This is a genomic window from Musicola keenii (assembly GCF_014855505.1).
Taxonomy (GTDB): domain Bacteria; phylum Pseudomonadota; class Gammaproteobacteria; order Enterobacterales; family Enterobacteriaceae; genus Musicola; species Musicola paradisiaca.
Window position 1 is genome coordinate 1 of the sequence record NZ_JAAWVW010000024.1, and the last position, 43,871, is coordinate 43,871.

Annotated in this window: 37 protein-coding genes, 2 tRNA genes and 1 pseudogene; 31 read left to right on the plus strand and 9 right to left on the minus strand. The window is 55.8% G+C overall.

Annotated elements, in window-relative coordinates; all coding sequences use genetic code 11:
- Window positions 1–45: 45 nt before the first annotated feature.
- Window positions 46–122: transfer RNA gene (locus tag HEP82_RS17825), tRNA-Asp, on the plus strand.
- Window positions 123–131: 9 nt separating this feature from the next.
- Window positions 132–207, plus strand: a tRNA-Trp gene (locus tag HEP82_RS17830).
- 765 nt (window positions 208–972) lie between these two features.
- On the opposite strand, the gene hdfR is transcribed toward HEP82_RS17830, so the two are convergent.
- Window positions 973–1,800, minus strand: a complete 828-nt coding sequence (gene hdfR, locus HEP82_RS17835) for an HTH-type transcriptional regulator HdfR (RefSeq protein ID WP_192459299.1) — start codon at window positions 1,798–1,800, stop codon at window positions 973–975.
- 119 nt (window positions 1,801–1,919) lie between these two features.
- Between hdfR and HEP82_RS17840 the strand changes: the two genes are divergently transcribed.
- Window positions 1,920–2,258 (plus strand): DUF413 domain-containing protein, encoded by a 339-nt coding sequence (locus HEP82_RS17840; RefSeq protein WP_192459300.1) that lies wholly within the window; start codon window positions 1,920–1,922, stop codon window positions 2,256–2,258.
- Between the two features lie 62 nt (window positions 2,259–2,320).
- Here HEP82_RS17840 and HEP82_RS17845 read toward each other — a convergent pair whose 3' ends face one another.
- Entirely contained in the window at window positions 2,321–3,847 is a 1,527-nt protein-coding gene (locus tag HEP82_RS17845) for a YifB family Mg chelatase-like AAA ATPase (protein WP_192459301.1), read from the minus strand.
- Window positions 3,848–4,214: 367 nt separating this feature from the next.
- Between HEP82_RS17845 and ilvL the strand changes: the two genes are divergently transcribed.
- The 7 genes and pseudogenes from ilvL to HEP82_RS17880 all read left to right on the plus strand — a co-directional run bounded on the left by ilvL (window position 4,215) and on the right by HEP82_RS17880 (window position 11,766).
- Window positions 4,215–4,313, plus strand: coding sequence for an ilv operon leader peptide (ilvL, locus tag HEP82_RS17850; RefSeq protein ID WP_192459302.1), 99 nt, complete (start codon window positions 4,215–4,217; stop codon window positions 4,311–4,313).
- Window positions 4,314–4,451: 138 nt separating this feature from the next.
- Complete coding sequence (ilvG, locus tag HEP82_RS17855; RefSeq protein WP_192459303.1) at window positions 4,452–6,098, plus strand: acetolactate synthase 2 catalytic subunit; 1,647 nt, start codon at window positions 4,452–4,454, stop codon at window positions 6,096–6,098.
- A gap of 17 nt (window positions 6,099–6,115) precedes the next feature.
- The gene (gene ilvM, locus HEP82_RS17860) at window positions 6,116–6,373 is read left to right on the plus strand and encodes an acetolactate synthase 2 small subunit (RefSeq protein ID WP_192459304.1); all 258 of its coding nucleotides are present in this window, start codon (window positions 6,116–6,118) and stop codon (window positions 6,371–6,373) included.
- A gap of 24 nt (window positions 6,374–6,397) precedes the next feature.
- Entirely contained in the window at window positions 6,398–7,324 is a 927-nt protein-coding gene (gene ilvE / locus HEP82_RS17865; RefSeq protein ID WP_192459305.1) for a branched-chain-amino-acid transaminase, read from the plus strand.
- A 79-nt stretch (window positions 7,325–7,403) separates the two neighbouring features.
- Entirely contained in the window at window positions 7,404–9,254 is a 1,851-nt protein-coding gene (gene ilvD / locus HEP82_RS17870; RefSeq protein ID WP_192459306.1) for a dihydroxy-acid dehydratase, read from the plus strand.
- Between the two features lie 5 nt (window positions 9,255–9,259).
- A complete protein-coding gene (ilvA, locus tag HEP82_RS17875) occupies window positions 9,260–10,804 on the plus strand; it encodes a threonine ammonia-lyase, biosynthetic (protein WP_192459307.1) in 1,545 nt (514 codons plus the stop codon).
- A 195-nt stretch (window positions 10,805–10,999) separates the two neighbouring features.
- Window positions 11,000–11,766, plus strand: a pseudogene (locus HEP82_RS17880) (DUF2461 domain-containing protein).
- 2 nt (window positions 11,767–11,768) lie between these two features.
- Here HEP82_RS17880 and HEP82_RS17885 read toward each other — a convergent pair.
- Together HEP82_RS17885 and ilvY are read right to left on the minus strand one after the other, a co-directional pair.
- The gene (locus tag HEP82_RS17885) at window positions 11,769–12,533 is read right to left on the minus strand and encodes a lysozyme inhibitor LprI family protein (RefSeq protein ID WP_192459308.1); all 765 of its coding nucleotides are present in this window, start codon (window positions 12,531–12,533) and stop codon (window positions 11,769–11,771) included.
- Window positions 12,533–13,420, minus strand: coding sequence for an HTH-type transcriptional activator IlvY (ilvY, locus tag HEP82_RS17890; RefSeq protein WP_192459309.1), 888 nt, complete (start codon window positions 13,418–13,420; stop codon window positions 12,533–12,535). The genes HEP82_RS17885 and ilvY overlap by 1 nt, the downstream gene beginning before the upstream one ends.
- 168 nt (window positions 13,421–13,588) lie before the next feature.
- Here ilvY and ilvC point away from each other — a divergent pair, with 168 nt between their 5' ends.
- Together ilvC and HEP82_RS17900 are read left to right on the plus strand one after the other, a co-directional pair.
- Window positions 13,589–15,067, plus strand: coding sequence for a ketol-acid reductoisomerase (ilvC, locus tag HEP82_RS17895; RefSeq protein ID WP_192459310.1), 1,479 nt, complete (start codon window positions 13,589–13,591; stop codon window positions 15,065–15,067).
- Between the two features lie 78 nt (window positions 15,068–15,145).
- Window positions 15,146–15,529 carry a hypothetical protein gene (locus tag HEP82_RS17900; protein WP_225622550.1) on the plus strand — a complete coding sequence of 128 codons (384 nt, stop codon included), beginning with the start codon at window positions 15,146–15,148 and terminating at the stop codon, window positions 15,527–15,529.
- Between the two features lie 38 nt (window positions 15,530–15,567).
- Here HEP82_RS17900 and putP read toward each other — a convergent pair whose 3' ends face one another.
- Window positions 15,568–17,067 (minus strand): sodium/proline symporter PutP, encoded by a 1,500-nt coding sequence (putP, locus tag HEP82_RS17905; protein WP_192459311.1) that lies wholly within the window; start codon window positions 17,065–17,067, stop codon window positions 15,568–15,570.
- Between the two features lie 257 nt (window positions 17,068–17,324).
- Between putP and putA the strand changes: the two genes are divergently transcribed.
- The 10 genes from putA to hemB all read left to right on the plus strand — a co-directional run bounded on the left by putA (window position 17,325) and on the right by hemB (window position 29,730).
- Complete coding sequence (gene putA / locus HEP82_RS17910) at window positions 17,325–21,281, plus strand: trifunctional transcriptional regulator/proline dehydrogenase/L-glutamate gamma-semialdehyde dehydrogenase (protein WP_192459312.1); 3,957 nt, start codon at window positions 17,325–17,327, stop codon at window positions 21,279–21,281.
- A gap of 145 nt (window positions 21,282–21,426) precedes the next feature.
- The gene (gene rmuC, locus HEP82_RS17915) at window positions 21,427–22,932 is read left to right on the plus strand and encodes a DNA recombination protein RmuC (RefSeq protein WP_192459313.1); all 1,506 of its coding nucleotides are present in this window, start codon (window positions 21,427–21,429) and stop codon (window positions 22,930–22,932) included.
- 163 nt (window positions 22,933–23,095) lie between these two features.
- A complete protein-coding gene (gene ubiE / locus HEP82_RS17920) occupies window positions 23,096–23,851 on the plus strand; it encodes a bifunctional demethylmenaquinone methyltransferase/2-methoxy-6-polyprenyl-1,4-benzoquinol methylase UbiE (RefSeq protein ID WP_192459314.1) in 756 nt (251 codons plus the stop codon).
- A gap of 25 nt (window positions 23,852–23,876) precedes the next feature.
- Window positions 23,877–24,485, plus strand: a complete 609-nt coding sequence (gene ubiJ, locus HEP82_RS17925; protein ID WP_192459315.1) for a ubiquinone biosynthesis protein UbiJ — start codon at window positions 23,877–23,879, stop codon at window positions 24,483–24,485.
- Window positions 24,482–26,119, plus strand: a complete 1,638-nt coding sequence (gene ubiB, locus HEP82_RS17930) for a ubiquinone biosynthesis regulatory protein kinase UbiB (protein WP_192459316.1) — start codon at window positions 24,482–24,484, stop codon at window positions 26,117–26,119. The genes ubiJ and ubiB overlap by 4 nt, the downstream gene beginning before the upstream one ends.
- Before the next feature lie 77 nt (window positions 26,120–26,196).
- The gene (gene tatA / locus HEP82_RS17935) at window positions 26,197–26,454 is read left to right on the plus strand and encodes a Sec-independent protein translocase subunit TatA (protein ID WP_192459317.1); all 258 of its coding nucleotides are present in this window, start codon (window positions 26,197–26,199) and stop codon (window positions 26,452–26,454) included.
- A gap of 3 nt (window positions 26,455–26,457) precedes the next feature.
- Entirely contained in the window at window positions 26,458–27,021 is a 564-nt protein-coding gene (gene tatB / locus HEP82_RS17940; protein ID WP_192459318.1) for a Sec-independent protein translocase protein TatB, read from the plus strand.
- A 3-nt stretch (window positions 27,022–27,024) separates the two neighbouring features.
- Entirely contained in the window at window positions 27,025–27,789 is a 765-nt protein-coding gene (tatC, locus tag HEP82_RS17945; RefSeq protein ID WP_192459319.1) for a Sec-independent protein translocase subunit TatC, read from the plus strand.
- A 119-nt stretch (window positions 27,790–27,908) separates the two neighbouring features.
- Window positions 27,909–28,703 carry a 3'-5' ssDNA/RNA exonuclease TatD gene (tatD, locus tag HEP82_RS17950; RefSeq protein ID WP_192459320.1) on the plus strand — a complete coding sequence of 265 codons (795 nt, stop codon included), beginning with the start codon at window positions 27,909–27,911 and terminating at the stop codon, window positions 28,701–28,703.
- A gap of 4 nt (window positions 28,704–28,707) precedes the next feature.
- Window positions 28,708–29,730 (plus strand): porphobilinogen synthase, encoded by a 1,023-nt coding sequence (gene hemB / locus HEP82_RS17955; protein ID WP_192459321.1) that lies wholly within the window; start codon window positions 28,708–28,710, stop codon window positions 29,728–29,730.
- Window positions 29,731–29,765: 35 nt separating this feature from the next.
- On the opposite strand, the gene rfaH is transcribed toward hemB, so the two are convergent.
- Window positions 29,766–30,254 carry a transcription/translation regulatory transformer protein RfaH gene (rfaH, locus tag HEP82_RS17960; RefSeq protein WP_192459334.1) on the minus strand — a complete coding sequence of 163 codons (489 nt, stop codon included), beginning with the start codon at window positions 30,252–30,254 and terminating at the stop codon, window positions 29,766–29,768.
- Between the two features lie 183 nt (window positions 30,255–30,437).
- On the opposite strand from rfaH, the gene ubiD reads away from it, so the two are divergent.
- Both ubiD and fre read left to right on the plus strand, forming a co-directional pair.
- Entirely contained in the window at window positions 30,438–31,934 is a 1,497-nt protein-coding gene (ubiD, locus tag HEP82_RS17965) for a 4-hydroxy-3-polyprenylbenzoate decarboxylase (protein WP_192459322.1), read from the plus strand.
- A 50-nt stretch (window positions 31,935–31,984) separates the two neighbouring features.
- Window positions 31,985–32,686 (plus strand): NAD(P)H-flavin reductase, encoded by a 702-nt coding sequence (gene fre / locus HEP82_RS17970; RefSeq protein ID WP_192459323.1) that lies wholly within the window; start codon window positions 31,985–31,987, stop codon window positions 32,684–32,686.
- Window positions 32,687–32,953: 267 nt separating this feature from the next.
- Here the strand turns inward: fre and HEP82_RS17975 are convergent, their stop codons facing one another.
- The gene (locus HEP82_RS17975; protein WP_192459324.1) at window positions 32,954–34,609 is read right to left on the minus strand and encodes an FAD-dependent oxidoreductase; all 1,656 of its coding nucleotides are present in this window, start codon (window positions 34,607–34,609) and stop codon (window positions 32,954–32,956) included.
- 115 nt (window positions 34,610–34,724) lie between these two features.
- Here HEP82_RS17975 and HEP82_RS17980 point away from each other — a divergent pair, with 115 nt between their 5' ends.
- From HEP82_RS17980 to HEP82_RS17990, 3 genes are read left to right on the plus strand one after another with little or no spacing between them, the layout of a single operon-like run.
- Window positions 34,725–35,057, plus strand: a complete 333-nt coding sequence (locus HEP82_RS17980; RefSeq protein WP_192459325.1) for an ArsR/SmtB family transcription factor — start codon at window positions 34,725–34,727, stop codon at window positions 35,055–35,057.
- Window positions 35,058–35,060: 3 nt separating this feature from the next.
- Window positions 35,061–35,498: a YeeE/YedE family protein gene (locus HEP82_RS17985; RefSeq protein ID WP_192459326.1), complete on the plus strand. Its 438-nt coding sequence runs from the start codon at window positions 35,061–35,063 to the stop codon at window positions 35,496–35,498.
- A 15-nt stretch (window positions 35,499–35,513) separates the two neighbouring features.
- Complete coding sequence (locus tag HEP82_RS17990; RefSeq protein WP_015855396.1) at window positions 35,514–35,924, plus strand: DUF6691 family protein; 411 nt, start codon at window positions 35,514–35,516, stop codon at window positions 35,922–35,924.
- A 153-nt stretch (window positions 35,925–36,077) separates the two neighbouring features.
- Here the strand turns inward: HEP82_RS17990 and fadA are convergent, their stop codons facing one another.
- Window positions 36,078–37,241 carry an acetyl-CoA C-acyltransferase FadA gene (gene fadA, locus HEP82_RS17995; protein ID WP_192459327.1) on the minus strand — a complete coding sequence of 388 codons (1,164 nt, stop codon included), beginning with the start codon at window positions 37,239–37,241 and terminating at the stop codon, window positions 36,078–36,080.
- A gap of 14 nt (window positions 37,242–37,255) precedes the next feature.
- Window positions 37,256–39,448: a fatty acid oxidation complex subunit alpha FadB gene (fadB, locus tag HEP82_RS18000; RefSeq protein ID WP_192459328.1), complete on the minus strand. Its 2,193-nt coding sequence runs from the start codon at window positions 39,446–39,448 to the stop codon at window positions 37,256–37,258.
- A 183-nt stretch (window positions 39,449–39,631) separates the two neighbouring features.
- Here fadB and pepQ point away from each other — a divergent pair, with 183 nt between their 5' ends.
- From pepQ to hemG, 4 genes are read left to right on the plus strand one after another with little or no spacing between them, the layout of a single operon-like run.
- A complete protein-coding gene (pepQ, locus tag HEP82_RS18005; protein WP_192459329.1) occupies window positions 39,632–40,963 on the plus strand; it encodes a Xaa-Pro dipeptidase in 1,332 nt (443 codons plus the stop codon).
- A complete protein-coding gene (locus HEP82_RS18010) occupies window positions 40,963–41,577 on the plus strand; it encodes an IMPACT family protein (RefSeq protein WP_192459330.1) in 615 nt (204 codons plus the stop codon). Before pepQ ends, HEP82_RS18010 begins: the two co-directional genes overlap by 1 nt.
- A 41-nt stretch (window positions 41,578–41,618) precedes the next feature.
- Window positions 41,619–43,070, plus strand: coding sequence for a Trk system potassium transporter TrkH (gene trkH / locus HEP82_RS18015; protein ID WP_192459331.1), 1,452 nt, complete (start codon window positions 41,619–41,621; stop codon window positions 43,068–43,070).
- Between the two features lie 19 nt (window positions 43,071–43,089).
- Window positions 43,090–43,629: a menaquinone-dependent protoporphyrinogen IX dehydrogenase gene (hemG, locus tag HEP82_RS18020; protein WP_192459332.1), complete on the plus strand. Its 540-nt coding sequence runs from the start codon at window positions 43,090–43,092 to the stop codon at window positions 43,627–43,629.
- The last annotated feature ends 242 nt before the right edge of the window (window positions 43,630–43,871 follow it).

The following is a 43,871-nucleotide window of genomic DNA, read 5'->3' on the forward strand; positions in this document are numbered from 1 at the left end:
CACCGGGTTATCAGATTGACTCCTCTGATAACAGACAGAATCGGTGGTGCGGTAGTTCAGTCGGTTAGAATACCGGCCTGTCACGCCGGGGGTCGCGGGTTCGAGTCCCGTCCGCACCGCCACCCTATTTTAGGGGCGTAGTTCAATTGGTAGAGCACCGGTCTCCAAAACCGGGTGTTGGGAGTTCGAGCCTCTCCGCCCCTGCCAAATTTAAACCCTTCACAATAGTGAAGGGTTTTTTTTGTCTGAAATATCATCTGGATATTATTCCCAAAAACTAACCTCTCATTTTCATAAATTATTATATCTGCTATTAAAAAATAATAGTGTGATATTAATCCTTTAGATATTATTAATTTATTGGGAATATAAACATTATTCTTAATAAAATAGAGAAAATGCTTACCTAATCTATATTCATAACCTTGTGTCATTTCTCATAAACTGAATTACTGCTGGTCGATGGATTCTATGAGTCATGCTTTGATGGACGAATAGCGACTCATGTTATTTAACATGGTCGATGATTTTAATCGGGAAGCACTGGCATTTGAGGTTGAACTGAATATTCCTATTTATTGTGTTGTTTTTATTAAGTGCCAAAAGAAGTTATTCAGCTGTTATACGAAGTGATAATAGGTACGGAACGTACTGCCGCAGTATTAGCTGAATGAACAGAACTTCACGGTATGATACTTGGTTTGATTCAGCCAGTAATCCGATGTAGAACGGGTTTATTGAGTGATTTAAAAATACTGTGAGCAGAAATACGTGATATATATCTGTTCAAAATACTGTCAGCAGTCCGTGCGATAACCAGAGAACTAGCGTGCGTTATATCACGAAGAACGCCCGCATAGCTCACTTGGCGATGTGCCGCTAGTTATCTAGGTGAAGTAAAAACTGGCTAGAGACTGTTGCATAGCGGTCGTACTGAAAACCGGTGGGACTACGCTGGTAATTATTAGTGCCTTAATCCGTTACGTGTATTGGTGTTTTTAATAGCTGGCAAATGAGTTCTTGCTGATCTCCATTTTCAAGCCACACGGCATAAAATGGCCTTTCCAGTAATTCAAAATCCTCTAATGGCTTGAGATCAGAATATTTTTGCTCCCAATGGCTGGGCAAAAATGCACATCCTCCTATTGTGGCTAATAATTGTCGGGCTAATTGTGCCGATGTTGTGGTCAGAATTGATGTTTGTCCGCCGGATAGCCACCGGCTTTCTTGTTGATGGAAATCCGCACCCCATTCGAGTTTTATGTAAGGTGCATTTTCTATTTTCTCATTATGTCTGGTAGTAAATAATGATAATGCAAAAGACCCCAATAGCTGGCTGCCTAATTCATCCATTTTGGGTGGTTCTGTCGTGATCAGAAGGTCGAGCTGTCTCTCGTGTAACTGTTTTACGAGAGTCTGCCGTAATGCGATTCTGGCCTCCAATTGGAGGAGTGGACGCTGCTGATAGAGAGCGTTCAGCCAGCTGGTAAGAAATGCTTCCCATAATGATGCAGTAGCACCGATTGAAAGCTGACTATGCTGTTGAGAACGACCAACTTCCCTCTTGGCTATTTGCCAGGTATCAATGAGGCTCTCAGCGTAAGGTAACAGGCGCTCTCCTGCTGGCGTCAATTGAATATTATTACGGTGCCGTGTAAACAGATTAGCCCCTAATTGATTCTCCAGTTGCCGGATACGGAAACTGACAGCCGACTGTGTCAGATAGAGTGATTCAGCCGCTCGCCCGAAGTGCCGGGTCTTGCTGACTTCCAGAAAGGTTTTCAGTAAGTCGGTATCCATATTCTCCTCCAAAAAAATTTGTCGTCATGATTTAAATGTTTTGTTTTACAGAAAGTCAAGCCTATCTAATACTCCGCGCCATAAACGGCACGACCATATGAGAATTAGGAGCGTGTAAGATGGCGGAAAGCTTCTCTACAACCAGTCGTTTTTTTGATAACAAGTTCTATCCACGAGGATTTTCCCGACACGGTGATTTTACGATTAAGGAAGCTCAATTGCTGGAACGCCATGGTCATGCGTTTAACGAACTCGATTCGGGCAAACGTCAGCCAGTGACAGCAGAAGAGCTTCAGTTTGTGGCCGTGTGCCGTGGTGAGCGTAAGGCGGAGACGGAGCTGGAAAGGATCTGGACGAAGTATGTCGAACGTATTCGTCGTCCTAAGCGTTTCCATACGTTGTCTGGCGGTAAACCGCAAATGGATACAGTTGAAGAGTTCACTGAAAGTGACGATTAACAAAAATGGGGCAATAGCCCCATTTTTGTTTTCGGCCCATAATAATTGATGTGGGTAAGTCATCATGCCAGATTCTTATGTAGCCGTATCAGTAAGCGATCCATACAGCGATAACTCAGTGCCTCGGCCAGATGTTGGCGATTGATGGTGTCTTCGTCAGCCAAATCTGCAATGGTGCGCGATACCTTCAATATTCGATGCCAGGCTCTCACTGATAATCCGAGTTTGGTCATTGCTTCTTCCAGATAGACAGCGTCGGCACTCTCCAGCCGACAGTGGTGTTCAATATCGTCTGGTTTCATCAACGCATTAATTTTCCCGCACCGCACTACTTGCCGCTGGCGAGCAGCCAGTACTCTCTGCCTTATTGTTGCACTGCTTTCCCCTTTGTTGGATTGCTGACGTAGCAGACCCGGTGGTAACAAAGGCACTTCGATTGAGATATCGAATCGATCCAGAAATGGGCCGGATAACCGGTTGAGATAACGAAGAACCTGCTGAGCAGGAACTCGGTTGTGTAGCCCCTGATAGTGTCCTGAAGGGCTTGGATTCATTGCAGCGACCAGTTGAAAACGTGCTGGATAGCAAATTTTTGCCCGAGCTCGTGAAATGATGATTTCACCTGATTCCAGTGGTTCTCTTAATGAATCCAGTACCCGCCGTTCAAACTCCGGAAGCTCATCCAAAAACAGCACTCCGTTATGCGCCAGAGAGATTTCCCCCGGTTTGGGAATTGTGCCGCCTCCAACCAGCGCAGTCATGGAAGCGGTGTGGTGAGGCGAGCGGAAAGGCCGGCAGCGCCATTTTAATAGGGATGTGTTGATATTAAGCAGACTATTGATTGCTGCGCTTTCCAGGGCTTCATCATCATCGAGCTGCGGCATCAATCCCGGCAATCGGCTGGCAAGCATGGTTTTTCCGGTACCTGGTGGGCCGAGCAGCAAAAGATTGTGGCTGCCGGCAGCTGCGATCTCCAGTGCTCGTTTCGCTTGCTCCTGGCCGATGATGTCTTTCAAATCGGGGACAGCTTCGCTGTCAGGTGTCATCGGCGTGATATCGGCGCTACTGAATAAAGCTGCTTTTCCCTGCAAAAAAGCGCAAACCTGCAGCAAGTGATTAGCCATCTGGGTCTCACCGTATGGCACCAGAGCCATTTCCAGTGTGTTATCGTCAGGAAGAATCAGCCTGCGGCCGGCCTTATGGGCTTCCAGTGCGGCAGGAATTGCGCCGTTGACGCCCCGTAGGCTGCCGGAGAGCCCCAATTCGCCAAGAAATTCGAATTGATTGAGCTTTTCCCCCGGGATCTGCTCGGATGCTGCCAGAATGGCGATGGCGATGGGCAGATCGTAACGTCCGCCCTCCTTGGGCAAATCTGCTGGCGCGAGATTCACGGTGATGCGCTTGGCGGGAAAAGTAAAACCACAATTGATTAACGCGCTGCGTACCCGGTCGCGAGCTTCCTTGACGGTTGTTTCAGGTAATCCGACCAGCGTTAATGCGGGCAACCCGTTGCTGATATGCACTTCGATAGAAACCTCGGGAGCCTGCATCCCCAAGGTGGCCCGGGTATAAGTCACCGCCAATGTCATAATTCGCTCCTTTGATTTACCTCGGCATCATGCCCAAAGGTTTTTCTGTCGGCATTGAGGTATGCGAGAAAGTGCGAGGCGATATGGAGGAATGGTTTCGTGTTTATGCAATAGGGAAAATAACTGTGTTGCTGCTTCCAGACACAGGCGTGATGGATGTCTGACACAATAGACGGCGAGAATTCGGTCTTACCGGTGACATTGATGCATCATCACCTGATGAGCCTTATTGTATGAATAATAAGTCGTTTATGATGAGTCATCGCCCGAATACGCGAATATTGAGAGAAAAAAAAGTTGTTTTTTTCGGCGTGACTGTGGTACCTCTGTAAGCATTCGTTCAGCAAGCAAACAACACACAACTTAAATGAAAGCCTTCAACCTAGTGATTAGCCTAATTGTGATTAGCGTGGTGGTGATTATTATCCCACCGTGCGGGGCTGCACTTGGACGACGAATGGCTTAGAAATCAAGGCCGAATTCAAGAAAACCCCCGCACCGCAAGGTCGGGGGTTTTTTTATGGGCCATGAATCCAACAAGGGAGCAGAGAATGTCCGGCAGTAGAAAATTCTGTTTTTCCCGACAGACGTCGGAGAAATAACAATGAATGGTGCTCAATGGGTAGTTCAGGCGCTGCGGGCGCAGGGAGTGGATACCGTTTTCGGCTATCCTGGCGGCGCGATTATGCCGGTCTATGATGCGTTGTATGACGGCGGTGTCGAGCACTTGTTGTGCCGCCATGAACAGGGCGCGGCGATGGCGGCCATTGGTTATGCGCGCGCGACGGACAAAGTCGGCGTATGCATCGCCACCTCCGGCCCGGGGGCAACCAACCTGATCACCGGTTTGGCGGACGCGCTGTTGGATTCTGTGCCGATTGTCGCTATTACCGGGCAGGTTGGATCTGCACTGATCGGTACCGATGCATTTCAGGAAATCGACGTGCTTGGGCTTTCTCTGGCCTGCACCAAACACAGCTTTCTGGTGGAATCCGTTGATGAGTTGCCGGAAATCATGGCGGAAGCCTTTGCCGTCGCACGTAGTGGTCGCCCAGGGCCGGTGTTGATTGATATTCCTAAAGATATCCAACTGACGGAAAGCGATTTTACCCCCTGCTTTATGTCGGTGGATGATACGACGGCCTTTCCTGCGGAGCAGGTTGCGGAAGCGCGGGCCATGCTGGCACAGGCAAAGAAGCCAGTGCTGTATGTTGGTGGCGGTGTCGGTATGGCGCAGGCGGTGCCCGCATTGCGTTCTTTCATTGAGATCACCGGCATTCCCGCTGTTTCGACGCTGAAGGGGCTCGGGGCGGTTGAAAGCGCGTATCCCTACAATCTGGGCATGATCGGTATGCATGGCACGCGGGCGGCCAACCTGATGGTGCAGGAGTGCGACCTGCTCCTCGCCGTGGGAGCGCGTTTCGACGATCGGGTAACGGGTAAACTCAGCGCCTTTGCCCCTCATGCCAGAGTCATCCATATGGATATCGACCCGGCCGAGCTGAATAAACTGCGGCAGGCGCACATTGCTCTGCGTGGCGATCTCAATCAGTTATTGCCCGCGCTGGCGCAGTCATTATCGATTGCCGACTGGCGTCAGCAGGCGGCGATGATGAAAGCGGAATATGTCTGGCGTTACGATCACCCAGGCGAGGCTATCTACGCGCCGGCGCTGCTGAAAACGCTGGCGGAAAAAATGCCGGCGGAAACGGTCATCACGACCGATGTCGGCCAGCATCAGATGTGGGCGGCCCAACATATGCAATTCACCCGGCCGGAAAATTTCATTACATCCAGCGGTCTCGGAACGATGGGGTTCGGGGTACCGGCCGCAGTGGGGGCGCAGGTGGCCCGCCCGGATGATATGGTGATCTGCATCTCCGGCGATGGCTCTTTCATGATGAATGTGCAGGAGCTCGGCACCATCAAGCGAAAACGTCTGCCGCTCAAAATCGTTCTGTTGGACAACCAGCGTCTGGGCATGGTTCGACAATGGCAGCAGTTATTTTTCGATGAGCGCTATAGTGAAACCAACCTTTCCGATAACCCTGATTTTCTGACTCTGGCCAGCGCCTTCGGTATCCCCGGCCAGAACATCACCCGCAAAGACCAGATTGATTCCGCCCTGGATACGTTGCTTCGCAGCGAAGGGCCATACCTGCTGCATGTTTCCATCGATGAGTATGAGAATGTCTGGCCGCTGGTGCCGCCCGGCGCCGGTAATGAAACCATGTTGGATAAAACAGAATAATGGCTGGAGAACACATCATGACCCATCATCAATTATCGATTCAGGCGCGTTTCCGCCCGGAAGTGCTGGAGCGCGTGCTGCGTATTACACGTCATCGTGGGTTTCAGATTTGCGCGATGAACATGACGCAGGAAACCAGCAGTGACCAGATTCAGATTGAAATGACCGTTGCCAGCCACAGACCGGTGGATTTATTGTCAACGCAATTAAACAAATTACTGGATATCGCCTGTGTCGAGATCCAACCGCTTACATCACAACAGATACGTGCCTGAAGGCATCGGTAAGGAAAATAAGAAATGACGAAGAAAGCTGACTATATCTGGTTCAATGGTGAAATGGTTCCCTGGGCTGAGGCCAAGGTTCATGTGATGTCCCACGCGCTACATTACGGGACTTCCGTGTTCGAGGGGGTTCGTTGTTACAGTTCCCACCGCGGGCCGGTGGTATTCCGTCACCGCGAGCACATGCAGCGTCTGCATGATTCGGCCAAGATTTATCGCATGCCGATTTCCTACAGCGTTGATGAACTGATGGAAGCCTGTCGCGAAACGCTGCGCAAAAATAATCTGTCCAGTGCCTATATCCGTCCGTTGGTCTTTGTCGGCGATGTGGGTATGGGCGTGAATCCGCCGGCTGGCTACAAGACCGACGTCATCATCGCGGCGTTTCCGTGGGGCGCATATCTGGGAGAAGAAGCGCTGGATCAGGGGATCGATGCGATGGTGTCATCCTGGAATCGTGCCGCGGCCAATACCATTCCTACGGCAGCTAAAGCAGGCGGTAATTACCTGTCCTCCCTGCTGGTCGGCAGTGAAGCGCGTCGTCATGGTTATCAGGAAGGTATCGCGCTGGATGTGAACGGTTATGTTTCCGAAGGCGCGGGCGAAAACCTGTTTGAGGTAAAAGACGGTATCCTCTTCACGCCGCCGTTCACGTCCTCCGCCCTGCCGGGGATCACCCGCGACGCCATTATCAAGCTGGCGAAGGACAAAGGCTTCGAAATCCGTGAACAGGTGTTGTCGCGCGAATCGCTCTATCTAGCGGACGAAGTGTTTATGTCCGGCACGGCGGCGGAGATCACGCCGGTGCGAAGTGTGGACGGTATTCAAGTCGGTATCGGCAGATGCGGCCCGGTCACTAAACAATTGCAGCAGGCGTTCTTCGGCCTGTTCAACGGCGAGACCGAAGACAAATGGGGTTGGCTGGATCCGGTAAACCCGTAATCACTGTTATACGTTGACACTTTTTTGCCGGTGGCCCGTTCCGTCACCGGTTATCTGTTCAAACTGGAGTAATCAGAGTATGCCTAAGTACCGTTCAGCCACCACCACGCATGGTCGTAATATGGCTGGAGCGCGAGCCCTGTGGCGCGCCACAGGGATGACCGACGCCGATTTTGGCAAGCCCATCATCGCTGTTGTAAATTCGTTCACTCAATTCGTACCCGGACACGTTCATTTGCGCGATCTGGGTAAACTGGTCGCCGAGCAGATTGAAGCTGCCGGCGGTGTTGCCAAAGAGTTCAATACCATCGCGGTGGATGACGGTATCGCCATGGGCCACGGCGGCATGCTCTATTCTTTGCCTTCCCGCGAACTGATTGCCGATTCCGTCGAATACATGGTCAATGCCCACTGTGCCGACGCCATGGTGTGTATCTCCAACTGCGACAAGATCACGCCGGGGATGCTGATGGCGGCGCTGCGTCTGAATATCCCTGCCATCTTCGTTTCCGGCGGGCCGATGGAAGCGGGAAAAACCAAACTCTCCGATAAGATCATCAAGCTGGATCTGATCGACGCCATGATTCAGGGCGCCAACCCGAAAGTGAGTGATGACGACAGCGCGCAGATTGAACGCTCCGCCTGCCCGACTTGCGGCTCCTGCTCCGGGATGTTTACCGCCAACTCCATGAACTGCCTGACGGAAGCGCTGGGTCTGTCTCAGCCGGGCAACGGCTCGCTGCTGGCGACCCATGCTGACCGTAAACAGCTGTTCCTTAATGCGGGCGAACGTATCGTGGGCCTGGCCAAACGTTACTACGAACAGGATGACGCTGGTGTACTGCCGCGCAACATCGCCTGCAAGGCTGCGTTTGAAAACGCCATGACGCTGGATATTGCTATGGGCGGCTCCACCAATACCGTACTGCATCTGCTGGCGGCGGCGCAGGAAGGCGAGGTGGATTTCAGCATGTCCGATATCGACCGTCTGTCGCGCAAGGTGCCGCATCTGTGCAAGGTGGCGCCCAGCACCCAGAAATACCACATGGAAGACGTACACCGCGCCGGCGGCGTGGTCGGGATTCTGGGCGAACTGGATCGCGCCGGGTTGCTCAACCGGGAGGTGAAGAACGTACTGGGGCTGACGCTGCCGGAAACCCTTTCGGCCTACGACATCATGCAGACGCAAGATGAGGCGGTGAAGAACATGTACGCCGCCGGCCCTGCCGGTATCCGTACCACGCAGGCGTTCTCGCAGGATTGCCGCTGGGATTCGCTGGATACCGATCGTCAGGAAGGCTGTATCCGCTCTCGCGAACACGCCTACAGCCAGGACGGCGGTCTGGCGGTGCTGTACGGCAATCTGGCAGAAGACGGCTGTATTGTGAAAACCGCAGGCGTCGACGAAGGCAGCCTGGTATTTCGCGGCCCGGCGAAAGTGTATGAGTCGCAGGATGACGCGGTAGAAGCGATCCTAGGCGGTAAAGTGGTGGCGGGCGATGTGGTGGTGATTCGCTACGAAGGCCCGAAAGGCGGCCCCGGTATGCAGGAAATGCTCTATCCCACCAGTTTCCTCAAGTCCATGGGCTTGGGCAAAGCCTGTGCGTTGATCACCGACGGTCGTTTCTCTGGCGGCACGTCCGGCTTGTCCATCGGTCACGCATCACCGGAAGCAGCCAATGGCGGCACCATCGGTCTGGTGCAGGACGGTGACATGATTGCTATCGACATTCCCAAACGCGGCATTGCGTTGGAAGTGAGTGACGACGAATTGGCCCAACGCCGCGAGCAAGAACTGGCGCGCGGTGATGCCGCCTGGACGCCGAAAAACCGTAACCGTCAGGTTTCTTTTGCGCTGCGCGCTTACGCCAGCCTGGCTACCAGCGCCGACAAGGGCGCGGTACGCGATAAAAGCAAGCTGGGAGGCTAATCGCTATGGCCGTTTCACAACCGTTGCCCGCCGAACCCGGCGGCGCGGAATATCTGCGAGCGGTGCTCCGCTCGCCGGTATATGAGGTCGCTCAGGTGACGCCGCTGGAAAAGATGGACAAGCTGTCTTCCCGGCTGGGCAACGTTATTCTGGTCAAACGTGAGGATCGTCAGGCAGTGCACAGCTTCAAGCTGCGTGGTGCATACGCCATGATGGCGGGTCTGAGCGACGAACAGAAATTGCATGGCGTAGTGACGGCATCGGCCGGCAACCACGCTCAGGGCGTGGCGCTTTCCGCCAGTCGTCTGGGGATCAGGGCGCTGATCGTGATGCCGGTTGCGACGGCGGATATCAAGGTCGACGCAGTACGCGACTTTGGCGGCGAGGTGCTATTGCATGGCAACAATTTCGATGAGGCGAAAGCCAAGGCGATTGAGTTATCGCAACAGCAACACATGACCTTCGTGCCGCCGTTCGACCACCCGGCGGTGATTGCCGGCCAGGGGACGCTGGCGATGGAGCTGCTGCAGCAGGACGCCCATCTGGATCGCGTATTCGTGCCGGTAGGCGGCGGCGGTCTGGCGGCGGGCGTGGCGGTGCTGATCAAGCAGTTGATGCCGCAGATCCAGGTGATCGGCGTCGAAGCGGAGGATTCCGCCTGCCTGCGGGCGGCGCTGGATGCCGGCCAGCCGGTGGATTTACCGCGCGTGGGGCTGTTTGCCGAAGGCGTGGCGGTCAAGCGTATCGGCAACGAAACCTTCCGTCTGTGTCGCGAGTATCTGGACGATGTGATCACGGTGGACAGCGACGCCATCTGCGCGGCGGTGAAGGATCTGTTCGAGGATGTCCGTGCGATCGCCGAGCCGTCCGGTGCGCTGGCGCTGGCGGGTATGAAGAAGTATATCCAGCAGCACGGCATTCAGGGCGAACGGTTGGCGCATATTCTGTCCGGCGCCAACGTGAACTTCCATGGTTTGCGCTATGTGTCCGAACGGTGCGAATTGGGCGAGCAGCGTGAAGCGCTGATGGCGGTGACGATCCCTGAGCAGAAAGGCAGTTTCCTGAATTTTTGTCAGCTGCTGGGCGGCCGTTCGGTGACGGAATTCAATTACCGTTACGCCGATGCCGACAATGCCTGCATTTTTGTCGGCGTGAGGCTGACGCGCGGCAATAGCGAGCGTCAGGAGATTCTCACGGAGTTGCAGCGTGACGGCTATCAGGTAGTCGATCTGTCCGACGACGAAATGGCCAAGCTGCATGTGCGCTACATGGTGGGAGGGCGTCCCTCAAAGCCGTTGCGCGAGCGACTCTACAGCTTTGAATTTCCGGAATCGCCGGGTGCGTTGCTCAAGTTTCTCAATACATTAGGCACGCGCTGGAACATTACCCTGTTCCACTACCGCAGCCACGGTACCGACTTTGGCCGCGTGCTGGCCGCCTTCGAGCTGGCGGAGCGCGAACCGGAGTTTGAGCAGCATTTGCAGGCGTTGGGTTACGAGTGTCACGATGAAACCCAGAACCCGGCGTTCCGTTTTTTTCTGAAAGGATAAACGGCTGCTGAGGCGCTCATGTCGGGGGCGCCTCACGCCTGCGATTGTCCCGCTTGCGGCGGTTTAATCGGCAGAGATGGGTCGACGAAAACATAACGCGCCAGATGGTGATATGCCGTCTGGCGCGTTATTGTTTATCAACGACATGGTTTATCAATGAGATCGAACGGAACGATTTTTGATGGGAGAGGTGTCATGGCTGATGTGTTTCACGGTTTCTCGCCGCAGGCGCTGACGTTTTTGCAACAGGTGCGTCAGCAGGACAACAAAGCATGGTTCGAAGAGCACCGTTCAAAGCATGGTTCGAAGAGCACCGTTCGGAGTATGACTCGGTATTGTTGTCGCCGTTTCGCGGGCTGGTGGCGGCGCTGGGTGTCACCATGCTGCAAATTGACGATCATTTTGAAACCCGCCCGGCGGTAGGGAAAACCCTATCTCGCATTCATCGCGACACCCGCTTTTCCCACGATAAGTCCCGCTATCGCGACAAAATGTGGTTTACCTTCAAGCGTACTCACAAAGACTGGACGGATGCGCCGGTCTACTTTTTCGAGCTGACGCCGACTGAGTGGAGTTATGGCCTCGGTTATTACAGCGCTAGCCGCACCACGATGGAGCTGTTCCGGCAGACGCTGCGGGATAACCCGCAGGGTTTTCTCGACATGGCGGGTTGTCTGGGGCGGGAGTTTGCGTTGGTCGGGGAAAGCTACAAGCGTCCGCTGGTCAAAGAGCAGGATCCGGCGCTGGCGACCTGGTACAACCGTAAGACGTTCGCGGCGATGACGACCCGTCATGATATGGATGCGTTATTCAGCGACGCACTGATTTCGACGCTGGGACGCGGTTTCACCCAGCTGGAGCCGCTCTATCACTATTTGATGAAGATTGAAACGCTGAAGAGGACGGCAGAATCGGAAAATATCGGTCCTGCCTTTTGGGATGAAAAGTGGTTCAGCCGCTGAGATTACTTGGTCGGTGCCATCAGATAATCAAACAGGTAACTTTCACCGGCGGCGTCGAAAACCGTGATTTGCAGCTGCCGGTTATCAATGCAGGTCAGCAACACTTTTTTCTGCCCGCCGAAACTGCCCTCTGTCTGGCCGATCGCCTGCGTGTCGCTCATTTGGCGTGCGGTTAACGTAAAGTCATCCAGCTTGTCGGCATAACGAAAGGCAATAGAGCCATTGCCGTCGATGTCGCCGTCGTCGTTCTTGAGTGTCAGGTTGGCCAAATGATAAGGCGCTTTCTGGTCGTACATTTCCTTGAAGTAGTCGCTCAGTTCCGCGTATTCCTGATCAGAAAGTTGTAGATAGTATTCATAGCTGTAGTCGCCGTCGAAACAAGCGCTACGGCGCGGCCTGACGATGGGGGCCGGTAGCGTATGCTGGGTGATGTCGTTCAGGTAACGCAGACGAGCGATTTGCTGTTGGTAGCTCTGATGCAAGCACTCCTCGTTACGACAAGCGCTGCGGCTGGTGAGCCAACCGCGCTGAAATAGCGTCAGGTTTTTGTCTTGCGCAGCGCGTTGGGGGTTATCCGTCAGGAACGCGCGTGATTTCTGCCACTCTTTCGCCAGTTCATCGTCCATCTGGCTAAGCGTCGGGTTCTGACAGATCAATTTTTCCTGCGTTGATGCGGCCTGCTGGCAGGGAAAGCTGGCCGCCAATGCTGAAAATGTGCTGCAACTCAAAGCCAGAGGCAGAAGGATTACGGCAAGCAATAGTTTCATTATTGTTCCTGTAAGGTTTCCCAGAATGCGGCAATCAAAGGTTCGCCAAGGCGCTTCTTTTGTACGCAGACGCCTAATTCCAAGGGTTCCATGACTTGTTCTTCCATTACCGAGACACGATTACGCACGGGTTCCGGACTGTTTTCAAGCACTACGTCAGGGATGAGTGCGATGCCGCATCCCAGCGCCACCATCGACACCATGGCTTCGTGGCCGGAAACAGTGGCGTAAATGGGCGGGTTGGTGATGTGTTGACGGCGGAACCACACATCGACCCGTTTCCGCACCGGGCCGTGCTCCGGCAAGATGAACGGGATCTGCGACCAATCAGGATTGGCGTGCAGCGCCTGGGTCTGCACCGGGCAGCGCAGCGCGGGAATGATCAGCGCCAGCGGGATCTCGCCGATCGGCATGAAGTCGACGCTGCCGGGCAAGATCTCTGGATGACCGGCGATGCCGAGATCCGCGTCGTTGGACTGAACTTTATCCACCGCATCGGCGGCGTCGCCGGTGGTGAGCTTGATTTCCACCAATGGGTGCTGTGCCCGGAACCTGTCCAGTATGGGCGGCAGGTGGCTATAGGCGGCGGTGACGGAGCAGAACAGACGCAGTTCGCCGCTGAGCGACGCCCCCTGTTGCTGAAGCTGTAAGCGCAATTGCTGGTAGTGCAGCAGCGTCTGCTGGGCGAAAAGTTTAACCTGCTCGCCGGCGTCGGTCAGGCTGACGGTACGGTTATCCCGCCGGAACAGCGTTTGTCCGAGATCCTCCTCCAGCCGCTGGATCTGGCGTGAAAGAGTGGATGGGCTGATGTGCATCGCCTTGGCGGTACGACCGAAGTGGCAGCTTTCCGCCAGATGCAGGAAAAGTTTCAGGTCCCGTAAGTCCATGCTTGGTCGATCTCGTTTTCATGTTGCAGTTCTTGCAATATTGCGTTGTTAATATATCAATTTAAGCAATGCATTTCCTGTCATATGATGACGACATTCTGATGGGGCAACGGCCGCCGTCTATACCGAACGTGATAAACCACGACACAACATTATGGAGCACGCCACATGGCTAATTATTTCAATACTCTGAACCTGCGTCAGCAGCTGGCGCAACTGGGCAAATGCCGCTTTATGGGCCGTGATGAGTTCGCTGACGAAGCCAACTATCTGAAAGGCAAAAAAGTGGTCATCGTAGGATGCGGCGCCCAGGGGTTGAACCAGGGGTTGAACATGCGTGATTCCGGCCTGGATATCGCTTATGCCCTGCGTGCTGAAGCCATTGCCGAAAAACGCGCTTCCTGGCGCAAAGCGACCGAGAACGGTTTTAAAGTCGGCACTTACGAAGAACTGATCCCGCAGGCTGATTTAGTCGTCAACCTGACGCCGGACAAACAGCACTCCGCCGTGGTTCAGGCGGTTCAGCCGCTGATGAAACAGGGTGCCGCGCTGGGTTATTCCCATGGTTTCAACATCGTTGAAGTCGGCGAGCAGATCCGTAAAGACATCACCGTCGTCATGGTGGCGCCGAAATGCCCGGGCACTGAAGTACGTGAAGAATACAAGCGTGGTTTCGGCGTACCGACCCTGATCGCCGTCCACCCGGAAAACGATCCGAAAGGCGAAGGCATGGCCATCGCCAAAGCTTGGGCGGCCGCTACCGGTGGTCATCGTGCCGGCGTGCTGGAATCTTCCTTCGTGGCCGAAGTGAAATCCGACCTGATGGGCGAACAGACCATTCTGTGCGGTATGTTGCAGGCCGGTTCTCTGCTGAGCTTTGACAAGCTGGTGGCTGACGGCGTGGATCCGGCTTATGCGGAAAAACTGATTCAGTTCGGCTGGGAAACCATCACCGAGGCGCTGAAACAAGGCGGCATCACGCTGATGATGGATCGTCTGTCCAACTCGGCCAAACTGCGTGCGTTTGCACTGTCTGAACAGCTGAAAGGCATCATGGCGCCGCTGTTCCAGAAGCACATGGACGACATTATCTCCGGCGCGTTCTCCGGCGGCATGATGGCTGACTGGGCCAATGACGATGTGAAACTGTTGACCTGGCGTGAAGAAACCGGCAAGACGGCGTTTGAAAATGCCCCGCAGTTCGAAGGCAAAATTTCTGAACAGGAATACTTCGACCACGGCGTTCTGATGATCGCCATGGTGAAAGCTGGCGTGGAACTGGCGTTTGAAACCATGGTGAGCTCCGGCATCATCGAAGAATCCGCTTACTACGAATCGCTGCACGAACTGCCGCTGATTGCGAACACCATTGCCCGTAAACGTCTGTACGAAATGAACGTGGTTATTTCCGACACCGCTGAATACGGTAACTACCTGTTCGCCAACGCCGCCGTACCGTTGCTGAAAGAGACATTCATGGGCAGCCTGCAGGCGGGCGATTTGGGCAAGCCGGTAGCGGCTGCCGGCATCGACAACGCGCAGCTGCGCGATGTGAATGAAGCCATTCGCAACCATCCGATCGAAGTGGTCGGTAAGAAACTGCGCGGCTACATGACCGACATGAAACGTATCGCGGTCGCAGGCTAATACTGTCGTTCGACGATCATTGAACGGGGCGCATATGCGCCCCGTTTTGTTATGGAGCATTAAGGGAATGGGCGCTACATGATGAAAATGCCCCGCCTATTGTTGCCATTATTGATGGCCATGATTTTTTGTCTGGGCCTGATGTTTGTGTACGCAATCTATTGGGGCGATGACGATTACAATCTGGTGCGGCAATACCAGCTTGAAGATAACGTGACGGTGAATTTGCTTCAGTTGGATAGCGGCGCGTCGGCGGGGTCTGTCTATCGGTATACGGTGAGTGTGAACGGCGGCGAAACGGTCGATGTGCTCAAAACCAATAGCCGTGACGTGGATATTCATATGCAGGATGGCGTGCTGGTGATTAACGTCACCGGTGATGTCTATCGGCTGAACAATCGCATTCGCCTTGGCGACGGCGACGAAACGTTAAAAACCCGTATCACCGTGACGCACCAGTGATACGGCCCGAGGCGTCGGGCCGTCTGTTTGTCAGGGGATCAGGCATCCGCCGGGGTGGATTTAAACTCTCGCTCTGCCTGATGGAAGCGCTCGGTCACAGCCGCAGACGGCGCGCGTCCCAGCAGGCTGACCAGCACAATCGTGACCGCGCCGAACAGGAAACCGGGGATGATTTCATACAGGTTCAGCCAACCGTACTGTTTCCAGATGATGACGGTCGCTGCGCCGACCAGCATACCGAACAGCGCGCCATTGCGTGTCATGCGTGGCCACAACAGCGAAATCAGAATCACCGGCCCGAATGCGGCGCCAAAGCCGGCCCAGGCATAGCTAACCAGCCCGAGTACGCGATTTGCCGGATTGGCGGCGAGCGCAATAGCCACTACCGATACCAGCAGCACCATCCCGCGCCCTACCCACACCAACTCTTTCTGGCTGGCGTTTTTACGCAAAAACGGTTTGTACAGATCTTCCGTGATGGCGCTGGAGCAGACCAGCAACTGGCAGCTTAGGGTGCTCATCACCGCCGCTAAAATAGCGGACAGCAGTATGCCGGCGACCCACGGGTTGAACAGCAGCCGAGCCAGTTCTATAAAGACACGCTCGCCGTTTTGCGACACATTGCCGGCCTGTTCTGGGTTTTGGGTGAAGTAGGCGATGCCGAAAAAGCCGACGGTCACGGCGCCCGCCAGACAGAGCACCATCCAGATCATGCTGATGCGGCGGGCGTTATGGATAGTGTGATGCGAATCGGCAGCCATAAAACGCGCCAGAATGTGCGGTTGCCCGAAATAACCCAGACCCCAGCCCATCAGGGAAAGGATGGCCACCAGATCCAGCCCGCGGAACATATCCAGATTGGACAGGTTTTTAGCCTCAATCACACTCAGCGACGGCGCAATGCCGCCGACGGAGAGGATGACGATAACCGGCGTCAGAATCAGTGCGAAGATCATCAGGCTGGCCTGAACGGTATCGGTCCAGCTGACGGCCAAATAACCGCCGATAAAAGTGTAAGCGATGGTCGCGAGGGCGCCGGCCCACAATGCGGTGTTGTAGCTGAGGCCGAATGTACTTTCAAACAACCGGGCGCCTGCTACGATGCCGGATGCGCAATAAATGGTGAAGAACACCAGGATCACCAGTGCGGAAATCACACGCAGCAGTTTGCTTTGATCATCAAAGCGATGGCTGAAATAGTCCGGTAATGTTAGCGCGTTATGGTTGACTTCTGTGTGCACGCGCAGGCGTCCTGCTACCCATTTCCAATTCAGATAGGCGCCCAGCGTCAGGCCGATGGCAATCCAACTTTCAGAAATCCCCGACAGAAACACAGCGCCCGGCAGGCCCATCAACAGCCAGCCGCTCATGTCGGAAGCGCCGGCGGACAGGGCGGTGACAATACTGCCCATGCGACGGCCGCCCAGGATATAGTCGCCGAAATTGTTAGTGGCGCGGTAGGCAAACAGGCCGATCAGGACCATCCCGAAGATGTACACCAGAAAGGTCACTAGCATCGGTGTGCTCATCATCGTCATTCATTTCTCCAGTTATGATTGTTATCCGCATGACCATTGTGGTGATGCGGCACCTGTTTCTGACCGGAACACCGCGCAGAAAAAGGCCCAGTTGGTGGCTACAAGTTATACTTCCTGAAAGAAAACAGCACGGTATGCCTGCCGGATAGCAACCAAAAACACGCGAATACGCACTGCGTCACCAGGTTGCGCGAAGAGGCGACAATAACGACAAAACCGTCTCCCCCGATACTGCTTTCTTTATTACAGGAGTGGATATGGGCACCATCACTATGGGCGTGACGCTGGATGAAGCGACACGAGACCGTCTGCACGCTGCGGCGATACGGCTAGAATGCACGCCGAACTATCTGATTAATCAGGCAATTTTTAGCTATCTTGCGCATCTGGAAAGTGGGGCCGACACACCTGAAATATCATCACTGGCTCAGGGCCAGCTTGAGGCGGAGGAGATTATGCCCCAATCCTGGGAAGAAAAAACCTATCAACCGTTTCTGGGCTTCGCGCAAAACGTGCTGCCGCAGTCGGCGGTCCGCGCTGCCATCACTACTGCCAGTCGTCGACCGGAAACCGAAGTGGTACCGATATTGCTCGATCAGGCGCGCATATCGGCCGAACTGAGCCATCGTATCGCCGTGCTGGCGGGCCGGTTGGTCGAGGGATTGCGTAATGTGCGCCGTCATGGTCATGGCAGCGTGGTGCAGAACCTGTTGCAGGCGTTCTCATTGTCTTCGCAGGAAGGCGTGGCCTTGATGTGTCTGGCTGAATCGCTGCTGCGCGTTCCGGACAACGCCACCCGCGATGCACTGATTCGCGACAAGATCGTCAAAGGCGACTGGCGGACGCGAATCGGGCCTGATAAATCCTTGTTTATCAACGCTACCGCCTGGGGGCTGCTGATTTCCGGCAACGTGCTGGCTTATCAGGATGTCGCCGGTTTGCCCGGTACGCTCCGCCGTTTGATTGCCTGGGGAGGGGAGCCATTGATTCGGGGCAGCGTCGATCTGGCGATGCGCCTGATGGGCGAACAGTTCGTGACCGGTGAAACCATCAGTGATGCGTTAGCCAATGCCCGTCGGCGCGAGGAAATGGGGTTTCGTTACTCCTATGACATGCTTGGCGAAGCCGCCCTGACCGCCACGGATGCACAGGCTTATCTGCACTCCTACCAGCAGGCGATTCGTGCCATCGGCAACGCATCCGCCGGGCGGGGGATCTATGAAGGGCCGGGCATTTCCATCAAGTTGTCGGCGCTGCATCCCCGCTATTGCCGGGCGCAGTATGAACGGGTCATGACGGAGCTGTATCCCCGATTGTTGTCGCTGGTGTTGTTAGCGCGTCAGTATGACATTGGCATTAATATCGACGCGGAAGAGGCGGATCGCCTGGAGATCTCGCTCGATCTGCTAGAGAAATTGTGCGCTGAACCTCAACTGGCGGGGTGGAACGGCATCGGTTTTGTGGTGCAGGCCTATCAAAAACGTTGCCCGCTGGTGCTCGATGCGTTGATCGATCTGGCTCGGCGCAGCCAACGGCGGCTGATGGTACGGCTGGTCAAAGGCGCTTACTGGGACAGCGAAATCAAACGGGCGCAGGTCGAAGGGCTGGAAGGGTATCCGGTCTATACCCGCAAGGTGTACACCGATGTGGCTTACCTGGCCTGCGCCCGTCGGTTATTAGCGGAACCGGCGCTGATCTATCCGCAATTCGCCACCCACAACGCACATACCTTGAGCGCCATCTACCATCTGGCGGGGAGCAACTACGCACCGGGTCAGTATGAATTCCAATGTCTGCATGGCATGGGGGAGTCGCTGTACGAGCAGGTGGTGGGGAAAACGTCCGACGGTAAACTCGGGCGCCCCTGTCGTGTGTATGCACCGGTCGGCACGCATGAAACGCTGCTAGCTTATCTGGTTCGGCGTCTGCTGGAAAACGGTGCCAATACGTCGTTCGTCAATCGTATCGCCGACCTGTCGATTCCCGTGGATGTGCTGACGGCCGACCCGGTGAGCGAAGTGGATGCGATGGCGGCACGGGAAGGACTGGCTGGCCTGCCGCATCCGCATATTCCCTTGCCGCGTCATCTATACGGCAGCCAGCGGCGTAATGCGTTCGGTGTAGATTTGGCGTGCGAGCATGTGCTGGCTTCGCTGTCCAGCGCCTTGCTGATCAGCGCAGCCAGTACATGGCAGGTGGCGCCGGTATTGGCGGCGGGGTCGATGGCGATAACGGAAGCGCAGCCGGTATGTAATCCGGCGGATCGGCGCGATATCGTCGGCTATGTACGGGAAACGAGCCCTGCGGAGATTGAACAGGCACTCAATGATGCGACGGAGCGGTTCGCCGTCTGGCGTTCGACGCCTGCGACGGAACGGGCGGTGGTGTTGAGTCGGGCGGCGGATATCATGGAAAGCCAGCGGGCGGCGCTGATGGCGCTGCTGGTGCGGGAAGCGGGAAAAACGCTGCCGAATGCGCTGGCGGAAGTGCGGGAAGCAGTTGATTTTCTGCGTTATTACGCGGAGCAGATGGCCTTGCTCGATGATCAGACCTGCTATCCGCTCGGGCCGGTGGTTTGCATCAGTCCATGGAATTTTCCGTTGGCAATCTTTACCGGACAGGTCGCCGCCGCGCTGGCGGCGGGCAACAGTGTGTTGGCCAAGCCGGCGGAACAAACGCCGTTAACGGCGGCGCAGGTGGTGGACATTCTGCTGGCGGCGGGTATTCCTCCTGGGGTACTGCAACTGTTGCCGGGGCCGGGGGAATCGGTGGGGGCTGCGTTGGTTAGGGATCCGCGGGTGTGCGGCGTGCTGTTTACCGGCTCGACGGCCGTGGCCGCGCAACTGCGTCAATCGGTGGCCGAACGTCTTGGCCCGCAAGGCCGACCGATACCGCTGATTGCCGAAACCGGCGGCATCAATGCCATGATTGTCGATTCGTCCGCCCTGACGCAGCAGGTGGTAGCGGATGTTATCGCATCGGCGTTCGATAGCGCGGGGCAACGTTGTTCCGCGTTGCGGTTGCTGTGTGTACAGGACGATGTGGCGGATGCCACCCTGAACATGTTGTTGGGCGCGATGGCGGAATGCCGGATCGGCAATCCGGATCGCCTGACGACGGATATCGGCCCGCTGATTGATGCGGATGCCAGACACCGGGTCGAACGGCATATCCAGGCCATGCGGGCGAAAGGCCGCAAGATTTATCAGGTATCGCGACCAACGGCGCCGGAAGAACTGGCCGTCGGCCATTTTTTGGCGCCTACACTGATCGAACTGACTGGCGTGGATGACCTGCAGCAGGAAGTTTTCGGCCCGGTGCTGCATGTGGTGCGTTATCCGCGGGAACGGCTTGGCGAGGTGCTGGCGCAAATTAATGCGTTGGGGTATGGCCTGACGATGGGGCTGCATACCCGTATTGACGACACGATCACCCAGGTGATGGAGACGGCGAATGTCGGCAATCTTTACATCAATCGCAATCTGGTCGGCGCGGTGGTTGGTGTGCAGCCTTTCGGCGGCGAAGGGTTGTCGGGTACCGGGCCGAAAGCAGGGGGGCCGCTTTATCTCTGGCGGCTGTTGTCGCAGTATCCGCCGGAAATCGCCGCCGGTTCGTTGTTACGGCAAGGCGCGAAGGACGATGCTGACCTGCTGCTGCGTGAGGCGTTATCCGGGCTGGACGCCTGGGCGCAGGCGAACCGGCGCGAGGCGTTGCTCGACTGTTGTCGGCGTTACGACCAATTGACGCCGGTGGGCATCGCTCAGACACTGCCCGGCCCGACGGGGGAGCGCAATACCTATAGGCTGTTGCCGCGTGGGCGAGTGTTGTGTTTGTCGGAGAACGACGATGATGCGCTGATCCAGCTGGCGGCGGTGCTGGCAGTCGGCTGTCAGGCATTGTGGCCGCAGTCGGCCGAATTACAGGCGCTTTACCTGAAATTGCCGGAAAGCGTGCAGTCGGCCATTCATTTTTGCCGGGACTGGCGGATGGAGGCGGTCTGTTTCGACGCGGCGCTGTGCCATGGTGATGCGGAGGCGTTGCAGGCGTATGGTCGGGCGCTGGCGCAACGCGGCGGCGCGATTATCGGCATGCAGGGGCTGCCGAGCGGTGATACGAACATCGTATTGGAATGGCTGCTGAAAGAGCGGGTGGTCAGCATCAATACTACCGCGGCTGGAGGCAACGCCAGCCTGATGACGATGGGGCAGCTATGACGGCGTTGTCTTCGGCCCATTTTCTGGAAACGGCTCGCATTTACAGCAACAAATGGCGTGTTTGCACGGATTTCCGTGGCTGACTCTGGACATCCATACAGTGTGAATTTACTGTGGCGTCAGCACTCAATAACCGGGAGGCAGTGTGGATATCGCCTTATTTTATGGTCTGGGCGGCGGCACCGTTGGTTTGCTGGTGGGATGGCTGATAACCAGCCTACGCGGGCAACAGCAACGGGCGCAGCATGATGTCGAACATCGATTGCAGGAACAGGCGCAGGAGCAACTGCGGCGGAGCCTTGACGATAGTCAGCAGGCGAGACAACAAGATCAGCGGCGTCTGGAACAACAAGAGCAGGAATTGCGTCTTCTCTACAGTCAGCAGGCGGCCAGTGAGGAAAAATTACGACAACTGACTGAATTACGTGAGGAGTGTGTTCAGCTCAATCAAGAACTGCGGGCGTTGCGCGAGGTGAACGGCGCGCAGGAAGCAGAACTGCGAGAAGTCACCATTCGACTGGAAGAGACGCGCTTGGCGGCAGAAGAGAAACAGCGCCTGCTGATTAACAGCGAGCAACGGCTGTCGACTCAGTTCGAAAATCTGGCAAACCGTATTTTCGAGCAGAGCGGACAAAAGGTGGATCAGCAAAACCGGCAGAGTCTGGATCGCCTGTTGACCCCGTTGCGGGAACAGCTCGACGGTTTTCGGCGCCAGGTACAGGATAGCTTCGGCGCCGAGTCGAAGGAACGGCATACGCTGGCCCATGAAATCCGCAATCTGCAACAGCTCAACGCACGTATGGCGCAGGAGGCCGTCAATCTTACCAACGCGCTGAAAGGCGACAATAAAATGCAGGGCAACTGGGGCGAAGTGGTGCTCAGCAGGGTGCTGGAAAGCTCCGGGCTGCGGGAAGGATATGAGTATGAGACGCAGGTCAGCATCCAGAACGGCACCGCTCGTCTGCAACCGGACGTGATTGTCCGTTTGCCGCACGGCAAGGATGTGGTGATCGACGCCAAAATGTCGTTGCTGGCCTACGAACGCTATTTCAACGGCGTCGGCGATATTGAGCGCGCTGCGGCGCTGAATGAACATATCGCGTCTATTCGCGGCCACATTCGACTGTTGAGCGGTAAGGATTATCAACAACTGCCCGGTTTGCGCTCGCTGGATTACGTGCTGATGTTCATTCCGGTGGAACCTGCATTTCTGGTCGCTATTGATCGTCAACCTGAGCTGATCACGGAAGCATTGAAACACAATATTATGCTGGTCAGCCCCACAACCTTGCTGGTAGCGTTACGAACCATCAATAATCTGTGGCGTTATGAACAGCAGAGCCGCAATGCCCAATTGATTGCTGAACGCGCTTCCCGGTTGTACGACAAGCTAAGGCTGTTTGTGGACGATATGAATATGCTCGGGCAGAGTCTGGAAAAAGCCCAGAGCAGTTATCGTCAGGCGATGAAAAAGATGGTGTCGGGCCGGGGTAATCTGATCAGCCAGGCGGAAGGCTTCCGCACGCTAGGGGTGGAAATTAAACGCCCGGTCAATGCGGCGCAGTGGGAGGACGATATGTTGCCGCTGGAGGATGAAACCGTTCCGGATGCCCTGTCGCAGACGGACATTGTGCAAGAACGGGGCGCATAGTGGGCGACATGGTGAAGGGGGTATTGATGATCCAGGCCTCAGTATCGGTACTTCCCGCGTTTTTAAGCTAAAGAAGGACGGTCGATTTGGGCCTGGGTTTGTTACACTCTTACCCACTAATAGGTAATCTCCTCCCGACGTTGATAGAAAACAGGCAAAGAACATGGCAGATGATTCGGACAAAACGACACATTTCGGCTTTCGCACGGTAGCCAGGGACGAAAAGGAAGGCATGGTGGCGGATGTCTTCCACTCGGTAGCGGCGAAGTATGACCTGATGAACGATCTGATGTCGTTTGGCATTCACCGTATCTGGAAACGATTCACTATCGAATGCAGCGGCATACGCCGTGGGCAGCGGGTGCTAGATCTGGCCGGCGGTACCGGCGACCTGACTGCGAAATTTTCGCGACTGGTGGGCGAAGAAGGCGAAGTGGTGCTGGCGGATATCAACGATTCCATGCTGAAAGTGGGGCGCGAGAAACTGCGCAACAAAGGTGTGGTCGGTAACGTTAGCTATGTGCAGGCCAATGCCGAAGCGTTACCGTTTCCGGATAATTTTTTCGACTGCATTACCATCGCATTCGGGTTGCGTAACGTCACGGATAAAGACAAGGCGCTGCGTTCCATGTTCCGGGTGCTGAAGCCGGGCGGTCGTTTGTTGGTGTTGGAATTTTCCAAACCTACCACCAAGTTGTTCAGCAAAATCTATGACGCTTATTCTTTCCACGTGTTGCCCCGTATTGGCGAAATGGTTGCCAGCGATGCCGGCAGTTACCGCTATCTGGCCGAGTCCATCCGCATGCACCCGGATCAGGAAACCCTGAAAGGCATGATGGCGGACGCGGGTTTTGAAAATGTCGAATACTTCAACCTGACTAACGGGATAGTGGCGTTGCATCGCGGGTTTAAGTTCTGAGTTGGACATCTAAGTTGGAAATACCATGCCGATACTGCCTGTGTTGACTGCGGCGCTGGAGACAGCGCTAAACCAACTGTTGTTTCGTGATCGGAGTATGAGGATCGCCCGTCAGCGTCTGAGTGGAAAAACGTTGCGTATTGAAGTGGCCGAGCTGGATACGCCGTTGGTGCTGATTTTCTCCGAACATCATCTTGATGTGATGACCCAGTGGTCGTCAGCGACGGATTGCCTGTTGCAAACACGGCTGTCCGCCCTGATGCGGTTACGGGATCGTCAGCAGTTGTCCGCGCTGATGCGTAGTGGCGATCTGGTGCTTGAGGGCGACATTCAGGTCGCCCAGCAGCTGATCACATTGTTGGATCTGGCAGAGTTCGACCCGGCGGAATGGCTGGCTCCCTATCTGGGGGATATTGCCGCCGAGGGGATGAGCCAATTGGCACAGCGATGGGCGGGCGGGTTAGTGAATAACCTGTGTCGGCAGCGAGCGGCTTTATCGGAAAATGTGACCGAAGAGTGGCGGCTGGCGCCGGGAAAGCTGGAACATGTCTGGTTCGGTGATGAAGTGGTCGCATTGTCGGCCGCGACCGATGCACTGGCGGAGCGTCTGAATCGGTTGGAGGGAGCGCAATGACACCGGGAGAATTGCTGCGGCTGTACCGTATTCTCAGCGTGCTGCTGAATTATGGTCTGGATGAACTGGTTCCCCGAATCCCTCTTACCTGGCCATTACGCCTGTGGCGGCGCTTGTTGTTCTGGCTTCCCAATCGTCACAAAGACAAACCGCTGGGTGAGCGGCTGCGTTTGGCGCTTCAGGAATTGGGACCGGTGTGGATCAAGTTCGGGCAGATGATGTCCACCCGCCGGGATCTATTTTCGCCGGCGATCGCCGATCAATTGGCGCTGTTGCAGGATCAGGTACAGCCTTTCGACGGCAAGTTGGCGCGCCAGCAGATCGAGTCGGCCATGGGTGACAGGCTGGAAAACTGGTTTGACGATTTCGAGATCATACCGCTGGCATCTGCCTCTATTGCCCAGGTTCATACCGCCCGGCTGAAATCTACTGGGAAAGACATCGTCATCAAGGTGATTCGTCCGGATATCCTGCCGGTCATCAAGGCGGATATGCGCCTGATGAACCGCATTGCCGGCTGGTTGCCCATTCTCTTGCCCGATGGTCGTCGGTTGCGTCCCCGTGAAGTGGTGCGCGAGTACGAAAAAACCCTACTGGATGAGCTGAATCTAATGCGGGAAGCCGCCAATGCCATTCAGCTGCGGCGCAATTTCGAAAACAGCCCGATGCTGTATATTCCCGAGGTCTATCCCGATTATTGCAGCGAACGGGTGCTGGTGATGGAGCGTATTTATGGCATACCGGTATCGGATGTCGACGCACTCAAACGCCATGGCATCAATATGCCGTTGCTGGCGGAGCGGGGGGTTCAGGTGTTTTTCACCCAAGTGTTCCGCGACAGCTTTTTCCACGCCGATATGCACCCCGGCAACATCTTTATCAGCTACGAACATCCGGAAGATCCGCAGTACATCGGTATCGACTGTGGGATTGTCGGCTCCCTAAACAAGGACGATAAACGCTATCTGGCGGAAAATTTTATCGCGTTCTTCAATCGTGATTACCGGCGGGTGGCCGAGCTACATGTGGACTCCGGTTGGGTACCGGCGGATACCAATGTGGAAGAGTTCGAGTTTGCTATCCGGACGGTCTGCGAGCCCATATTTGAAAAGCCGTTAGCAGAAATTTCTTTCGGTCATGTATTATTGAACCTCTTTAATACGGCGCGCCGTTTCAATATGGAAGTGCAGCCGCAGTTAGTGTTGCTTCAGAAAACGTTGCTGTACATAGAAGGGTTGGGACGCCAGCTTTATCCGCAACTGGATCTGTGGAAAACCGCTAAACCTTTTCTCGAAACCTGGCTGAAAGACCAAGTGGGATTCCCGGCGATGTGGCGCGCTTTCAGGGAGAAAGCCCCGTTCTGGGTCGAGAAAATGCCGGAACTTCCGGAACTGTTCTATGATGGCCTGCGCCAGCACAAACTGCTGCGGCAGAGTGTAGAGCAGATGACCGGGGAGTTGCGGGCGCAGCGGGTTCGCCACGGTCAGTCTCGCTATTTGCTTGGCGTGGGCGCGACGTTGCTGTTGAGCGGTACCATCCTGCTGGTCAGTCAGGTTGAGGCGGATATTGTACCCGCTGGTTTGATCGCGGCAGGCATTGTCGCTTGGGTTATCGGGTGGCGCTGTGCGCGTTGAATATCTCGCATGATGACCGTCAGGGATGTGAGGTTGTTCTGTAGGTTCTTTTTTGAATTGAAGAGGCAAAGAAGAGTATGGGCGGAATTAGTATCTGGAATCTGTTAGTCATCGCGGTCATCGTGGTGCTGTTGTTTGGTACCAACAAATTGCGAACCATCGGTTCCGATCTCGGAGCGTCGATCAAGGGGTTCAAGAAAGCGATGAGCGATGAACCTCAACCGCCTGCGGCTGAAGACCGTCAGCAGGATGCCGATTTCTCCCCTAAATCTCTTTCGGACCAGAAGTCCCCGGCCGACAAAGAAGAGAAGAACCAGCATAAAGAACAGGTGTAAGTAGTGTTTGATATCGGATTTGGTGAGCTGCTGCTGGTAATGGTGCTCGGTCTGGTGGTTTTGGGGCCGGAGCGTCTGCCTGTCGCGGTGAAAACGGTGGCTGGCTGGATTCGCACGCTACGTTCGTTGGCGTCGACGGTGCAGAATGAGCTGGCGCAGGAAATGAAGCTGCAGGAATTGCAGGACAGCCTGAAAAAGGTGGAAAAAGCCAGCCAGTTGCAGGCGTTATCGCCGGAGCTGCAAGCGTCGATGGATGAACTGAAGGAAGCGGCCAGCGCCATGAAGCGTAGCTATACGATTGAGCCGGATGCCGGTGTGTCGGCGACGCCGGTGTTATCGCCGGGCGATCCTGAGGCGGTACATGACGGCGTGAGTAGCGTGGAGTCTGCGGTGATGCAAACAATCGCGCCGCCTCCGCCATCGGCTGGCACTCAGTTAGCCGCCGCTACCGCCGTGAAACCGGCGTTGACGGCGTTGCCCAATCTCTTGGGACTCGAGCCCAGGCAAACAGTGAAAACCGGCAGTGATGCCGGTGTTTCCCCTTCCCACTCTTCCGGTGATCGTTAGTGTATGGCCGTAGATGAAACCCAACCGTTAATCAGTCACTTGATTGAACTTCGCAAACGTCTGCTGAACAGCATCATCAGTGTTCTGGTGGTTTTTCTGGCGCTGGTTTATTTCGCCAATGATATTTATCAGTTTGTCTCTGCGCCATTGCTCAAACAGATGCCTGCCGGCACCAGTATGATCGCAACCGATGTCGCATCGCCGTTTTTCACCCCGATCAAGCTGACCCTGATTGTTTCCGTATTTGTTTCTGCGCCGTTGGTGCTGTATCAGGTATGGGCGTTTGTCGCACCGGCGCTGTATAAACACGAGCGTCGTCTGATGATGCCGTTGTTGGTATCCAGCAGTCTGCTGTTTTATCTGGGGATAGCGTTCGCGTATTTCCTGGTGTTCCCGTTGGCGTTCGGTTTCTTTGCTCAAACTGCGCCGAAAGGGGTGACAATCGCCACTGATATCAAAAATTATCTCGATTTCGTCATGGCGATATTCATGGCATTCGGCGTGGCGTTCGAAGTGCCGGTCGCGATTATTTTGTTGTGCTGGAGCGGTGTGACGACGCCAGCGGCGCTGCGGCAAAAACGCCCGTATGTGCTGGTCGGCGCATTTGTGGTGGGGATGTTTCTGACGCCGCCGGACGTCTTTTCCCAGACGCTGTTGGCTATTCCCATGTATCTGCTGTTTGAAATCGGCGTGTTTTTTGCGCGTTTCTATGTCGGCAAGCGCCGTCGCGGCGAAGAAGATACGGAAGAAACGACCGAATCTCAGTGATACCGGGACGCTCACCGTTCCGGTTCCTCAGTTAAACCGACACCTCTCATCGAGAGGTGTTGTTTTTTGTTACGTCTGACGGCACGTCGACCCTCAGCAGGGAGTGCAGTGGAGGCCTTATGTTTGATATCGGTGTCAATTTGACCAGCTCGCAATTTGAGAGTGACCGCGATGCGGTGATGTCTCGCGCCCGTCGTGAAGGCGTTACGGGCATGTTGCTGACTGGCACTGGTATTGAAGAGAGTCGGCATGCGCTGAGGCTGGCAGAAGGCGAACCGGGATATTGTTGGTCTACTGCGGGTCTCCACCCGCACGAGGCCAGTAGCTGGACGGACGCTGCGGCGCAGTCTATCCGACAGTTGGCCGCTTACCCGCAGGTTGTAGCGATCGGCGAATGCGGGCTTGATTTCAACCGCAATTTTTCTACGCCGCCGGAGCAAGAGCGGGCATTCAACGCTCAATTGGAGATAGCCGCCGATCTTGGCATGCCGGTCTTTATGCATTGCCGGGAAGCGCATTCGCGTTTCATGACGTTGCTGCGTCCCTGGTTGGGAAAACTACCCGCTGCGGTGTTGCACTGCTTTACCGGCACCCGGGACGAACTGGATGAGTGTCTTCAGGCGGGGCTGTCTATCGGCATTACCGGCTGGGTTTGCGACGAACGGCGTGGCCTGGCGCTACGCGCATTGTTGGAATACATTCCGGATGATCGTCTGTTGCTGGAAACCGACGCCCCTTACTTACTGCCCCGCGATTTACACCCGAAACCGACATCCCGCCGCAATGAGCCATGCTTCTTGCCGCATATCGTTCGTCAGGTAGCCGTCTGGCGGAAACAGGATGCCGTCGCGTTGGGCCGCGTTGTGGATGATAACGCCCGCCGGATTTTCCGGCTGGGCCAGAAAGGAGAATAAGACTATGAGCAATGCTTTTCCCGGTACATTTCCCGGTAGACGCATGCGTCGCTTGCGTCGTCATGATTTCAGCCGTCGCCTGGTCGCGGAACATCAGGTAACGGTTAACGATCTGATCTATCCCGTGTTTGTCATGGAAGGAACCGGAACTCGGCAGGAAGTTCCCTCTATGCCGGGCGTGTATCGCCTGACCATCGACGAATTGCTCAGCGAGGCGGAAGCGGTGGCGAAGCTGGGGATTCCGGTGCTTTCGCTGTTCCCGGTTATTGAGGCGGATAAAAAATCGCTGCATGCGGAAGAGTCATATAACCCAGATGGGTTGGTGCAACGCGCTGTGCGGGCATTGAAAGATGCGGTGCCGGAGCTGGGCCTGTTGACCGACGTAGCGTTGGATCCTTACACCACGCATGGTCAGGATGGCGTGATTGATGACGAAGGCTATGTCATCAACGACATTACTAGAGAAATTCTGGTGCGTCAGGCGCTGTCCCATGCCCAGGCCGGTGCCGAGATTGTAGCACCCAGCGATATGATGGACGGGCGTATTGGCGCCATTCGCGATCAACTGGAAAATCAGGGACTGGTTAATACGCAGATCATGGCCTATTCCGCTAAGTATGCCTCCTGTTATTACGGCCCATTCCGTGACGCGCTAGGTTCTGCGGGCAATTTGAAAGGCGGCAACAAGAAAACCTATCAGATGGATCCAGCCAATGGCGATGAAGCGCTGCAAGAGATTGCGCAGGATCTGCAGGAGGGGGCGGACATGGTGATGGTGAAGCCCGGCATGCCATACCTGGATGTGGTGCGCCGCGTGAAGGATACCTTCGGCGTGCCGACCTTTGCCTACCAGGTGTCCGGCGAGTACGCGATGCAGATGGCGGCCATTCAGAATGGCTGGCTGCAGGAGCAGCCGCTGGTGATGGAGTCGTTGCTGTGCTTTAAACGCGCCGGCGCCGACGGCGTGCTGACCTACTTTGCCAAACGTGTAGCGCAGTGGCTGCATGAAGAAGCCCTGCGGCGCTGAGAGCAAAAGCCGCCGGAGCGCCCGGCTCTGGCGGTTTACACTTTCCGGAACTGGCGATTATCGAGGCACTGCTGAACTTGTTTGTTCAACAAATTGAGCAGCAGCATGGAGCGGGCCTCGCCGTTAGGCTCGGCATAGATAGCCTGTAAGCCACTGAAGACACCTTCAGTGATCACCACGCGATCGCCCGGCTGCGGGGTCTCGGGGTCGATAATCTTTTCCGTCTGATGTGACTGGAGATCCTCTATCACCTGTGACGGAACGATGGCCGGCATGGCGCCAAAGCGAACGAAGTGGCTGACGCCGCGAGTGGAGTTGACCGTGGTGGTGTGTATGCGCTCTGGATCGAATTCCACAAAGAGATAATTGGGAAACAGCGGCTCGCTGACTTCCGTTCGTTTGCCGCGAACGACTTTTTCCAGCGTGATCATCGGGCTCAGGCACGTAACGAACTGACGTTCCAGATGTTCTTTGGCTCGCAGTAACTGGCCGCGCTTGCAGTACAGGAGATACCAGGATTGCATAATTTCACTTTTCTGTGGTTTCAGCCTGAGAGGATAACAAAAGCGCTGCGGGATAAAACGTTTCTGGTAGAGAATTTTAACGGGGCGTGCGGTGAGCGGAGTCTGCCATTGCAAATAGCCATGGCGGAGAAGCGACAGCATGGGGAAGAGTCTCTATAATAACCGCCACCACTGACTTTCCTGATGATCAGCATGAAATACCGAGATTTACGTGAGTTCCTCGCGCAGCTTGAAGCCAGAGGCGAATTGAAACGTATTCGCCAGCCGATCGATCCCTATCTGGAAATGACCGAAATCGCCGATCGCACGCTGCGAGCTGAAGGGCCGGCGCTTTTGTTTGAAAACCCGAAAGGGTATGACATCCCGGTGCTGTGCAACCTGTTTGGTACGCCGAAGCGTGTTGCACTGGGGATGGGGCAGGAGGAAGTGAGTGCGTTGCGGGATGTCGGTCGCCTACTGGCCTTTCTCAAGGAGCCCGAACCGCCGCGCGGATTTCGTGATCTGGTTGATAAGTTGCCGCAGTTTCGGCAGGTATTGAATATGCCGACTAAGCGATTATCGTCGGCGCCCTGTCAGGAACTGGTCTTACAGGGTGATGAGGTTGATCTGGGGAAGATCCCGGTGATGCATTGTTGGCCGCAAGATGTCGCGCCGCTGGTGACATGGGGGCTGACGGTTACACGCGGTCCGTTCAAAGAGCGCCAGAATCTGGGGATTTACCGCCAACAGGTGATTGGCCGTAATAAGCTCATCATGCGCTGGCTGTCCCATCGTGGCGGCGCGTTGGATTTTCAGGAGTGGTGTCAGCAACACCCCGGAGAGCGTTTCCCGGTGGCGGTGGCGCTGGGTGCTGATCCGGCGACTATCCTCGGCGCCGTTACGCCGGTGCCGGATACATTGTCCGAATATGCGTTTGCCGGGTTGCTGCGTGGTCATAAAACCGAAGTGGTTAAATGCCTGACCAGCGATCTGGACGTACCCGCCAGCGCAGAAATCGTACTGGAAGGGTATATCGAACCCGGTGAAACGGCGCCCGAAGGGCCGTATGGCGATCATACCGGTTATTACAACGAAGTGGATGATTTCCCAGTCTTTACCGTTACCCACATTACCCGGCGTCGGGACGCTATCTATCATTCCACCTACACCGGCCGCCCACCTGATGAGCCGGCGGTGTTGGGGGTGGCGTTGAATGAAGTGTTTGTTCCGCTGCTGCAAAAACAGTTCCCTGAGATCGTCGATTTCTACCTGCCGCCGGAGGGCTGTTCCTACCGGCTGGCAGTGGTGACGATGAAGAAACAGTATGCAGGGCACGCCAAACGAGTCATGATGGGCGTCTGGTCTTTCCTGCGCCAGTTCATGTATACCAAGTTTGTCATTGTTTGTGACGATGACATTAACGCCCGGGACTGGAAGGATGTTATCTGGGCGATGACGACTCGTATGGATCCCGCCCGCGATACAGTATTGATGGAAAATACGCCGATTGATTATCTGGATTTTGCGTCTCCGGTTTCCGGGCTGGGCTCCAAAATGGGGCTGGATGCGACCAATAAATGGCCAGGCGAAACGCAGCGCGAATGGGGGCGTCCCATTACCAGGGACCCATCGGTCTGCGCCCGTGTTGATGCTATCTGGGATGAGTTAGCCATTTTCAGTGACAGCGGCAAGCGGCGTTAGCCTGTTACTCTGTCCCCCGTTTTGTATTAATCACCCTACAGAGGGAATTCATGACGACTTTGAGCTGTACCGTGATCTCAGTAGACGCGATAACCGATACGGTTTATCGGGTGCGTTTGTTGCCGTCGGCCCCGTTCACTTTTCAGGCCGGTCAGTATCTGATGGTGGTAATGGATGAGCGGGATAAGCGGCCGTTCTCCATCGCATCGACGCCCATGGAGCAGAATTTTATTGAACTGCATATCGGCGCATCGGAAATGAACCTTTATGCGATGGCGGTGATGGATCGGATCCTTAAGGAACAATCGTTGATTGTGGATCTGCCGCACGGAGAAGCCTGGCTGCGGGAAGATAGTGATCGGCCGTTGATTTTGATCGCTGGCGGCACGGGGTTTTCCTATGTGCGTTCGATTTTGCTAACGGCACTGGCGCATCAACCCCATCGTCAGATTTCCATTTACTGGGGCGGGCGAGAAACGCGCCATCTGTATGATTTATCAGAATTGGAAGCGCTGGACGAGCAGTTTGCTAACCTGAAGGTGATCCCGGTGGTCGAACAGCCGGAAGGCGAATGGCGGGGACGTACCGGGACGGTGCTGAGTGCGGTGCTGCAGGACTTCGGTTCGCTGACTGAATACGACATCTATATTGCCGGGCGTTTCGAAATGGCGAAAATCGCACGCGAGCGGTTTTGCAATGAACGTGGCGCTCAGGCGGCCCATTTATACAGCGACGCTTTTTCGTTTATCTAGTTCACTCTTCGCAACGACATGTGACCGCTGCCAGCGGTCATTTTGTTGTGAGCCGATTCCGGCAGAGCCGTCTGTGTATGACGTTCGTAGTGCGAAACGCTATGCGATAGCCCCTGCATCCCCGCCGTTTTATTGATGTTGTCGAGCCTGCCCAGAAACCTGATTTTCCCCTGCGTGGTGATAGCGGCCTGGGAAGCGCCTGCGATGTACATCGCGATGAGACTCCCCACGCCGTCTGATGACGTACTGTCTCCGGCAGATAAGCGATTATGCCGGTGACGCCGCCTGCCAGGTTTTGAATCCGCCTGCCAGGTTTTTCGCCCGGAAACCGAGCTGGCTTAGCATTCTATACGCCACATGTCCGCGTAGGCCGGACTGACAACCGATGATGATCTCTTTATCTCTGGGCAGTTCCGCCAGACGCTGGCGCAATTCATCCAGCGGGATATGCAGTGCGTGTGGATATTCGCCGAATTTCCCGAGTTCACCCGTCGTGCGGATATCCAGCAGGCACTGGGTTGCCGGATCAAGGGCATCAACCCTGTCCGCATGGCAGATGGCGGTATCGCCGTTCAGTACGTTCGTTGCCAGCATGCCGGCCTGATTGACGACATCGCGTGCGCTGTTGAATGGCGGCGCGTAAGCGAGTTCCAGATTTTCCAGATCCCGTACATGCAGCCCGGCCCGCTGGGCGACGGCGATAACATCAATGCGTTTGTCTACGCCGGCTTTACCTGTCGCCTGCGCGCCGAGGATTGCGCCATCGTCCGGCGAGAATAGCAGTTTCAGCGAGATCATCTCTGCCCCGGGGTAGTAACCCGCGTGATCGGCGGCATGGACATAGACTTTCTGGTAAGCGCGGTTCAGACGTTGCAGCGATTTTTCGTTCATGCCGACGCAACCGGCGCTGTGATCGAATACCTTGCAGATAGCCGTGCCCTGTGTGCGTAAGTAGTGGTGCTGGCGGCCAAGCATGTTGTCCGCTGCCAGCCGTCCTTGCCGGTTAGCTGGGCCTGCCAGCGGAAACAGCGCCGGTATACCGCTCACCCACTCTTCGGTTTCGACCGCATCCCCAACCGCATAGATGTGCGCATCTGATGTTTGCATCAACGAGTTGACGGCGATACCGCCTCGGGCACCGAGAGCCAACCCGGCTGTTTGCGCCAGATGGGTATCCGGTTTAACGCCAATTGACAGCAGTACCATACCTGTCACCTGTTCGGCGCCGTCGCTCAGGGATAACCGGAGTTGGTTGTCGTTTTCCTGATGAATCGCCGTCAGCCCAGTATTGAGGCGTAAATCGACGCCATGTTGACGGATGACCTGATGCAGCGGCGCAGCCATTTCAGGATCGAGCGGCGGCATCACCTGCGACCCCAGTTCAAGCACGGTGACACGTAGACCCAACTGCACCAGCGCTTCCGTGACTTCCAGCCCGATAAATCCACCACCGACCACGGTAACGTGCTGAGGTGTGTGGCGCTGAATGTGATCCAGAACTCTGTCCATGTCGGTGATGTTGCGCAGTGTGAAGATACCGGGCAAATCGATGCCAGGCAGGGGCGGGACGACCGGGTTGGCACCGGGGCTAAGCAGCAACCGGTCGTAACTTTCGGTATAGATGTTACCGTCCCGCAGGTTATGGATGCTCAGTGTTTGCGCCGCGGCGTCGATCGCCGTGACTTCCTGTTCTATTCGAACCTCTACGTTAAAACGTGCGGCGAAGTCTTCCGGCGTTTTGAGCAACAGGGACTGGCGGTTTGGGATATCACCACCGATGTGGTAAGGCAAGCCACAGTTGGCAAAGGAGACGTAAGGCCCCCGTTCCAGCAGGATGATCTCTGCTGATTCCGATAGCCGGCGTGCGCGTACCGCAGCGGATGCTCCACCGGCAACGCCGCCGATGATGATGATTTTCTGCATGGCGTTTCTCCTGTTTGTGTGTCCTTGTTCCTGATGAGCAAGGCTTGATGATAATCTACAATAGTATATTATATATTTTTATAAAATATGTTTTTATAAACAGGAAGGAGGCTTTATGCCGGAATTGAATGCACCGGTCAGTGAACAAACGATGCGGGAGGCGGCGCACGGTGCGGCAGATGTATTGCGGGCGCTGGCAAACGACGATCGTCTGATGCTGATGTGCTTCCTGAGTCAGGGTGAGGCGTCCGTCGGGCAGATGGAGCAAGCTCTGGGCATTCATCAACCGACCTTGTCCCAGCAACTGGGCGTGATGCGGCGTCTGAACCTGGTGACGACCCGTCGAGAAGGAAAACAAATTTTCTATTGCATTGAAGACCCGCGCATTCTGACGTTGCTGAATACGCTTTACGCGCTGTATTGTCCCGGCGCATCGGATAAGGAGTAACAGATGACGATCAATACCGATGTATTTACCCCCGTTGCTAGCCTGACCGGCGGGGTCATGATTGGCCTGGCAGCGATGGTGCTGATTTTGTGTTGCGGCCGGATTGCCGGCATTAGCGGCATCATCGGGGGATTGCTTAGCCGCGCGACGCAGGACAAAGGATGGCGGCTGGCGTTTGTTATCGGCATGCTCGCCGCGCCCTGGCTGTATCGGCTGGTGGGCACGTTACCAGATAGCGAAATCACTGCGCCGCTGCCGCTGCTGGTGATTGCCGGCTTGCTGGTGGGGGTGGGTACACGCTATGGCTCCGGTTGTACCAGTGGCCACGGAGTATGTGGGTTGTCGCGTTGTTCCCTGCGTTCATTGGTGGCGACGCTGATTTTTATGCTGACGGCGTTTGCGACGGTCTGGATTGTCGGCGCGTTACCGCCATTGGCTTAAGCGGAGGAGCGAGTCATGAATAGTGTTTTTTCGTTGTTGGCTGGGCTGATTTTTGGCCTGGGGCTGATCGTCAGCGGTATGGCCAATCCTGGAAAAGTGTTGGGTTTTCTGGATATTACCCGCCAATGGGATCCCTCGCTGGCATTGGTGATGGTGGGGGCGATAGCGGTGGGTTTGGTGGCATTTCGGTTGGTGAAGCGTTTGCCGAAGCCGCTGGCTGCCAGCACATTTTTCCTGCCGGTAAAAACCCATCTGGACAAACCGTTAGTGTTGGGTAGCCTGCTGTTCGGCGTCGGTTGGGGGTTGTCCGGTATTTGTCCGGGGCCGGCGCTGGTGTTGTTTTCGTTAGGTAGCGTGAAAGGCATCGTATTTTTCGCCTCCATGCTGGCAGGAATGCTGCTTTACGAAAAACGAACCGGGCGGTGAGCCCTCTTGTCCATTTGCCGACGGCGCCGGCAACGCGGAAGCGTCCCTTTGGGAGCCTCTTTTGCGTTTCTCCGCTTGAATCGAACTTGATGGAACGGTATCAGGCGACGGCCCAAGGTTTCTGGGAGCGAGGCGGCCTGTCGGCCGCGCTCGTTACACCCGTTCCAGCACGGTAGCGATGCCTTGTCCCAGACCGATACACATGGTGGCCACGCCGAATTCCACATCGCGTCGCGCCATCAGATGCAACAGTGTGGTGGTGATGCGTGCGCCGGAACACCCCAATGGATGGCCTAGCGCAATGGCGCCGCCGTTGAGATTCACCTTCTCGTCCATGCTTTCCAGCAGCCCCAAATCCTTGATGCAGGGCAACGCCTGCGCGGCAAAGGCTTCATTCAGTTCGAACAGCCCGATATCCGACAAGCTGAGGCCGGCGCGTTGCAGCGCTTTCTGTGTCGCGGGCACCGGGCCATACCCCATGAGGGAGGGATCGCACCCCACCACCGCCATGCCGATCACCCGCGCCAGAGGCTTTAGGCCCAGCGATGCTGCGCGGGATTCGCTCATGACCAGCAGTGCGGCGGCACCGTCCGACAGGGCGGAAGAACTGCCCGCGGTGACAGTACCGTTGGCCGGGTCGAACACCGGTTTCAGCGCCGTCAATCCCTCAAGGCTGGTATCGGGCCGAATCACTTCATCGTCGCTGAAATTTATCAGCGCGCCATCGGCGTTGTGCCCGACGGTGGGGACGATTTCCGGGTGGAAAGCGCCGGAGCAGGTGGCGGCCCAGGCCAGGTGGTGGGAACGGGCGGCGAATTCATCCTGCTGGCGGCGGCTGATGTGGTGCAGACGCGCCAGCATTTCCGCCGTTAGCCCCATCATGGCCGCAGCTTTGGCGACGGTATGACCAAGCCCAGGGTGAAAATCGGCGCCGTGCGTCATCGGTACATGGCCCATGTGTTCGACGCCGCCGACCAGACAGACCGACGCATCGCCGGCCATGATGGCGCGGGCAGCGTCATGTAGCGCCTGCATGGACGATCCGCACAGGCGGTTGATGGTCACGGCCGGAACGCTATGGGGGATCTCCGCCAGTAGCGCGGCATTGCGTGCGATATTGAAACCTTGCTCCAGTGTCTGTTGTACGCAGCCCCAATAAATGTCGTCGATGTCGCCGGGATTCAGCGCCGGGTTGCGGTTGAGCAGACTGCGCATCAGGTGGGCGGACAAAGTTTCTGCCCGAACCTGACGAAATGCGCCGCCTTTGGATCGCCCCATCGGCGTGCGGATAGCATCGACAATTACGGCATGTTCCATAGCTTTCCCCTTAATCAACCCGGTGAATGTGGCGTAAGGCCCGCATGCGGCGTGACCGGTGCATAGTAACGCGACCGGCGTTCAGCCATGTCCGGCAGGCTGTCCGGTATCCGATACAACGGGCCCAATGCAACAAAGCGTTGCGCCGTCGCCAGATAAGACGAAATCCCTTGGGTATCCAGATAACGACAGGCGCCGCCACGGAACGCCGGGAATCCCAATCCGTAGACCAGCGCCATGTCTGCTTCCGCCGGGCTGGCGACGATACCTTCTTCCAGACAACGCGCGACTTCGTTCAGCATGGGGATCATCATGCGGGAGACAATCTCCTCCGGGTTGAATGTCCGCGACGGCTGACATACCGGCGCCAGCAACGTTTCTGTGCCGGAATCCGTCTCTTTGCGCGATTTGCCCTTGCTGTCGGTTTGGTAACGGTAGAAGCCCGCGCCCGTTTTTTGGCCGAAGCGCTGGTGTTCGGTCAGTACATCAATGACATCACGGTAATCCTGCCTCATTCGATCGGGATAACCGGCTGCCATCACCTGCCGCGCATGGTGTGCGGTATCCAATCCCACGACGTCCAGCAGATAGGCCGGGCCCATCGGCCAGCCGAACTGTTGTTCCATCACGGCATCCACGAACTGGAAATCCGCGCCGTCGCGCAGCAGCAGGCAGAACGCGGCAATATAGGGAAACAGTACCCGGTTGACGAAGAACCCCGGGCAGTCGTTCACCACGATGGGGGTTTTACCCATCCGGATAGCGTAGGCCACCACGCGCGATAGGGTGCGGTCATCGGTTTGTGGCCCACGAATCACTTCGACCAGCGGCATACGGTGTACTGGATTGAAAAAATGCATGCCGCAAAAACGTTGTGGGCGTTTTAGCGCCGCCGCGAGTGTGGCGATGGGGATTGTAGACGTATTGGACGCCAGCACCGTGTCGTCGCCGGTCAGGGCTTCCGCTTCCGCCAGCACCTGCGCTTTGATACGCGGGTTTTCTACGACTGCTTCGACGATCAGCGCCGCTTGCTCGATGCCTTCGTTGGCCAATGTCGGATGAATGCGCGCCATCACGCCGGACAGCGCGGCAGCGTCCAATTTGCCGCGTTCTAACTGTTTGCCGAGCAGCGTCGCCGCTTCCGTCATCCCCAGATTGAGCGCTTTATCGCTGATGTCCTTCATCCAGACGGGGACGCCCTGCAATGCTGACTGATAGGCGATGCCGCCCCCCATAATGCCGGCGCCCAGCACCGCCACTTTTCCCGGTGGGGAGGTATCCGTCGCTTGTGCTTTGGCCTTGCTTTTGATCGCCTGTTCGTTAAGGAATACGCCGACCAACGCATGGGCAGCACTGCTTTGCGTTAACGCGACGAAATTGTCGGTCTCCAGCTGCAGAGCGTCATGGCGCGCCAGACTGGCGGCGGCTTCGACGGTTTTGACCGCCGTCATCGGCGCGGGGTAGTGCTTGCCGGCAAGTTGCGCGACCAGCGCTCTGGTGGTAGCGAAACTCATGGCGGCCTCGACGCGGCCAATCCGCAACGGTTGTAGTTTCGGACGGCGCCGCGCCTGCCAGTCGAGCTTGCCTTCAATCGCCAGCCGCAGTGTTTGCAGCGCAGCGGGGATCAGTTTGTCGTCTGTGACTATCGCGTCGACCAGGCCGACTTTCAGCGCCTCCGTTGCGTTCAGTTCCTTACCGGCGGTGATGATTTCCAGCGCATTGTCTACCCCCAGTAGCCGCGGCAGCCGCACGGTACCGCCAAAACCGGGCATGATCCCGAGACGGACTTCCGGTAGCCCGATACGTACATCGGGTGTGGCGATGCGAAAGTCCGTCGCCAGCGCGCATTCACAACCGCCGCCCAGCGCAAAGCTGTTGATGGCGGACAGCGTGGGAATCGGCAGATCCTCCAATTGACTGAAAATAGCGTTGGCGTGCGTTAACCATTGGTGCAACTGTTGTTCGGGGGCTGCAAATAGCGACAGAAATTCGGTGATATCGGCGCCGACGATAAACGCGGGTTTGTCGGAGCGTAGCAGCAGCGCCCGCAGCGCATTCTGGCGAACCAATACGTTCAGCGCGTCGCCGAGACTGGCTACCGTGCGAGTGTCCAGCTTATTGACGGAACCTGATTCCGCCTTGAACACCAGCTCGGCGATACCGTTTTCCAGCCAGTTCAGAGAGAGATTATTGCCTTGATAGAGCATAGCGATCTCCGGATAGCGGGGAAGGACAGATACGGCCTGATAACAAAAGTGTGGTTTTGATGTTAATGAAATGCAAACGAAAACCGGGGGATTTGCCGGGAGGATCACAGGGCGTCGACCACTGCCGGGATACGGCGGCTGTGTTAGACTTGGGAACGCTGGTTGTCATTGATGGGGATTGTGATGGAAACGCTGACTTCTTTATATCATCAACACGTAACGACCTTGCAGCAACGCACTCGGGCCGTTCTGGAACGTTATCAACTGGATGCTTTGCTGATTCACTCCGGGGAATTACTGACCGTGTTTCTCGACGATCACGCCTACCCGTTCAAAGCCAATCCACAGTTTAAAGCTTGGCTGCCGGTGACGCAGGTGCCGAATTGCTGGCTCTGGGTCGACGGCGTCAACCGACCTACACTCTGGTTCTACTCGCCTGTCGATTATTGGTATAACGTCGCGCCGGTTCCCGATAGTTTCTGGACGGGCGACGTGGATATTCAGGTGTTGCGCAAGGCCGACGATATCGGCCATCAGCTGCCCGCCGCCCGCCAACGTGTGGCTTATCTGGGGGCTGTACCGCAGCGTGCGCTGAACCTCGGCATCACGCCGGAAAACTGTAACCCGAAAGGTGTGCTGGATTACTTGCATTATCACCGTGCGTACAAAACCGATTATGAGTTGGCCTGTATGCGGGAAGCGCAGAAGACGGCGGTCGTCGGGCATCGGGCGGCGCTGGAGGCGTTTCAGGCCGGGATGAGCGAGTTTGATATCAATCTGGCCTACCTCACCGCCACCGGACATCGCGACACCAATGTGCCCTATGACAATATCGTCGCGCTCAATGAGCATGCCGCCGTTCTGCACTATACCCAGCTTGATCACCAGACGCCGGCGGAATTCCGCAGTTTTCTGATCGATGCCGGCGCTGAATATAACGGTTACGCCGCCGATATCACCCGGACTTACGCGGCCGAACCGGACAGCGACTTTGCCGCATTGGTCAAGGATATGAAACGCGAACAGCTGGCGCTGATCGACACGCTGAAAGTCGGCGTGCGTTACACAGATTACCATCTGCAGATGCATCAGCGGATCGCCAAGTTGTTGAAACAACATCAATTGGTCAATGGTCTTAGCGAGGAGACCATGGTGGAGCAGGGATTCACCGCTCCTTTCCTGCCGCACGGCCTGGGCCATCCTCTCGGTTTGCAGGTGCATGACGTCGGCGGCTTCATGCAGGACGATAGCGGAACGTCGCTGGCAGCGCCGAAAGCGCACCCATACCTGCGTTGTACCCGGATATTGGAGCCGCGCATGGTACTGACCATCGAGCCAGGCTTTTATTTCATCGATTCATTGCTGGAACCCTGGCGACAGGGCGCAAGCCAGCAGTATTTCGACTGGCGGAAGATCGATGCGCTGCGACCGTTCGGCGGCGTTCGCGTCGAGGACAATATCGTGATGCACGATAAGCGTGTGGAAAATCTGACCCGTGCGTTGGATCTGGCCTGATGCAGTCTTATCCGATACCCGCCGGCGAGATGAGCGTCAGTGAGGAGATCAAGAAAAGCCGTTTTGTGACACAGCTAGGTCCGGCTTGCGGTGTTGACGCTGCTCGTACTTTTATCCAGCAAGTCCGGTCGCAACATCCGTCGGCAGCGCATCACTGCTGGGCATATGTTGCTGGCGCACCGGATGATTCGCAACAGTTGGGTTTTTCCGATGACGGCGAACCGGCGGGAACCGCAGGCAGGCCCATATTGGCTCAGCTGATGGGGAGCGGCGTTGGCGAAGTCGTCGCAGTGGTGACGCGCTATTACGGTGGCGTGAAACTGGGTACCGGCGGGCTGGTCAAAGCTTATGGCGGCGGGGTTCAGCAGGCGTTGAAGCAACTACCCCAGCGGCAGAAGGTGATACGGCGAGAGTATGTTCTGCGGTGTGAATATGCGCTGTTGCCTCAGGTGGAAGGCGTGATCCTGGGGCTGGAAGGCCGTATTGTCTCGGTAGAATACGGTGTTGACGTTGTGTTCAGGGTGGCATTGCCGGTTCCGGCCGTCGCCGACGCGCAAACCAGATTGCGGGATATTAGTCGCGGTGCGTTGCATTTGTCGCCGATTTCACAATAATCCCAGCGCGTGATGATTGAACCTTTAAGGAAGGCTCCGTAATGCAACTGCGTGCCATAACCCGCATTGTTGGACAACTGGTCATTCTGTTTTCCGGCACCATGTTCATTCCTGGGCTGGTGGCGCTGATCTATCGTGACGGCGCCGGTCGGGCGTTTATCCAGACATTTATTGCCGCGCTGGTGCTCGGATTGCTGCTGTGGCTGCCGAACCGACGGCATCGGCATGAACTGAAAGCGCGGGAAGGTTTTTTGATTGTGGTGCTGTTCTGGACCGTGTTGGGCAGCGTCGGGGCATTGCCGTTTCTGTTCGCGGAGCAGCCTAGTCTGTCGATCACCGATGCGTTTTTCGAGTCTTTTTCCGGGCTGACGACCACCGGCGCGACAACGCTTACTGGCCTGGATTCGCTGCCGAAAGCCATTCTTTTTTATCGACAGATGCTGCAGTGGATGGGGGGGATGGGAATTATCGTTCTGGCGGTGGCCATTCTGCCGTTGCTTGGCGTCGGGGGGATGCAGCTTTATCGCGCCGAGATGCCGGGGCCCTTGAAAGATAACAAGATGCGCCCGCGTATTGCTGAAACCGCCAAAACCCTCTGGCTGATTTATCTGTTGTTGACCATCCTCTGTGCGGTGGCGCTCTGGCTGGCGGGGATGTCGGTTTTTGACGCTATCAGCCACAGTTTTTCCACCATCGCTATTGGCGGTTTTTCCACGCATGACGCCAGTATTGGTTATTTCCACAGCCCGACTATCAACACCATCATCGCGGTATTTTTACTGATTTCCGGTTGTAATTTTGGTCTGCATTTTTCTGTGTTGAGCGGGCGCAGCCTCAGGGTGTATTGGCGCGATCCAGAATTCAAGATGTTTGTTTTTGTTCAGATGACGCTGGTGGTGGTTTGTACTGCGGTACTGTGGGGTCACAATGTGTATAGCAGCGGTCTGGAGACGCTGAATCAGGCGTTCTTTCAGGTGGTGTCTATGGCGACTACAGCCGGTTTTACCACCGACAGTATCGCGAGCTGGCCGTTGTTTTTGCCGGTCTTGTTGTTGTGTTCTGCATTTATCGGCGGGTGCGCCGGTTCTACCGGTGGTGGCCTGAAGGTCATTCGTATTCTGTTGCTGTTTTTGCAGGGGTCGAGGGAATTAAAGCGTTTGGTGCATCCCAACGCGGTATACACCATCAAACTTGGGCAGCGAGCATTGCCGGAGCGAATTCTTGAAGCGGTTTGGGGCTTTTTCTCCGCTTATGCGTTGGTGTTCATTATGAGTATGTTGGCTGTTATTGCCACTGGTGTGGACAATTTCTCTGCGTTTGCCGCTGTTGCCGCGACACTGAATAATCTCGGCCCGGGGCTGGGTGTGGTGGCGGACAATTTTGCCTCCATGAATGATGCGGCGAAATGGATCCTGATTTTGACAATGTTATTTGGGCGTTTGGAAGTGTTCACCCTGCTGGTGTTGTTTACCCCGACGTTTTGGCGGGAATAACCGAGAAAGGAATTGTGCTATGAAAGCGTTGATACTGTTTTCCAGCCGCGACGGGCAAACCAGATCGATAGCCGCTTATATCGCCAATAGCCTGAAAGGCACATTGGAATGTGATGTGGTCAATATTCTGAGCGCCCATGAGGTCGATTTGGAGAAGTATGACTGCATTATGATCGGGGCTTCCGTTCGCTACGGTCATTATCATCCGGCGGTGGCAAAATTTATTCATCAACATCGTGCTTTGCTGCAGCAAAGGCCGAGCGCCTTCTTCTCTGTCAATCTTACCGCGCGTAAACCGGAAAAGCGTTCGCTGCAGACCAACGGCTATACACGCAAGTTCCTTATGCGTTCGCCCTGGCAGCCCGATTTGGGTGCCGTATTTGCCGGTGCGCTGCGATACCCGCGTTACCGTTGGTTCGATCGAGTCATGATCCAGCTCATCATGCATATGACAGGCGGCGAAACTGATAGTACCAAAGAGATTGAATACACCGATTGGGAACAGGTTGCGCGGTTTGCGCAGTCCTTCAGTCAATTGTCGTTGAATAAAGCGTTGTAATTTCTGTAGTGAATTCGGGTTTGGTGAAAAAAAGGGCGTTTAGAAAAAAAATTGAATTTAGTGCTTGTCAGGTGCGGATAAGTCCCTATAATGCGCCACCACTGAGACGGCAACGGCGGAACGCCAGCGCGGTACAGGACGGAGAAAGCGAAAAAAAGTCGTTGACTCCAAATGAGGAAAGCGTAGTATACGCCACCTCGCGACAGCAGGCTGTAAGCCGGTCGCACTGCTCTTTAACAATT

What these genes read in the sequence shown, in the direction of transcription:
- HEP82_RS17975 (WP_192459324.1), bottom strand. Translation starts at nt 34,609, where the DNA reads ATGCAGAAAATCATCATCATCGGCGGCGTTGCCGGTGGAGCATCCGCT.
- ilvL (WP_192459302.1), top strand. Translation starts at nt 4,215, where the DNA reads ATGAAAGCCTTCAACCTAGTGATTAGCCTAATTGTGATTAGCGTGGTG.
- HEP82_RS17990 (WP_015855396.1), top strand. Translation starts at nt 35,514, where the DNA reads ATGAATAGTGTTTTTTCGTTGTTGGCTGGGCTGATTTTTGGCCTGGGG.
- ubiB (WP_192459316.1), top strand. Translation starts at nt 24,482, where the DNA reads ATGACACCGGGAGAATTGCTGCGGCTGTACCGTATTCTCAGCGTGCTG.
- ilvA (WP_192459307.1), top strand. Translation starts at nt 9,260, where the DNA reads ATGGCCGTTTCACAACCGTTGCCCGCCGAACCCGGCGGCGCGGAATAT.
- rfaH (WP_192459334.1), bottom strand. Translation starts at nt 30,254, where the DNA reads ATGCAATCCTGGTATCTCCTGTACTGCAAGCGCGGCCAGTTACTGCGA.
- HEP82_RS17885 (WP_192459308.1), bottom strand. Translation starts at nt 12,533, where the DNA reads ATGAAACTATTGCTTGCCGTAATCCTTCTGCCTCTGGCTTTGAGTTGC.
- hemG (WP_192459332.1), top strand. Translation starts at nt 43,090, where the DNA reads ATGAAAGCGTTGATACTGTTTTCCAGCCGCGACGGGCAAACCAGATCG.
- putA (WP_192459312.1), top strand. Translation starts at nt 17,325, where the DNA reads ATGGGCACCATCACTATGGGCGTGACGCTGGATGAAGCGACACGAGAC.
- hemB (WP_192459321.1), top strand. Translation starts at nt 28,708, where the DNA reads ATGAGCAATGCTTTTCCCGGTACATTTCCCGGTAGACGCATGCGTCGC.
- tatC (WP_192459319.1), top strand. Translation starts at nt 27,025, where the DNA reads ATGGCCGTAGATGAAACCCAACCGTTAATCAGTCACTTGATTGAACTT.
- fadA (WP_192459327.1), bottom strand. Translation starts at nt 37,241, where the DNA reads ATGGAACATGCCGTAATTGTCGATGCTATCCGCACGCCGATGGGGCGA.
- HEP82_RS17985 (WP_192459326.1), top strand. Translation starts at nt 35,061, where the DNA reads ATGACGATCAATACCGATGTATTTACCCCCGTTGCTAGCCTGACCGGC.
- ubiE (WP_192459314.1), top strand. Translation starts at nt 23,096, where the DNA reads ATGGCAGATGATTCGGACAAAACGACACATTTCGGCTTTCGCACGGTA.
- HEP82_RS17840 (WP_192459300.1), top strand. Translation starts at nt 1,920, where the DNA reads ATGGCGGAAAGCTTCTCTACAACCAGTCGTTTTTTTGATAACAAGTTC.
- ubiD (WP_192459322.1), top strand. Translation starts at nt 30,438, where the DNA reads ATGATCAGCATGAAATACCGAGATTTACGTGAGTTCCTCGCGCAGCTT.
- hdfR (WP_192459299.1), bottom strand. Translation starts at nt 1,800, where the DNA reads ATGGATACCGACTTACTGAAAACCTTTCTGGAAGTCAGCAAGACCCGG.
- trkH (WP_192459331.1), top strand. Translation starts at nt 41,619, where the DNA reads ATGCAACTGCGTGCCATAACCCGCATTGTTGGACAACTGGTCATTCTG.
- HEP82_RS17900 (WP_225622550.1), top strand. Translation starts at nt 15,146, where the DNA reads ATGATGAAAATGCCCCGCCTATTGTTGCCATTATTGATGGCCATGATT.
- pepQ (WP_192459329.1), top strand. Translation starts at nt 39,632, where the DNA reads ATGGAAACGCTGACTTCTTTATATCATCAACACGTAACGACCTTGCAG.
- ilvC (WP_192459310.1), top strand. Translation starts at nt 13,589, where the DNA reads ATGGCTAATTATTTCAATACTCTGAACCTGCGTCAGCAGCTGGCGCAA.
- fre (WP_192459323.1), top strand. Translation starts at nt 31,985, where the DNA reads ATGACGACTTTGAGCTGTACCGTGATCTCAGTAGACGCGATAACCGAT.
- ubiJ (WP_192459315.1), top strand. Translation starts at nt 23,877, where the DNA reads ATGCCGATACTGCCTGTGTTGACTGCGGCGCTGGAGACAGCGCTAAAC.
- tatA (WP_192459317.1), top strand. Translation starts at nt 26,197, where the DNA reads ATGGGCGGAATTAGTATCTGGAATCTGTTAGTCATCGCGGTCATCGTG.
- ilvE (WP_192459305.1), top strand. Translation starts at nt 6,398, where the DNA reads ATGACGAAGAAAGCTGACTATATCTGGTTCAATGGTGAAATGGTTCCC.
- ilvD (WP_192459306.1), top strand. Translation starts at nt 7,404, where the DNA reads ATGCCTAAGTACCGTTCAGCCACCACCACGCATGGTCGTAATATGGCT.
- ilvM (WP_192459304.1), top strand. Translation starts at nt 6,116, where the DNA reads ATGACCCATCATCAATTATCGATTCAGGCGCGTTTCCGCCCGGAAGTG.
- ilvG (WP_192459303.1), top strand. Translation starts at nt 4,452, where the DNA reads ATGAATGGTGCTCAATGGGTAGTTCAGGCGCTGCGGGCGCAGGGAGTG.
- putP (WP_192459311.1), bottom strand. Translation starts at nt 17,067, where the DNA reads ATGACGATGATGAGCACACCGATGCTAGTGACCTTTCTGGTGTACATC.
- ilvY (WP_192459309.1), bottom strand. Translation starts at nt 13,420, where the DNA reads ATGGACTTACGGGACCTGAAACTTTTCCTGCATCTGGCGGAAAGCTGC.
- HEP82_RS17845 (WP_192459301.1), bottom strand. Translation starts at nt 3,847, where the DNA reads ATGACATTGGCGGTGACTTATACCCGGGCCACCTTGGGGATGCAGGCT.
- tatD (WP_192459320.1), top strand. Translation starts at nt 27,909, where the DNA reads ATGTTTGATATCGGTGTCAATTTGACCAGCTCGCAATTTGAGAGTGAC.
- HEP82_RS18010 (WP_192459330.1), top strand. Translation starts at nt 40,963, where the DNA reads ATGCAGTCTTATCCGATACCCGCCGGCGAGATGAGCGTCAGTGAGGAG.
- HEP82_RS17980 (WP_192459325.1), top strand. Translation starts at nt 34,725, where the DNA reads ATGCCGGAATTGAATGCACCGGTCAGTGAACAAACGATGCGGGAGGCG.
- fadB (WP_192459328.1), bottom strand. Translation starts at nt 39,448, where the DNA reads ATGCTCTATCAAGGCAATAATCTCTCTCTGAACTGGCTGGAAAACGGT.